This window comes from Pseudomonas sp. RtIB026, from assembly GCF_016861355.2.
Taxonomy (GTDB): Bacteria; Pseudomonadota; Gammaproteobacteria; order Pseudomonadales; family Pseudomonadaceae; genus Aquipseudomonas; species Aquipseudomonas peradeniyensis.
Genome location: NZ_AP023348.2, coordinates 1,688,635 through 1,746,305, shown reverse-complemented (window position 1 = coordinate 1,746,305; position 57,671 = coordinate 1,688,635). Strand labels below are relative to the sequence as shown.

Sequence of the window (57,671 nt, the reverse complement as noted above, 5' to 3'; positions counted from 1 at the left end):
TCGTTCTGCTGGGCGGGCTGACCGGCACCGGCAAGACCGATGTGCTGCACCAGCTGGACAACGTGCTCGATCTGGAAGGCCACGCCAACCACCGCGGCTCCAGCTTCGGCAAGCGCGCCACGGCGCAGCCGGCGCAGATCGATTTCGAGAACGCGCTGGCCATCGACATCCTCAAGAAACGCGAGCGTGGCACCGGCCAGTTCGTGCTCGAGGACGAAGGCCGCGTGGTCGGCAGCTGCGCGGTGCCGCTGGAGCTGTACCAGGGCATGCAGCGCTATCCGCTGGTGTGGCTTGAAGACAGCTTCGAGCATCGCGTGGAACGCATCCTGCGCGACTACGTGATCAACCTGTGCGCCGAATACATCGCCGTGCACGGTGCAGAGGCTGGCGGCCCACTGTTCGCCGAGCGCATGCGCCAGAGCATGGCCAACATCCACAAGCGCCTGGGCGGCGAACGCTTCCAGCGGCTGTCGACGTTGCTCGACCAGGCGCTGGAGGAGCAGTTGCGCAGTGGTGACGTGAGCCTGCACCGAGGGTGGATCGAAGGGCTGCTCAAGGAATACTACGACCCGATGTACGCCTACCAGCGTGAGGCCAAGGCACAGCGGATCGAGTTCGCCGGAGACGGGGTGGAGGTGCGCGAGTACCTGAAGGCCCGGGCACGACGCGCGCACCGCAGCGCCTGAAGCTCGGGCAAGACCGCTCCAATGGAACTGCAAATGACTGATTGATTTAGCAGGGACCTGTGGGAGCGGCTTTAGCCGCGAACACCGGCGAAGCCGGTGCCAGGCACCGCGTTGGATTCTTCGCGGGTAAACCCGCTCCCACAGTCGCGCAGGGAGCTGACTTCGCGGGTAGTCCGCGCACCCTGTGGGAGCGGGCTTGCCCCGCGAACACCGGCAAAGCCGGTGCCATACCCCGCTTGACTAGCCCACCAAAGGACCACTGCACTTCGCGTCAATGCTTGTACAACTTGAACTCACGATCTATCCAGATCACATGGAAGATCCGCCCGCTGCGATACCCCACCATCGCCACCAGATCGAAAGCCCTGAACGCCAGCAACCGAACATCCTCGGTGAGAAATGAAGGCAACACAGCCCTGATACTGCCGCGTGAAATCGTCTCCGTGCCATAACCGTGTCGATCGAGCTGGCGGATCTCTCGCCACGTGCGTTGGCTGATCTGGCGCAGTCGCTCGAGCATCCGCGCCCGCTCCGCCTGCTGGCAATCCTGGATGCACCAACCTGATTGCAGGTACTCCAGTGAGAACACTGGTGGGCGCAGGTCCGAATCGTCAGCCTCGCCTGCCGCTTGGCGTGTCCTGACCTGATTTCCCTGGGCGTCTCGCTCCTTGAGTCGCTTGCGTACCATTGCTCAGTTCACCAGGTGGTTCCTGAAGTAGCGCTGCATTTCGTCCCGGGGAATTTCCCGGCTGAAAGCGCCCTCCTGATAATTGTCCCGCCAGGGGTCTTCTTCATGGGTCAGTTGGCGGAGCTTCCACGCCGAATACTGCCCATAAACCTCGAAGACCTCCTTGATCAGACGGGCCTGCTCCCGGGAAAAGCAGGTCGGCTCGAACACGGCAGGCACCGGAATCGGGTTCGAGCCGTGCTGGCTGAACCGGCGGTAGAGGTCGGGCACCACCGGGCCATGCATCCAGGCCTCGATTCGCTCTTCAAACAACGGCCCGCCCAGCAAGACCAAGCTGAAGCCCTGCGCGTAATAAACCAGCTTCTGCAGCTTCAGGTTCGAGATTTCACCCGCCTCGCCTTCCAGCGTGAGGAAGTAGTTGGCGACATCGGTGCTGTCAGGCATGTGCTCCTCCCTTGGTGAACAAGCTGTCCATGAGCTGTACAAAAATACAGCCATCAAGGTCGCGGCGATACCCTTCAGCCGACCAGATCAACCACCAATCTGTAAGCTGATGCTGCGCTACTGCCCCGGACTGAGCACACGCTCCAGCTCCGCCGCCCGGTCCTTGCTCATGTCCATCTCGCACATCGCGCCTTCGATGCGGTAGATGCTGCCGTTGCTCAACTTGCCGTGGAACGCGCAGTTGCCGTCGCGGTACTTCATCCAGGTACGCTGGACTTCGCGCAGGTCCTTCTGCTGCTGGCTGTCGAGCTTGGCCATCAACTGCTTGTAGACCCGGTTCAGCCGGTCATCCTGTAGCTGGGTCTCGGCCTGGATACAGGCGCCCATGGCCAAGGTGCTGGAGGCCTTGTCCATGCACTGGGTGTAGGTGGGCGAATAGTCTTCGGCCTGGGCAGCGGTCGCGATCAGCAGGGCGGCAACGCCGGGCAGGTAACGCTTGAACATGGGCATTCCTTCTCGCTTAGGGTCTTGGCACAGCCTAGTGTCCTGTCTTGGAAATACGTTCTCTTTTGGCGAGTGGCTTGGGTGTTCGGGCAAGGCGCCGCGACGAGTCATAGCAGGGCTATGGCGAGGAGTGGCAACGCCGGCCGGGCGCCCAAGACGCCGCCAAAAGTGAACAGCTTATTTCCGAGACAGGACACTAGCACCCTGCCACGCTTTCGTTCACGCACAGCGCCTGGATCCGCGCCCGCAGCCAGCGGTGCCCGGCATCGCCGTCACGCCGCGAATGCCAGGCCTGGGCGAAGGCGAACGGCGAGATCGCCAGGGGCGGCGCGAACTGGCGCAGCGCCGGGTCCAGCCGGGCACCGGCGAGGCTGCGCCGGGCCACGGTGAGCACCAGATCGGTCCCGGCAATGAGGCTTTGGGCCACACCCCAATGCGGCAGGGTCAAGGCGATGCGCCGACGTGCGCCCAAGCTGGCCAGGGCCTGGTCGATCTCGTTGTCGATGCCGGGGCGTACCGCCACCAGCACATGGGGCCGCGCCAGCCACGGGTCGAGCGCCAGGCCGCCACGGGGCGGCAGGCTGGCGCGGTCGGCCAGGCAGACGAAGGACTCCTCGAACAGCACCTGCTGGGCCATTTCCGTCGGCAGCTCCGGGAACACGCCCAGCGCCAGGTCCGCCTCGCCGTCGATCAACTGGCCGAGCATCGCCTCACGGCTGCCCTGGGACACCACCAGGTCAATGCCCGGCGCTTCGCGCCGCAGCAGGCGCATCAGCGCTGGCAGCACCACGCGGGCGCCGTAGTCGGACATGGCCAGGCGAAAGGTACGCCGTACCCGCGCCGGCTCGAAGCCCGGCGTGCCGAGCAATCCGTCGAGTTGCTGCAACGCCTCCTGCAACGGCGCTTGCAAGGCCTCGGCACGGGCTGTCAGTTGCAGGCGGCCACCGCGTCGCACCAGCAGCGGGTCGGCGAAGAGCTCGCGCAACTGCGCCAGGGCATGGCTGACCGCCGGCTGGCTGCGATGCAGGCGCAGTGCCGCCCGGGAGACATGTTGCTCGCTGAGCAAGGCGTGCAAGGTCAGCAGCAGGTTCAGGTCGATGCGGCGCAAATCATCCATGGTACGAATATAGCCTGTGCGAAGTTCGAATTTCCATCATTGAAATGCATGATCGAGACTGAGGCCAGTGTTCTTATCTGGAGTAGACACCATGCCCGCCAGCCTCTTCGCCGCCCTCCCCTTGCTCATCGCCCTCCTTGCAGGCGCCGCCGTGCCGTTCCAGGCGGGCAGCAACGCCGCACTCGGGCGCCTGCTCGGCCATCCGCTGTGGGCCGCCGGGGTGTCGTTGCTGGTCAGCCTGCTGATGCTGGTGCCGGCCCTGCTGCTGATGCGCGCGCCGCTGCCGCAGGTGCAGCAACTGGCCCATGCGCCCTGGTGGGCCTGGTTCGGCGGGGTCGCCGGGGTGCTGTACATCACCGCCGCGCTGGTGCTGACGCCGCGCCTGGGGGCAGCCGGGTTCATCGTCTGCGTGGTGGCGGGGCAGGTGCTGTCGTCGCTGCTGATCGACCAGTTTGGCTTGATGGGGTTGCCGGAGCGGCCGGTGAACCTGTTGCGGTTGGCGGGGGTGGGGATGATCGTGATCGGGATGATCGTGGTGCAGTGGGGAACGGTGCGTTGAGGGCCATCAAGTGCCCGCCGCTCGCCTTGCAGCGAACACTTGGTGGCCCTCACTCGGTCAACAATCCTCGCACCCAAAGACCTTGAAAGAGCTGGCATTGAGGGCCTTGTCGCAGGGCAATCCATCACAAGCTGCGCGGCTGCTCCGGCGGCACGATCACCTTGTGCGGCTCGAAGCGCAGCGAGGGCATCTGCGTACCGGCATACAGCGCCACGCTCAGGGCAGCGATCAGCGCCACATCGAGCCAACCCCAGCCCGGCACATCCGCCGCCGAGCGCGCCTTCCAGCACCACCACAGCTGCCCCAGGCAGAACACCAGGATCGCCAGCAGCCACAGGTAGAAGCCCACGCCGAAGCCGGTCACATCCTGGAAGGCGTAGCTCTGGTTGTCCGGCAAGCGGCTGATGGCAAAACTGCTGGCCGCCAGGTACAACGCCACCAGGCCGCATACCAGCGCCAGGCGGCGGAACCGACGATGGGCGAGAACCGCCAGTGCCAGCAGCGGATTGGCGAACCACTGGTACAGGCCGAAGGCGATGCCCCAGGGGCCGTAGAGCAGCATCTGCAGCGCCGGCACATGCCGCCCGGCGCCCGTCAGGGCACCGTCGAAAGCCAGGCTCAGCAGGTACAGGGCCAGGCTTGTGGTCAGGTAGAAAGCGGGCAAGTCAGGTACCTGGAGAAAACGGGACAAGCTGCGACCTTAACCCAGCCCCTGTCGACTTTCCAAACCCATCCGGGCCGCACCGCATCAGCGTGTCGCAGCCTGCTCCGGCAACTCGTCGGCGCCGCTCGGCTGGACGCGCAGGCTCGGCATCTGCGTCCCGGCGTAGATCGTCGCCACCAGCACCGTGATCAACACACCATCGAACCAGCGCCAGCCCGGCACATCCGCCGCCGAACGCACCTTGCGGCACCACCAGGCCTGCCCGACGCAGAACAGCAGGATCGCCAGTGTCCATAGATAGTAACCGGCGCCAAAACCCGTCAGGGGCAGGAAGTTATAGCTGCGGTTGTCCGGCACCCGTTCGATGCCAAGGCAACTGAGCGCCAGGCCCAGCGCGATCACCCCGGCTGCAAGCGCCAGCCGGCGAAAGCGCCGATGGGCGACCAGCGCCAGGCCCAGCAGCGGATTGGCAAACCACTGGTACTGCCCGAAGGCAATGCCCCAAGGGCCCATGAGCAGTATCTGCAAAGCAGGCATATGCCCATCGACGCCCATCAGGATGCCGTCGAAACACAGGCATAGCAGGAACAGCAGCAAGGTGAACGTCACATATAAAACAGGCAAAACACGGGCTCCATCCATCAATAAAAGACTCGTCCATGACACCCTCGGGTATCAGGCCACAGGCGGTTCCAGCAGCAGCCCGTACAGCCCCGAGTCAGACAGCTCACCCGCTACGCACCAGCGGGCCCGCAGCGTCCCCTCCAGGACGAAGCCCTGGCGCTCGAGGGTGCGCGCCGAGCCCTGGTTGCGCGGGTCGATTTCCGCCTCCAGGCGACGCAGGTGCAGGGTGTGGGCGAGGTAGTCGATGAAGCAGGTCAGCGCCTCGTCCATGTAGCCCCGCCCTTGGGCCGACTTGGCCAGGCAGTAGCCGATCTCGCCACGGCGCGAGCCCTCCTCGAGGTTGAACAGCTGGACCATGCCGATCAGCTCGCCGTTGTCGCGGCGGTACATGCCCAGTTTGAGCAACTGGCCGGCGGCATAGGCTTCGCGGTCGGCGGCCAGGGCGCTTTCGGCCTCGGCCAGGGTCTGCCAGGGGGCGTGGTACCAGTAACGCATCACTTCCGGGTCGGCCATGATGGTCAGCCACTGCTGCGCGTCGCCATGGCGCATGGGGCGCAGCTGCAGGCGTGGGCTTTCAAGGCACAGGTCGCTGGGGAAACTGCGAGGGTCGGGCACGCCGGGACTCCTGTCCGGTGGTGGGGAGATGACAGTCTAACGACAGTGGCCCGGTCTGGCATCCCTGGGGCCGCTTTGCGGCCCGTTCGCGGCACAAGGCCGCTCCTACAGGGGATCGCGTTTTCTTGTAGGAGCGGCCTTGTGCCGCGAACGGGCTGCGCAGCAGCCCCCCATTCACCGCGCTCGATTCAGCCCCAATTCCATGTCATCGATCAGCCCCTTGGCCAGCCCGCTGAGGATCCGAGCGGCACTGGCGGCCATGAGGTCCCCTTCCATCTCAGCCTCGGTGGTGAAGTGCGCCACACAGCCGAGCAGCACCGACAGGTCGCTGAAGGCGTGATCGAACGGGATGCCGGGCTGGATGCAGAAGATCTCGAGGCAGGTGGTCTTGCCCTGGGTCGAGCCGGGCTTGCTGTCGTCGCTCATACCGGCGCCCCCTTGGACCGGGCGTGGCGAACCAGCGAGATGACCAGTTGGCCGAGGATCTCGACGCTGTCCATCATCACGTCGAGGCGCTCGTCGCGCTGGCAGACGGTGTAGGCGTGGACGGTGTCGCTGAGGGTATGCATCAGCTTGTTGGCGTGGGCCATGGCTTCCTCGGGGTCGAGGTCGCTGATGATGGTGACGAAGGGGATTGGGTAGGGTGGGTCGGGTACAAGTTTTTTCATGGTTACTCCTCGAAATTGAAATCCAGGAACAACCACCTCGATCCTTCTCACAGATTAGGGTGGCAGTCGTACGCATGGTGAGAAGCCCGTGTGTAACCATGAATCCACGGTCAGGCCAAAGCCTGCACGCGCACGACCGCCATTGACGGAATCGACATGGTTCACACAACGGGCTTCTCACACCCGGTCGCCAAATGTGACGACCCAGTGACGGTACCCCTGATGAGTTTCCCGGCCAATTCAGAGCCTTCCGGCAGGCGCGTAGGATAGGTCCGAAGCGCTGGCTGGCTGAAGGACTTGGTTTCAAATTCGGAAATATCTTACGGGGTTTGGGACTAGGGTTTTGACCGCGTCATGGCCACCAGGTGCATGGCGCTGCAAAATTTGCGGCGAACGCCTGGTGGCCCTGATGCGGTCAACAGCCCTCGCGCTCGAAGACCAAGAAAAGGCCGGGGGCGCTTTGCGCCCCTTTCGCGGCACAAGGCCGCTCCTACAGAGAGGAACATGGTCTCCTCCTGTAGGAGCGGCCTCGTGCCGCGAAAGGGCTGCAACGCAGCCCCGGCGATCTACCTCAGAACCCCATGCTGAAGCTCACCACCACACCATGGTCACGGTTCTCGCTCGACAGCTGCCCGGAATACCCGACCCCCAGCTTGCCGCTCGCGCCCACCGACAGGTCCACCCCTGCCTCGACCACTGCCGCGTCCTTGGCGATCGGCACGCCCTCGGTGCTGAACCCGGCGCCACCGTCGATAAAGCGCAGATCCGCATCGGGCTTGTCGTCACCGAACGCATGGCGCCAACCCACCGACAGCCGCGGCGTGACGCTGCTGCCATTGTCGAGCAGGATGCGCTTGCCGGCCCGCACGCCCAGGGTGGAGAAGGTCACGTCCTGGTCGACCTTGCCTTCCAGCCGCCCTGCCCCGCCCTTCTCGTGGGCGGTGTCGCTGTCGTAGTTGACGTAGGCCAGCCCGGCGAACGGCTCCAGGGCGATGCCGCCGGCATCGATGGCGTAGCCCACCTCGCCGAACACCTGGGCGCTGCGCGCCTTGTACTTGGCCTTGAGCCGGTCGTCGTAGCTGCCGACGGTGACATCGCGCTTGGTGTCGATGTCGTGCCAGCTGTAGGCCACGCCCATACGGGCGGCGAAGGCGTCCAGCTGGTAGCCGAGGTAGGTGGTCAGGTGGTAGCTGTCTACCGTGGCGTCGGAGCGACGGCGGTGCGCATCGATGCTCGAGCGGGTGTAGCCGGCGGCGGCGCCGACTTTCCACTGGTCATCCAGGGCACGGTCGACGCCGAGCATGAAGCCCGACAGGTCGCGGTCGACGCTGGCATGGCTGCTGCTGCCGTCGTAGGTACCCCAGCCGCCGATGGCGCGGATCCAGCCCACAGCCTGGCCCTGGCAGCCTTCGCTGGTCAGCTGCTGGTTGGCGGTCGGCGCCAGGGTGCGACGCGGATCGTCCTGGTTGCTGCAGTCGGCCTGGCGCAGACGGTCGTTGACCGCTTCGCGGACGTAGCGCGAGTCCTCGATCAGCACGGTCGCGGTGCTGGCGTGGATCTCGCCGGACAGGCTGTCGAACGCCGCCTGGGCGCCCTGGCGGTCCAGCGGCAGCAGGTTGTTGACCAGCTCGGCCGGTGCCCCGGCGCTGCCCAGGGCCGTGGCCACGCCACGCTGGTTGCCGGTGGCGGCGACATCGGCGAAGGAGTTGCCGTTGCGGCTGACCGACAGGGTCACCTGGTTGGCGCCATAGTCCAGCGAGCTGTTGAGGAACGCCGAGTTGGCCAGGTTGGTGGTGGCGAAAGTACCGGTGACGCCACCCGCGGCGCTGACCACGGTGTACTGGCCATTGCCGCTGGCAAGGTTGGCCACCATCAGGCTGCCGCCGAGGTTCGCGGTGCCGCCCACGTTCAGGTAGTTCACCGGTGAACTGGCGAGGTCGATCACCAGGGTGCCGGTGGCGCCATTGGTGAAGTTGCCCGACACGTTCAGGTTGCCGGCCGGCCCCGGCAGCACGGTGCCGTTGTTGATCAGCCCGGCGACGGTGCCGTTGCCGGTCAGGGCGGCGCCGTTGGCCACCGTGACCTGGGCGCCGAGGTTGCTGCCCGGGTTGGCCGCGTCGCCCACCTGGAGCACGCCCTGGTTGACATTGAAGGCGCCGCTGAACGGCTGGTTGCCGGTCAGCAGCAAGGTACCGCCACCCTGCTTGGTGGTGGTGCCGGTACCGCTGAGGGTGCCGTTGAAGGTGCCGTTGCTGCCCTGGGCGAACACCAGGTTGGCGTTGTTGAGGATGTTGCCCTGCAGGCTGGTGGTGTTGCCGACCAGGGTACCGCCGCTGACGGTGGTGCCGCCGCTGTAGGTGTTGGCGCCCGCGAGGATCAGGGTGCCGGCATCGAGTTTCTCGATACCGCCAGTGCCGACCAGCGGTGCGCTGACGGTGGCCGTCGCGCCGGCGTTGACACGCACTGCCGCCAGGCTGCCGTCGGCATCGTTGACCGGGGTCAGGCTGCCGCCAGAGCCCGGGACGACCTGGTAGCCATCACTGAGGAACTGCAGGCCCTCGAACGACTGGTTGCCAACCACGGTAACGGTGCCCGACGTGCCGCCAAAGACCGCGTAGCCGCCACTCCAGCCTTCGCTGCTGGTACCGCCGGCATTGGTCCAGCCAGTGTTCGAGCCCCAGGTGCCACTGCCGCCGCCGACGCTGCCGTCGGGGTTGGTCTTGCCGCCGTTCCAGAACTGCAGCTCCTCGCCGTAGTTCTGCACTACCAGGTTGATCTGGTTGGCGATGGCGGTCTGCAGGCTGAGGTCGCCCAGGACCACGCTGCCGGGGATGGCGCCGAACACCAGGCCATTGTCGGTGAGCGTGCCGCCGTAGCTGAACAGTTGGTAGACACCGGTGCCGAAGCCGCCGGCATCGGTGATGTTCAGCGTGCCGTCAAGCACCAGGTTGCCGTTGACCCTGACCACGGTGGTGGAGGCAGCCGGAGCGCCAAGGCTGAAGTCCAGGGCGCTGCCCGACGCCAGGTCGAGGCTGCCGACGGTGAGCGGCGTGGCGCTTTGGCCGGCGGCCAAGGTTGCGCCATTGGCGATTTGCACGGCACCGCCGTAGGTGCCGCTACCGCCCAGGCGGGCGCCGGTGGCGACCTGCACGCTGGTGCTGTCGAGGCGACCGTTGACCAGCAGGGTACCGGCATTGACGCTGGTGGCGCCGGTGAAGGTATTGACGCCGGTCAGCAGCAGCTCACCGGTACCGTTCTTGGCCAGGGTGCCGTTGCCGCTGAGGTTGCCGGTGTAGCTGCCGTTGGCGTTCTGCTCGAAGGTCAGGGCGCCGTTGTTGAGGATCGCGCCCTGCAGGCTGGTGCTGTTGCCCACCACGCCGCCGGCGTTGATCTGGGTGCCGCCGCTGTAGGTGTTGGCCCCGTTCAGGGTCAGCAGGCCGGCGCCGTTCTTGATCAACCCACCCGTGCCGCTGACTACGCCATTGAGAGTCAGGGCGTTACTGCCGGCAATGGCCAGGGCGCCGTTGAGCACGGTGGTGTTGGCCAGGGTGACGGCGGTGTTGCTGTCCAGCGTGGTGCCGCCTGCGGCCGTCAGGGTGCCACTGCCCAGCGCGCTGTCGTTGCCGAGCACCAGGGTACCGCCGTTGAGTGCGGTGCCGCCGCTGTAGCCGTTGGCGGCATTGAGCACCAGGGTGCCGCCGTCCTGCTTGGCGACGCTGCCGGTACCGTTGAGGGCAACGTTGAGGGTGGCGGTGACACCGTTGTCGACCCGCAGGTTGGTGGTGCCGTTGCCCAGCAGTTCACCGGCGGTACCGGCGTTGAGCACATAGCCATCGGTGACGAACTGCAGGCCGGTGATGCTGTGGCTGCCGTTGACGGTGACAGTGCCGGGGGCGCCCTGGAACACCGCGAAGGTGTCGTTCCAGGTGCTGTTCAACACACCGTTGACGTCGGTCCAGTTGGTGTTGGTGGCGTCCCAGGTGCCGCTGCCGCCGTCGATCTGGCCGTTGGCGACGCTCTGGCTGCCATCCCAGAACAGTACGTTGCTGGCACCGCCGACCACCAGGTTGACCTGGTTGGCCACGGCAGTCTGCACGGTCAGGTCGGTGATCGGCACCGGCGTGGTGCCGAAGCTCATGCCGTTGTTGGTGAGGCTGCCACCGTAGGCGAACAACCGGTACACGCCAGCGCCAAAGCCGCCGATATCGGTGACGTTGAGGGTACCGCCCAGGGTCAGGTTGTTGGCCACGTTGACCAGCGGCGTACCACCAGACGACGGCGTGCCCAGCGAGGCGTTGAAATTGGCGCCGCTGTCGAGCACCAGGTTGCCGGCGTTCAACGTGCTGCCGCTGGTGGCCGCGAGGTTGCCGCCGTTGGCCACCGTCACCGCGCCGCCGAGGCTGCCGGCGCCGCTGAGGCTGGCGCCGCTGGCGACGTTGACCGCGCCACTGGCCAGGGAGCCATTCACCTGCAGCCCCCCGGCCTGGACGTTGGTGGTGCCGGTGTGGCTGTTGGTGCTGCTCAACGCCAGGGTGCCGTTGCCGAGTTTGTTCAGGGTGCCGGTGCCGCTGATATTACCGTCGAACACCCCACCCTCCACTGCCAGGCTGTTGCCGGCGGCGATCTGGATCGCGCCGGTGCCGCCGATGTCGCCGAGGCTGGTGTTGCCGTCAAGGTTGAGGCTGGCGCCGCTGCTGACATTCAGCTGGCTCTGGGTACCGAGGGCAGTGGTGCCGATGGTGCTCAGGCTGCCGGAGAGGATGTTGAGGATGCCGCTGAAGGTGTTGTTGCCCGACAGGGTCAGGTCGGCCAGGCCGCTCTTGTTCAGCTCGCCCCCGCCGCTGAGCACGCCAGCCAGTTGCAGGTCGTTGCTTCCCAGCACGTTGAGCACGCCACTGACATTGACCGGGTTGGCCAGGGTGACGGCACTGGCGCTGTCGAGGTTGGCGTTGCCGCTGACCTCCAGGCCGCCGCTGCCCAGCGCCGCGTTGTTGCCGACCACCAGTGTACCGGCCTGCAGGTCGGTGCCGCCGCTGTAGGTGTTGGCGCCCATCAGCGCGAAGCGCGCGAGGCCAGCCTTGAGCAGGCGGCCGGTGCCGCCGACGGTGCCGCCCAGGGTCAGGTCGTTGCTGCCCAGCACGGTGAGATCGCCCGTGGTGGTGACGTTGTTGGCGAGGGTGACCGCCTGGCTGCTGTCCAGGCTGGTGCCGGGCGCCGTGGTCAGGCTGCCGGTGCCGAGCGCGGTATTGGAGCCCAGCACCAGGGTGCCGCCATTGAGCGCGGTATTACCGGCATAGGTGTTGTTGCCGGCCAGCGCCAGCCGCGCGCTGCCGGCCTTGACCAGGCCACCGGCGCCGCCGATGTTGCCGTTGAGGGCCAGGTCATTGCTACCGGCAATGTTCAATGGGCCCGCCAGGGTGACGGCATTGCCCAGGACGACCGAGGCGTTGCTGTCGAGGGTGGTGCCCGCCGCGGTGTCGAGCGCGCCGCTGCCCAGGGCCGCGTTGTTGCCGACAATCAAGGTACCGCCGCTGAGCAGGGTGCCACCGCTGTAGCTGTTGCTGCCGTTGAGCACCAGGGTGCCGCTGTCGAGCTTGTTGAGCTTGCCGACGCCGGTCAGGCCGACATCGAGGGTGGCCGTGGCACCCGGATCGACCCGCACGCTGGTGTCGCCACCGCTGCCGTTGATCAGGTCGAGCGCGCCGCCGGTGCCCGCCAGCAGGCGATAGCCATCGGTGACGAACTGCAGGCCGTTGACGGTCTGGCTGCCGTCAACGGTGACGTCGCCCGCTGTACCCTGGAACACCGCGAAGGTGCTGCCCCAGGTGGTATTGAGCACGCCGTTGAGGTCGGTCCAGTTGGTGTTGCCGGCGTTCCACACGCCGGTGCCGCCATCGACCTGACCGTTAGGCACGCTCTGGCTGCCGTCCCAGAACTGGATGTTCAGGCCGGCGGCGCTTACCAGCAGGTTGACCTGGTTGGCCAGGGCGGTCTGCAGGGTCACGTCACCCAGGCCTACGCCCACTGGCAGGCTGCCGAAGTCCAGGCCGTTGTCGGTGAGCGCGCCGGTGTAGTCGAAGATGCGGTACACACCGTTGCCGAAGCCGCCGATGCTGCCGACATTGAGCGTGCCGTCGAGGGTCAGGTTGCCGCCGACGTTGAACAGCGCGGTGCCGCCGGTGGACGGGGCGCCCAGGCCGACATCGACGATCGAGCCGCTGTTGAGCACCAGGCTGCCGAGGCCCAGGGTGGCGCCGCTCTGCCCGGCCAGGTGGCCGCCGTTGCTGATCACCACCGTGGCGTTGGCGGTGCCGCTACCCGCCAGGGTGGCGCCACTGGCCACGGTCAGCAGGTTGCTGCCCAGGGTACCGTCGACTTTCAAGGTGCCGGCGTTGACCTGGGTGTTGTCGGCCAGGTTGCTGGTGCCGGTCAGGGTCAGGGTGCCGCTGCCGATCTTGGTCAGGCCGCCCAGGCCGTTGAGACCACCGGCGAAGGTGCTGCTGAGGTTGTTGCCGCCCAGGCTCAGGACACTGCCGATGCCGACATCGACCTGGCCGCTGCCGGTCAGGCTGCCGAGGCTGGCGTTGCCGTTGAGGTTGAGCTGGCCGCTGGCACCGACGTTGAGGGTGTCGACGTTGGCCAGCACACCGCCGCCGAGGGTGGTCAGGGACCCGGCCTGGATGTCGACGTTGCCGGTGAAGGTCTTGACGCCGACCAGGGTCAGGTCGTCGACGCCGGTCTTGACCAGGTTGCCGCTGCCGCCGAGGTCGCCGCTCAGGATCAGCGCGTTGGCGGCTTCAACGGTCAGGTTGGCACCATTGCTCAGGGCAATGGTGTTGCCCAGGGCCATGGGCGCGCTGTTGGCCAGGGTGGCGTCGGCGGTGACCGAAAGGGTACCGGTGCCCAGCGCACCGCTGCTGCCCAGGGTCAGGCGCCCGGCGTTGAGCTGAGTGCCGCCCTGGAAGCCGTTGTTGCCATTGAGGGTCAGGTTGCCGCTGCCGTTCTTGGTCAGGCCGGCGGTGCCGTTGATCACGCCATTGAGGGTCAGGTCGTTGCCGCCATCGACGGTCAGGCCGGCGTTGAGGGTGACGTTGTTGGCCAGGGTGGTGCTGGCGCCGCTGCTCAGGGTCGAGGCCCCAGCGACGGTCAGGGCGCCCTGCCCCAGCGCGTTGTCGTTGCCGACCACCAGCCGGCCGGCATTCAGGGTGGTGCCGCCCAGGTAGTTGTTGGCGCCGTTGAGGGTCAGGGTGCTGGCGCCGGACTTGTTCAGGCCGCCGATGCCATCCACCACGCCGTTGAGGGTAAGGTCGGCGCTACCCGGCAGGTTGAGGGTACCGCCCAGGTGTACATTGTTGGCCAGGGTGGCGCCTGCGCCACCGGCATCGAGGCTGGTGTTGGCACCGGTGCTCAACGCGCCGCTGCCCAGCGCGGTGTTGCTGCCAACCACCAGGGTGCCGGCGTTGAGGGTGGTGCCGCCGCTGTAGGTGTTGTTGCCATTGAGGGTCAGGGTGGCGGCGCCGTTCTTGACCAGGCCGTTGCTGCCGGAGACCACGCCGTTGAGGGTCAGCGCCTGGCTGCCGCCAAGGGTCAGGTTGCCACCGGCGAGGTTGACGGCGTTCACCAGCGCCAGCGCCTGGCTGGCATCGAGGCTGGCGGCGCCGTTGACGGTCAGCGCACCGCTGCCCAGGGCGCCGGCGTTGCCCAGCAGCAGGCTGCCGGCCTGCAGCGAAGTGCCGCCGGCGTAGGTGTTGCTGCCATTGAGCACCAGTTGCCCGGCACCCAGTTTGTTCAGCGCCCCGGCACCGCTGATGACACCATCGAGGGTCAGGGCCTGGGTATTGTTGACGCCGAGGCTGGTACCGGCACCAAGGCCGATGGCATTGGCCACCTGCAGCACGCCGGTGGTGGCCAGGGTGCTGCTGCCGATCACCGCCAGGTTGCCCGTGCCCAGGGCGGTGTTGTTGCCCAGGGTCAGGGTGCCGCCACCCAGGGTGGTGGTGCCCTGGTAGGTGTTGGCGGCGCCGAGGCTCAGGTTGCCGCTGCCGGTCTTGGTCAGGCCGCCGGTACCGCTGATCACACCATTGAGGGCCAGGTTGTTGTTGCCGGTCAGGCTCAGGGTGTTGTTGAGTGTCACCTGGTTGGCCAGGGTCAGGGCACCGGTGGTGGCCAGGTTGCTGGCGCCGCCGACGGTCAGGGTGCCGGTGCCCAGTGCCTGGTTGTTGCCCAGGGTCAGCGTGCCGGCATTGAGGGTCACGCCTCCGGTCAGGGTGTTGGCGCCACTGAGGGTGAGGTTGCTGGCACCGTTCTTGGTCAGGCTGCCGGCCCCCGTGACCAGGCCGCCCAGGCCCAGGTCGTTGCTGCCGGTGATGGTGAGGTTGCCTCCCAGGTTGACCGTGTTGCCGATGTTGATCGCCGCGGAGCTGTCCAGCGTGGTGCCGGCCGCCGCGTTGAGCTGACCGAGGCCAAGGGCGCTGGCGCTGCCGAGCACCAGGGTGCCGGCATTGAGGTTGGTGTTGCCCAGGTTGCCATTGGTGCCGTTCAGGGTCAGGGTGCCGCTGCCGGTCTTGGTCAGGCCGCCGACGCCGTTGACGTTGCCGCCCAGGGTCAGGTTCTGCGCCCCGGCGATCGTCAGGTTGCCGGCCAGGTTGAGCTGGTTGGCCAGGGTGACGTTGGCATTGCTGCTCAGGGTGGTGCCGCCGACTGCGTTCAGGGCGCCGGTGCCCAGCGCGGTGTTGCTGCCTACCACGAGGGTGCCGCCGTTCAGGCTGGTGCTGCCCTGCTGGCTGTTGCTGCCGTTGAGGGTGAGCGTGCCGGAACCTGTCTTGACCAGGCCCCCGGTGCCACTGAGCGCTCCGTTGAGGGTGAGGTCGTTTGTTCCCGGTAGGGTGAGGTTGGCGTTCAGGGCGACGGTATTGCCCAGTGCCAGGTTGCTGGTGGTGTCCAGGCTGGCGGCACCGGTGACGCTCAGGCCGCCCGTGCCCAGCGCCTGGGCGTTGCCGAGGGTCAGGGTGCCGGCACCCAGGCTGGTGCCGCCGCTGTAGGTGTTGGCGCTGCCCAGGGTCAGGTTGGCGCCGCCAGCCTTGACCAGGCTGCCAAGGCCGGAGACCACGTTGGACAGCCCCAGGTCGGCGGAACCGGCGACGGTCAGGGCACCGCTTAGATTGAAGGCGTTGCCAAGGGTCACGGCGGTGTTGCTGTCCAGGGTGGTGCCGTTGGCGGTGCTGACAGCGCCGCTGCCAAAAGCGGTGTTGTTACCGACCACGACCGTGCCGCCGTTGAACAGGGTGCCGCCGGTGTAGCTGTTGGCACCATTGAGCACCAGGGTGCCGCTGTCGAGCTTGGCCAACTGGCCGCTGCCCGAGAGGCCGACGTTGAGGGTCGCGGTGACGCCGGGGTCGACTCGCACGGCGAAGGCGCCGTTGCTGCCGTTGACCAGGTCCAGCCCACCGGCGCCGATCAGGCGATAGCCGTTGGTGACGAACTGCAGCCCGGTGGCGGCCTGGGTGCCGACCACGGTGACATCCCCCGCAGTGCCCTGGAACACCGCGAAGTCACTGGCCCAGCTGCCGTTGAGCACGCCGTTGACATCGGTCCAGTTGGTGTTGCTGCCATTCCAGGTGCCGGTGCCGCCGTCGATCACGCCATTGGGCACGCTCTGGGCGCCGTCCCAGAACTGCACGGTGCCGGTGGCGCCGCCGACCAGCAGGTTGACCTGGCTGCCGATGGAGGTCTGCACCTGCAGGTCGCCGGGCAACATGGCACCCGGCACGTTGCCGACCAGCAGGCCGTTGTCGACCAGCGCGCCGGTGTAGTCGAACAGCCGGTAGATACCGGTGCCGAAGCCGCCGACGTCGGTGACGTTGAGGGTGCCGTCCAGGGTCAGGTTGCCGTTGACGTTGACCAGCGCGGTGCCGCCAGTAGCGGGCGAGCCCAGGCCGAAGTCGAGGACCGAGCCACTGTGCAGGGTCAATGCGCCGGTGCCGAGGGTCGCACCGCTGTTGGCCAGCAGGTGCGCGCCGTTGGCGATGTCGACCGCCCCCAGCAAGCTGCCGGTGCCGCCGAGACTGGCGCCGCTGTTGACCTGCACGCTGGCGCTGGCCAGCGAGCCGGTGACATTGAGCAAGCCGGCATTGACCGTGGTATTGCCAGCGAGCACGTTGACCCCGGACAGCTCGAAGCTGCCACTGCCGTTCTTGATCAGCCCGCCGCTGCCGGCCAAGACCCCGCTGAACACGCTGTTGAGGTTGTTGCCGCCCAGGGTCAGGGCACCACCGCCCGCGATATTCACCGTACCGGCGCCGCTCAGGCCACCGATGGTGGCGCTGGCGCCGAGGTTGAGGCTGGTGCCGGCGCCGACGCTGACCGCCGAGGTATTGCCCAGAGCGGTGGTACCGACGGTGGTGATGCTGCCGCCGAGCAGGTCGATGGCACCGCTGAAGGTGTTGTTGCCCGTCAACGTCAGGTCGGACACGCCGTTCTTGATCAACCCGCCGGTACCGGCGAGCACGCCGCCCAGGGTCAGGTTGTTGCTGCCGCCAAGAGTCAGGTTGGCGCCGAGGTTGACGTCGTTGCCCAGGGTCATCGCCACGCTGTTGGCCAGGGTCGCGGCGCCCCCGACGTTCAGCGCGCCGGTTCCCAGCGCCGCGGCATTGGCCAGGGTCAGGGTGCCGGCATTGAGGTTGAGGCCGCCGCTGAAGGTGTTGGCGCCCGACAGGGTCAGGTTGGTGCTGCCGTTCTTGGTCAGCGCGCCAGTGCCGCTGATCACGCCGCCAAGGGTGGTGGCGTTGCTGCCCGGCAGGGTCAGGGTGGCGCCAGCCCCCAGGTTGATGGCGTTGCCCAGGTTGAGCGCGGCGCTGCCGTCGAGGCTGGCATTGCCGCCCACGCTCAGCGCGCCACTGCCGATGGCGTTGTTGTTGCCCAGGGTCAGCAGCCCGGCATTGAGGGTGGTGCCGCCGCTGTAGGTGTTGTTGCCGTTGAGGGTCAGTCCGGCGCTCCCGTTCTTGACCAGCGCACCGCTGCCGCTGATCAGGCCGCCGAGGGTGGTGGCGTTGCTGCCCAGCACGGTCAGGGTGTTGCCGCCCAGGCTGATGCCGTTGGTCACCGCCACCGCGGTGCTGGCGTCGAGATTGGCGTTGCCGCCCAGGGTCAGGGCACCGATGCCCAGCGCGGTGTTGCTGCCGAGGGTGAGCGTGCCGGCATTGAGCTGGGTGCCGTTGGTGTAGAGGTTGTTGCCGCTCAGGGTCAGGTTGGCGTTGCCGTTCTTGACCAGCGAGCCGATGCCGCTGACCACGCCGCTCAGGCCCAGGTCGGCGCTGCCGTCGATGGTCAGGGGGCCGGCGATGGTAACGTCGTTGGCCAGGCTGACTGCCGTGCTGGCATCCAGGTGGGTGCCGGCCAAGGTGTTGAGGGTACCGGTGCCCAGCGCGGTGTTGCTGCCGAGCACCAGGGTACCGGCGTTCAGACGGGTGATGCCGCTGTTGCTGTTGTTGCCGCTCAGGGTCAGGCTGGTGGCGCCGTTCTTGGTGATGCCGCCGGCGCCGGCGATGGTGCCGCTCAGGGTCAGGTCGTTGCTGCCGGGCAGGATGAAGTTGCCGGCCAGGTTCAGCGCGTTGCCGATGTTCAGCCCGGCGACGCTGGTGTCCAGGGTGGTGTTGTTGGCGGCATTCAGCGCGCCAGTGCCCAGGGCGGTGTTGCTGCCCAGTACCAGGGTGCCGGCGTTGAGCGCGGTGGCGCCGCTGTGGGTATTGTTGCCGCTCAGGGTCAGGGTGGCGCTGCCGCTCTTGACCAGGCCGCCGGTGCCACTGAGGTTGCCGGCCAGGGTGAGATTGCTGGTGGTGGGCAGCGACAGATCGGCGGCGAGGTTGATGGCGTTGTTCAGGGTCATGGCCGTGGAGTTGGCCAAGGTGGCAGCACCGCCGACGTTCAAAGCTCCGGTCCCCAGCGCCGCGGCGCTGGCCAGGGTCAAGGTGCCGGCATTGAGGTTGAGACCACCGCTGAAGGTGTTGGCACCTGACAAGGTCAGGTTGGTGCTGCCGTTCTTGGTCAGCGCGCCAGTGCCGCTGATCACGCCGCCGAGGGTGGTTGCATTGCTGCCCGCCAGGGTCAGGGTATTGCCGGCGAGGTTGATGGCATTGCCCAGGTTGAGGGTGCCGCTGCCGTCGAGGCTGGCGTTGCCACCCAGGGTCAAGGCGCCGCTGCCCAGGGCATTGTTGTTGCCCAGGGTCAGCAACCCGCCGTTGAGGGTGGTACCGCCGCTGTAGGTGTTGTTGCCGTTGAGGGTCAGGCCGGCGCTGCCGTTCTTGACCAGCGCGCCGGTGCCGCTGATCTGTCCGGTCAGGGTGGTGGCGTTGCTGCCCAGCACGGTCAGGGTGTTGGCGCCGAGGCTGATGGTGTTGGTGACGGCTACCGCGGTGCTGGTGTCGAGGTTGGCGTTGCCACCCAGGGCCAGGCCGCCGATGCCCAGTGCGGTGTTGCTGCCCAGGATCAGCGTGCCGGCGTTGAGCTGGGTGCCGTTGGTGAAGACGTTGTTGCCGCTCAGGGTCAGGCTGGCGTTGCCGTTCTTGACCAGCGAGCCGATGCCGCTGAGCACGCCGCTCAGGCCCAGGTTGGCAGTGCCGTCGATGGTCAGGGGGCCGGCGATGATGGCGTCGTTGGCCAGGCTCACGGCCGTGCTGGCGTCCAGGTGGGTGCCGGCGGCGGTGTTGAGGGTGCCGGTGCCCAGCGCGGTGTTGCTGCCGACCACCAGGGTACCGGCGTTGACAAAGGTGGAACCGCTGTTGGTGTTGGCACCGGTCAGGGTCAAGGTGGTGTTGCCGCCCTTGGTGATGCCGCCGGCGCCGGCGATGACGCCGCTCAGGGTCAGGTCATTGCTGCCGGGCAGATTCAGGTTGCCGGCCAGGTTAAGGGCGTTACCGATGTTCAGCCCGGCGACACTGGTGTCGAGGGTGGTGTTGGCGGCGGCATTGAGCGCGCCGGTGCCCAGCGCGGTGTTGCTGCCCAGCACCAGGGTGCCGGCGTTCAGCGCCGTGGCGCCGTTCTGGGTGTTGTTGCCGCCCAGGGTCAGGCTGGCGCTGCCGTTCTTGATCAGCCCGCCGGTGCCGCTGAGGTTGCCGGCCAGATTGAGATTGTTGGCGCCGGCCAGGGTCAGGTTGGCGCCGAGGTTGACGCCATTGTTCAGGGTCATCGCCACGGCGTTGGCCAGGGTCGAGGCCCCGCCAACAGTCAGGCCGCCCGTGCCCAGGGCCGCCGCGCTGGCCAGGGTCAGGGTGCCGGCATTGAGGGTCAGCCCGCCACTGAACGTGTTGGTGCCACCCAGGGTCAGGTTGCTGCCGCCGTTCTTGACCAGTGCCCCGGTGCCGCTGATCACGCCACCCAGTGTGGTGGCGCTGGTGCCCGGCAGAGTGAGGGTGTTACCGGCCAGGTTGATGGCGTTGCCCAGGTTGACCGCCACGCCCGCATCGAGGCTGGCATTGCCGCCCAGAGACAGCGCGCCGGTGCCCAGGGCATTGTTGTTGCCCACGGTCAGCACGCCGCCATTGAGGGTGGTGCCGCCGCTGAAGGTATTGCTGGCGTTGAGGGTCAGGCCGGCGCTGCCGTTCTTGACCAGCGCGCCGGTGCCGCTGATGACACCGCCCAGGGTGGTGGCACTGGTGCCCAGCAGGTTGAGGGTGTTGGCGCCGAGGTTGACCGCGTTGCCCAGGTTGACCGCGGTGCCGGCGTCGAGGCTGACGTTGCCGCCCAGGGTCAGCGCACCGCTGCCCAGCGCATTGCTGTGCCCGACGGTGAGCTTGCCGGTGTTGAGCGTCAGGCCGCCGCTGAAGGTGTTGTTGCCATTGAGGGTCAGGTCGCCGGCGCCATTCTTGACCAGCGCGCCGGTGCCGCTGATGACACCACCCAGGGTGGTGGCGCTGGTGCCCAGCAGGTCGAGGGTGTTGGCCCCCAGGTTGATCGCGTTGCCCAGGCTGACCGCGCTGCTGGCATCCAGGCTGGCATTGCCGCCCAGGGTCAGGCCGCTGGTGCCCAGCGCGGCGCTGTTGCCGACAGTGAGCTTGCCACCACCCAGGGTGGTGGTGCCGCTGTAGGTGTTGACGCCGTTCAGGGTGAGGTCGGCAGTGCCGGTCTTGGTCAGGCCGCCGGTACCGCTGATCACGCCGTTGAGGATGGCGGCATTGCTGCCCGGCAGCGTGAGGGTGTTGCCGCCCAGGTTGATGGCGTTGCCCAGGGTGAGCGCGGCGGTGTGGTTCAGGGTGCCGTTGCCAGTAAGGGTCAGCGCGCCGGAACCGAGGGCACTGTCGTTACCGATGGTCAGCGTGCCGCTGGCCAGTGTGGTACCGCCACTGAAGGTGTTGACGCCGTTGAGCGTCACGGTGCCGCTGCCGCTCTTGACCAGCGAGCCGGAGCCGCTGAGCACGCCGCCAAGGGTCAGGGCATTGCTGCCGGGCAGGGTCAGCGCCGCGTTCAACGCCACGTTGCTGTTCAGCACCAGTGGCACGCTGCCCTGCAGGCTGCTGGCGCCGCTGACGGTGAGGCCGCCGCTGCCCAGTGCCGCGGCGCTGGCCAGGTTGAGGCCGCCGGCGGCCAGGTTGGTGCCGCCGCTGTAGGTGTTGGTGGCGCCGAGGGTGAGCAGCCCGGTACCGGTCTTGGTCAGGCCGCCGACACCCGAGATCACGCCATTGAGAGCCATGTCGGTGGCGCCGCCGACGCTCAGGCCGGCATTGAGGGTGAAGTTGTTGGCCAGGCTCAGGCCGCCGACGGTGCCCGCCAGCCCGCCGCCGTTGACAGTGATGGCGCCACTGCCGAAGGCACTGGAATTGTCGAAGTTGAGCTGGCCTCCGTTGAGGGTGGTCTGGGTGGTGCCGTTGAGCACCTGGCCGATCAGGCTCCAGGTGCCGGCGTCGACAATCAGGCGGCTGAAGTTGATGTAGTTGGTGGCGTTGATCGTACCGCTGCCCGCGGTGCCGCTGCCGCCGCCAATGGCGTTCTGCAGCGCCAGGGTGTTGGTGCCGCCGGCGCCGCCGTCGATCTTCCCGGCTGCGGCAAAGGCGAGGTTGGGGTTGCTGGTGACCAGCAACGCCACGCCGACCCCAAGCCCTGCCCCGACGCTGGAGCCGGTGATGGCGTTGAAGCGGTTGGTGCTGTTGGCGCCCATCGACAGGCTGCCGGTCAGGGTCCCGGCGTTGGTGAAGGTGTTACCCGCCGCAGAAGCCTCGAACGCGGCGCGGCCGAGGATGGTGCCGGTGTTGGTGAAGTTCACCGTACTGCCGCCGGTCACGGCGATGACCGGCGTGTCCTCGCTCACCAGCGTGAGGCTGGCCAAGGCCGAGGAGCCGATGCTGCCGGCGTTGCTGATGGTGGTAGTGCCGGCGGCGCCGTTGCGTGCGTCCAGCGCCATGCCGGTGAGGTTCAGCAGGTTGGCGCCGAGCAGGGCGCCGGTGCCCTTGATCACGCCCGTGGCGTTGTTGTTGATGGTGAGGGTGCTGCCGGTGCCGGTGTTGCCGATCAGCACGGCGGAGGACTGGATGCTCAACAGCCCGAGCAACGTCGGGTCGATGGTGCCGGAGTTGTTCAGGGTGTTGTTGTTGCCGGCCAGCGATAGCGAGGTGCCGCCCACGCCCAGCAAGGTGCCCAGGGTCGCGCCCGGGTTGACGTTCACGGTGAGGCCGCTGCCGCCGTTGGTATAGCTCGGCGCCAGCGGGTTGGCAGCGCCGTTGCAGGTGATCGTGGCCCCGGCCGCGCTACAGGCAGCCAGGGCCTGTTCGCTGGACAGACCAAATGCCATCGCACCTACAGCCAGGCTGACAGCCAGCGACAGTTGCGAGAAACGGGCGGGTGAACGGGGGGCGGCACGTCTGTCCACGGAGAGCTCCTTCGTGGATCAGGCGATTCAGTCCTTGAATGCGTGCACAGCGGGGCAGGAAAGAGCAGTGGAACACGCGACGGCCGAAACGCCTGATCTATGGCTACGAATTTCCTTTGAGGGAATGTGTAGCCGCTCAGGCGCGGGCGGTACGGCGCAGGGGACGGTCAAATGGTGTTAATACTTTGTTTAGGCGGCACGTGTTTCGCGGGTTTCAGACTTGCGGCCATTGGATCCAACCGACGAACGGTCATGGCGAATGGCCAGAATGTGAAACGGTTTGTGGGAGCGGGCTTGCCACGAGATGACGCCGGCATCGCAATCGCGGGACAAGCCCGCTCCCACGCAGTTCGCAGTCTGCAAGGCCAAGTAATCCCTTCAGGCGACCTCCGCCCCCTCATCCGGCCAATGCGGCTCATTGGCGCCCGGTGGTGTCAGCGGTGGCAAGCCATAGGCTGCCCGGGCGTCGTCACAGCTGGGGTTGTGCACGCCGTTTTCCCACGAGGCATCGAACTCGCGGCAGGGGCTGGAGCGGTTCTCGTAGATGGAGCACGCCACTTGCGTGCCGATCTCGCCACCCAGGCTGACGCAGCGGCAAGGCTTGGCGTCGGTGCCGATCATGGCGACCCGGGTCGGGTTGATCTGCACCACCAGATCGTCGGGCACCACGCCGCCGGCGGACTGGCATTCACCCCAGAAGAAAGACACACGAAAGTAGCCGCAGCAGGCGCCGCAGGTCAGGCAAGGGTTCTGATCGGACATGATGGCCAGGGAAGGAGGTTGTTGTTATCGGGGCGAGCGCCCGCGGCGCTATTTGTAATCCAGGCGCGGACGGCTGAGAAGAGGGGGAAGCAAAAAAAGATCGCCGCTGATCGGCGTTCCGAGGTAAGCGATATGCGCAGGTCTGTGTAGGAGCGGCCTCGTGCCGCGAAAGGGCTGCAAAGCAGCCCCGGGTTCTTGGCAATGCTGCATACATCCTGGGGCCGCTTCGCGGCCCTTTCGCGGCACAAGGCCGCTCCTACACCCGCGATAGCGCCCTGGCGGCTTACTTGCTGGTCAGCCCATCGGCCCGGAACATCTGGCGAATGCCGCGAATGGCCTGGCGAATCCGGTCCTGGTTCTCGATCAGGGCAAAGCGCACATGATCGTCGCCGTAGTCACCGAAGCCGATCCCCGGCGACACGCAGACCTTGGCCTCGGCCAGCAGCTTCTTGGCAAACTCCAGCGAGCCCAGGTGCGCATAGGCCTCGGGAATCTTGGCCCAGACATACATCGAGGCCTTGGGGTTCTCGACCATCCAGCCCAGCTCGTGCAGGCCCTTGACCAGCAGGTTGCGGCGCTGGCGATATTGCTCGGCGATGTCTCGCACACACTGCTGGTCGCCTTCCAGGGCAGCGATGGCGGCCACCTGCAGCGGGGTGAAGGTGCCGTAGTCGTGGTAGCTCTTGATCCGCGCCAGGGCGCTGACCAGCTCGGGGTTACCGACCATGAAGCCGATCCGCCAGCCGGCCATGTTGTAGCTCTTGGACAAGGTGAAGAACTCCACCGCGATGTCCTTGGCGCCCGGCACCTGCATGATCGACGGCGCCTTCCAGCCGTCGTAGACGATGTCGGCATAGGCCAGGTCGTGCACCACCAGCACGTCGTACTGCTTGGCCAGGGCCACAACGCGCTCGAAGAAGTCCAGCTCGACGCACTGGGCGGTGGGGTTGGACGGGAAGCCGAGGATCATCATCTTCGGCTTGGGGATCGACTCGCGGATCGCCCGCTCCAGCTCGTTGAAGAAGTCCACCCCTGGCACCAGCGGCACGGAGCGCACCTGGGCACCGGCGATCACCGCACCGTAGATATGGATCGGGTAGCTGGGGTTGGGCACCAGCACCGTGTCTCCCTGGTCGAGGGTGGCCAGCATCAGGTGCGCCAGACCCTCCTTCGAACCGATGGTGACGATGGCCTCGCTTTCCGGATCGATGTCGACCTCGTAGCGATCCTTGTACCAGTTGGAGATCGCCCGGCGCAGGCGTGGGATGCCGCGGGAGGTGGAATAGCCGTGGGTGTCCTCGCGCTGGGCGACCTGCACCAGCTTCTCGACGATATGCGGCGGGGTGGCGCCATCGGGGTTGCCCATGCTCAGGTCGATGATGTCCTCGCCACGGCGGCGGGCGGCCATCTTGAGCTCGGCGGTGATGTTGAAGACGTACGGGGGGAGACGATCGATGCGCGCGAAGCGGCGCGGCGAACCTGGGTTGGCCATGTGTTCCTCTGCAGACGTAAGCGCCCGGAACCGTCCGAGCGACGTTGGCCGCTGCGGCGGCCTGATTCAGAAGATAGTGCCGAAACAATATTTCTGTAAAGGATAATTTCCTGTTTTGTTTAACATTTTCAGATGTATTTTTTGAAAATCAAAGATTTATGTTTTCAGGACCGGCCTCTTCGCGGGTAAACCCGCTCCCACAGGGTTAGCGCGATCCCTGAGGGAGCGGGTTTACCCGCGAAGAGGCCGGCACAGGACAAACAGGCATAAAAGCTTGCGGACGCCGACCTGTCATTTTTGCCAGCTGCGCTGTTCCAGCAGCCAGCCTACGCTTGATGCACCCTCACCCGACAGACCATGGGATGCATAATGGGAACGCATGAGAAGAAGGCTGAGCAGGGCCACCTCAGCAGCAACCCGCACTCCAGCATTGTCCATTTACTGGCGACTGAACGCAGTGGTAGCGTGGTTGAGATACGCCCGGAGGACAAACTCACTATTACCTACTCACCCTATGGTATGACGCGCAGGGATATATCAGCTTCAGTAAAACAGCGATTCAACGGTCATTTAAGAGAGCGTTGCCTGGACGGTTACTTGCTGGGCAATGGTTACCGCATGTACAACACACTGCTCATGCGCTTCAACTCACCCGACAACCTAAGTCCCTTCCTCCAGGGTGGTATCAATCCCTACATGTATTGCTCGGGGGATCCTGTGAACCGACATGATCCGACTGGCCATGTAAATAATCGCATCGCGTCCCCTCAACAACGTCGCGCCCTCCCCGGATTGGTGACTGATCAGCCACCAGCCACCTACGATCCTACAAACGCCAATGCTCCGAGAACGGAAAACAATCAAGAGCTCTTCGGCCCCACATCTCAACAGAAAGAAAGCGCTACACCAACCATGCAGCATAAAACTCTTAACGCCAATGACAGCTGGGCAGATATTAATAACAAACTAGATATAAAGGATAACAAAAGAATAGATTTTGCGCGAACCCTAGTAAACAACAACACAACAACCAAAACCTCAACCGATGTCAAGAATGCGCTAATCAGGTACATCACGGCATTGGGAATTTCACACGACCCAACTCTTATCTTACAAAAAGCGTACCCTGGGATAGATGATAGAACCATCGGATACTTAGCGGGCACTGCCGAGGCGATTAGGCAAAAGATCGTACAGCAACCTTTTTCTACCTGACTGATACAAACACAATTAGCAGCCACAAAAAACCCCGGCACATGGCCGGGGTCTTCGTGTAACAGGCTGCTGTATCAGCGCGCGTAGGTCATCAGCACATCGGCCGCAGTCTGGCTGTCCACGCCCATCATCACGCTCAGGGCAGTGACGGTGAGGATGGAGAAGCCGAACACCTTGCGGGCCCACTTGCTGTCGTCCTCGGCCTTGTAGCCACCCCAGGCCATGTACAGCCAGTACAGGCCCATGGCAGCCGCCACGGCGAGATAACCCAGGCCGGCATAACCGCCGAGGGTAAGCATCAGGGTGGCGAGCACGAAGGCCAGCACGTACAGCACGATCTGCTTCTTCGCCGCGAGGATACCGCGTGCCACCGGCAGGACCGGAATGTTGGCGGCGCTGTAGTCCTTGAAGCGGAAGATGGCGATGGCGAAGCTGTGCGGCATCTGCCACAGGCTGAACATCACCAGCAGGGTCACCGCGGCCAGGTCGAAGCTGTTGCTCACGGCGCAGTAGCCGATCACCGGAGGCATGGCACCGGACAGGCTGCCGACCAAGGTGCCGTGCACCGATTTGCGCTTCAGCCACAGGCTGTAGAAACCGACGTAGACAACGAAACCGACCAGGGCGCAGAACGCCGCCAGCGGGTTGGCTTGCACATACAGCAGGCTGAAACCCGCCACCCCGAGCAGGGTGGCGTAGATCAGCGCCAGGGGCAGCGACATGCCGCCCTGGACCATGACGCGGTTCTTGGTACGTTCCATCTTGTGGTCGATGTCACGGTCGATGCAGTTGTTGAACACGCATCCAGACGCGACCACCAGGGAAGTACCGATCACCACCGCCAGGAACAGGGCGAAATCCACATGCCCCTTAGCGGCAAGGAAGAAACCGCCTGCCACGGAAAGCACGTTACCGAAAATGATCCCCGGTTTGGTGATTTGGATAAAGTGCTTCACGGACATGCAGTCTTACCTCACTTGGCCAACATTTCGAAGTGGATGCTGAACATGATCCACAGCGACAGGCCGACCAGCAGTGCAATTACCAGGACGGTGAACAGGAACGTCGACACGTTGGAACGCTGCTCTTTCGAGCGGTCCATGTGCAGGAAGTACACAAGGTGCACAACCACCTGGATGACGGCCATGGCCACCACGATCAGGACGGTCAGGTTCTTCGGCAGGCTCGGGTACATCACCAGGCCGAACGGGATCGCGGTCAGGATGATCGACAGTACGAAACCGATCATGTACGACTTCACGCTGCCGTGATTACCTTCGTGGTGAGTGTCGTGTGCGTTAGCCATTACAGAACCCCCAGCAGGTAGACGACGGTGAATACGCAGATCCAGACCACGTCCAGGAAGTGCCAGAACAGGCTCAGGCAGCTCATGCGGGTCTTGGCGGTCGGCGTGATGCCGTGCTTGTTGATCTGGTACATCATGATTGCCATCCAGATCAGACCGGCAGTCACGTGCAGGCCGTGGGTACCGACCAGCGCGAAGAACGCCGACAGGAAGCCACTGCGCTGCGGGCCGTAGCCCTCGGCGATCAGGTGATGGAACTCATAGATTTCCATCGCGATGAAGCCGGCACCGAACAGGAAGGTCACGGCCAACCAGCCCAGCACGCCTGCCTTGTTGCCGGCGAACATCTTCAGCATGGCGAAGCCGAAGGTGATCGAGGACAGCAGCAGGAACGCGGTTTCAACCAGCACGAAGTCGAGCTGGAAGATGTCGTGACCCGACGGGCCGCCGGCGAAACCGCCGGACAGCACCGCGTAGGTGGCGAAGAGCGACGCAAACAGGATGCAGTCGGTCATCAGGTAGAGCCAGAAACCGAGTACGGTCATCTGGCCCGAGTCGTGGTGGTGGTCGTCGTGCGCATGGTCATGACCATGCGCGCCACCGTGGATTACTTGACTGGACATTGATTACACCCGTTCAAACGATTCGACACGTGCGCCGGCAGGCAGTGCACCTGCTTTGGCCAGCGCTTTCATGCGCTCGCCTTCGATGCGCGCCACTTCTTCGGCCGGAACCATGTAGCCCTGGTCGTCACGCGCGGCGTGGCGAACGAAGACAGCGATGGTTGCCACCAGGCTCGCGCCCACCAGCCACCAGATGTGCCAGATGAAGGCGAAGCCGAACACGGTCAGCAGCAGACCCATGAACAGACCGGTGGAGGTGTTGCTCGGCATGTGGATCGCTTCGTACTTGGCAGGTGCCTTGTACGCAGCGCCGGCTTGCTTGGCTTCGTGCCAGGCGTCCAGGCCAACATGCTCAGGCATGTGAGCGAAGTTGTAGAACGGAGGTGGCGACGAAGTCGACCATTCCAAGGTACGGCCGCCCCATGGGTCGCCGGTGACGTCCATGTTGTCCTTGCGGTCGCGAACCGAGACGTAGATCTGGATCAGCTGGCAAGCGATACCGAACAGGATCAGCACGGCGCCGACCACGGCTACGTACAGGTAGGGTTCCCACAGCGGGTTGTCGGAGTGGTTCAGACGACGGGTCATGCCCATGAAGCCCAGGGCGTACAGCGGCATGAACGCAACGTAGAAGCCGGAGATCCAGAACCAGAAGGCAGCCTTGCCCCACTTCTCGTTCAGGGTGAAACCGAAGGCTTTCGGGAACCAGAAGGCGAAGCCGGCGATGTAGCCGAATACCGCGCCACCGATGATCACGTTGTGGAAGTGGGCGATCACGAACAGGCTGTTGTGCAGAACGAAGTCGGCACCTGGAACAGCCAGCAGGACGCCGGTCATGCCACCGATGGAGAAGGTGACCATGAAGCCCAGGGTCCACATGATCGGCGCGGTGAAGCGCAGACGGCCCTGGTAGATGGTGAACAGCCAGTTGAACAGCTTCACACCGGTCGGAATGGAGATCAGCATCGTCGCCAGGCCGAAGAAGGTGTTGACGCTGGCGCCGGCACCCATGGTGAAGAAGTGGTGCAGCCAGACCGCGAAGCCGAGGATGGCGATCGCGCCCGAGGCGTAGATCATCGAGTGGTGACCGAACAGACGCTTGCCTGCGAAGGTCGAGGTGACTTCCGAGAACACGCCGAAGGCCGGCAGGATCAGGATGTAGACCTCAGGGTGACCCCATGCCCAGAACAGGTTGACGTACATCATCGGGTTCCCACCAAGCTCGTTGGTGAAGATATGGAAGTCCAGATAACGGTCAACGGTCAGCAGGGCGAGCGCGGCGGTCAGGATCGGGAAGGAAGCGACGATCAGCACGTTGGCCCAGGTGCAGGTCCAGGTGAAGATCGGCATGTCCATCAGCTTCATGCCAGGGGCGCGCATCTTCATCACGGTGACGAGGAAGTTCACGCCGGTAAGCGTCGTACCCAATCCGGATAGCTGTAGCGCCCAGATGTAGTAGTCGACACCCACCCCAGGGCTGTACTGGATACCTGCGAGCGGCGGATAGGCAACCCAGCCGGTCTTGGCGAATTCACCAACGCCCAGCGAGATGTTGACCAGCAGCACGCCTGCCAGCAGCAGGTAGAAGCTCAGGGAGTTCAGGAACGGGAAGGCAACGTCACGTGCACCGATCTGCAGCGGAACCGCGAGGTTCATCAGGCCGGTGAAGAACGGCATCGCCATGAAGATGATCATGATCACACCGTGGGCGGTGAAGATCTGGTCATAGTGTTCAGGCGGCAGGTAGCCTTCGGAGCCACCGGTGGCGGCGGCAAGCTGGGTACGCATCATGATGGCGTCGGCGAAGCCGCGCAGCAGCATGACCATAGCGACGATGATGTACATCACGCCGATTTTCTTGTGGTCGACCGTGGTCAACCACTCGGTCCACAAGTAGGTCCACTTGCGGAAATAGGTGATGGCACCAACGACAGCGATACCACCGAGCGCGATCATGGCAAGCGTCACCATGACTATCGGCTCGTGATACGGTATCGCCTCCAGAGTTAATTTACCGAACATCTCTTACTCCTCTGCACCGGCAGCTGGTTGCATACTCGATTCCACACCCTTGGTAGTGGCCAGGTCTTTGCTGCCTGCTTCTTCGTGGTTCGGACGACCGCGGTTCATGCCTTCGTACTTGTCGACGATGCGCTGGAACTGGTCAGCCGGAGCCTCGCTGTACAGCGCGACTGGGTTGTTTTCGCTAGCTTTGGCCAAGGCGTCATATTCGGCCTGGTCCAGTTTCTTCGGCGATGCCTTCACTTCAGCGACCCATGCATCGAAGTCAGCTTGCGAGGTGGCAACAGCCTTGAATTTCATACCGGTGAAGCCGGCGCCGCTGTAGTTGGCGGAGATACCGTCAAACACACCGTTCTCGTTGGCGATCAGGTGCAGTTTGGTGGTCATGCCGGCCATGGCGTAGATCTGGCCGCCCAGACCCGGGATGAAGAAGGAGTTCATCACGGCGTCGGAGGTGACACGGAAGTTGACCGGGGTGTTGGCCGGGAAGACGATCTTGTTGACCGTGGCGATGCCCTGCTCCGGGTAGATGAACAGCCACTTCCAGTCCAGCGCGACCACGTCGATCTGCACCGGCTTCACATCGGAATCCAGTGGACGGTACGGGTCCAGCTTGTGGGTGGAGTGGTAGGTGAAGTAACCCAGGGCGATGATGATCAGGATCGGGATGATCCACACCGCAGCCTCGATCTTGGTCGAGTGCGACCAGTCGGGGGTGTAGGTGGCGGCCTTGTTGGAAGCACGGTACTTCCAGGCGAATGCCAGGGTCATGATGATCACGGGCACGACCACCAGCAGCATCAGGCCGGTGGCGATCAGGATCAGGTTCTTCTGCTCAATGCCGACCTGGCCCTTCGGGTCGAGCAGGGTCCAGTTGCACCCACTGAGTAAAAGCATGCCTAAAAAGGGCAATATGCCAAACAGTCTGGGGTAACGCTTTTTACTCATCTCACGACCTCTAGATCAGCTTGCTTCAATGCAATTTGTGTTTTGGTAGCCAACACTTCGTCCTGCCAAGTGCGGCAATTGGCGCCCGTACTCGCCCCTGCCAGGGATCCGACTGCAGGATCTTGGCGTCAAGCGGGTGTGCGGTGCTTATGGTTTCGTAGGCAACAGGCCTGTACTTCAGACCAAGTCCATTTGGTGCGGAAAACGCGGAGGGGGGTCCGCCCGGTATCGCCGTTGGGCGAAACTTGACGAAGTCAGCAAATGGAAAGCGCTGCGGCTTCCATCAATCCTGCGACTTGCAAGCAGTGCCGAACGGAAATTGGGGGCGATTGTAGATAGGTCGTTCAACGATGACTATGACTTATTGAGCAACAGTCTTTTACAGAATGCGTAACAATGCTGGTCAAAAAATCAACTTCGCGACAGTTTGTCGCACCCCTTCCAGTAGCCCTGAAAGCCTTGCCGCGCAAGGGCTGGTGGCTGACCTGGATCAATCGTGCGGTGCGCACTGCGGCTTATCTCGCCGCGCAATAGACCCAGGTCAATTCGGGACTTTGGTCTAAGCGCGACGTCGGTTTCGGTAGATCCCCAGGGGCACCAGCACCGCCGTCAGGACGAAGGCCACCAGCGCCCATTGCGCCAGCGACAGGCCGAGGATCGGCGGGTACGGGGTGGAGCAGAAACCGTCGACCTGGAAGGCCAGCGGCCAGAGCTTGGCCAGCGGCAGGTCGTCGACGATGGGCTGCAGGGTGTCGATGCCGCAGCTGACCATCGGGTTGGCGAGTATATACACATGGTTACCCGCCGCAATGATCCCGCCGATGGCGCTGAGCACCACCAGCGCCTCGAAGAAGGTCAGGCTGCGACGCCCGGGCATGGCCGCGGCGATGAAGGCGAAGAGCGCGATGAACAGCAGGGCATAGCGCTGCAGGATGCACAGCGGGCAAGGCGCCTCGCCCAGCACCACCTGCATGTACAGGGCGCCGCCGATCAGCGCCAGGCAGATCACGCCGAGGAGCACCAGAAAGCGCCGTTCCCGATTCAGGCGCGATGAGAGTTCGTTCATTGCCGATTCCTTCGATGGAGAGTGGCAGCGCGGGCTGCCCGAGGGGCGCCCAGTCTACACGCTGGAGATGACCTTTGAATGCATCGAGGAGGGGCGTGCGCGGCTATCCATTGATGACCTAGTGTCCTGTCTCGGAAATACGTTCTCTTTTGGCGAGTGGCTTGGGTGTTCGGCCAAGGCGCCGCGACGAGTCATAGCAGGGCTATGGCGAGGAGTGGCAACGCCGGCCGGGCGCCCAAGACGCCGCCAAAAGTGAACAGCTTATTTCCGAGACAGGACACTAGGACCGAGCGGGTCGATTTCGGTTCACTGGCGCACATGAAAAATACGCCAGCCCGAGCGCCGGACAGGGGCAGGCCCCTCAACACCCGGGAGTGAAGGATACAGTGATTAAAGGAGGATTAAAGATGAACGCGGGTGTAGAGGCGTTCATCTCTTTCTATATAGAGAAGGGTGGTAGGCCCAATGGCTGGCAAGCCAGCCCCCGCACTGAGAATGCAATCGTCCGCTTCGTTCTCGATTACCCACGGCTGGGAGCATCCGGTACGGGAGCTGGCTTGCGAGCAATTGGGATGGTGAGCATCCCCGGGGGCGCTTTGCGCCCCGTTCGCGGCACAAGGCCGCTCCTACAGGGATCGCGCACTCCTGTAGGAGCGGCCTTGTGCCGCGAACGGGCTGCGCAGCAGCCCCCGGCGATTGCTACTCCAACGCCGCCGCCGGCCCGAAGAACTCGTAACGGCTCTGCCCTTCCGGCACGCCCAAGCCCTTGAGCTGGCGCTTGATCGCGGCCATGAAGCCCTTCGGCCCGAGGAAGTAGGCATCGACATCGCGCTCACGCGGCATCCACTCCGCCAGCAGGTCTTGATCCAGCAGGCCCACCGCGTCGGCAGCACGACTGCCATCGTCCTCGGCGTAGCAATAGAAGCGCTTGAGCTGCGGGTGACGCGCCGCCAGGCCGTCGACCCAGTCGCGGAACGCATGCACCGCACCATTGCGCGCGCAGTGGATGAAGTGCACCGGACGCTCGGTCTTGAGCGCCGCCTCGAGCATCGCCAGGGTCGGGGTGATGCCAACGCCGCCGCTGATCAGCACCAGCGGCTTGTCGCTGGCGGCCAGGGTGAAGTCACCGGACGGCGGGAACAGTTGAAGGGTGTCGCCGACCATCAACCCGTCATGCAGGTAGTTGGAGACCTTGCCACCCGCCTCGCGCTTGACGCTGATGCGGTACTGCTCGCCGTCGCACAGGGCCGACAGCGAGTAGTTGCGACGCTGTTCCTGGCCATCGATGAACAGCTGCAGGCCGATGTACTGGCCCGGCTCGGCCTTGAGCACCGGCTGGCCATCGACCGGGGCGAAGTAGAACGAGACGATCTCGCGGCTTTCCTGCTCGCGGCGCACCAGGCGGAATTCGCGGGTACCGCGCCAGCCGCCGGCAGCCTGCTCCTTCTCTTTATAGAGGCTTTCTTCCGCGCCGATGAGGATGTCGGCCAGCTGGCCATAGGCGGCGGCCCAGGCGGCGATCACTTCAGGGGTGGCGATGTCCTTGCCCAGCACTTCCTCGATGGCGCGCAGCAGGCAGCTGCCGACGATCGGATAGTGTTCGGGGAGGATTTGCAGGGCCACATGTTTGTTGATGATCTGCCCGACCAGGCCGCCCAGCTGCTCGAGCCGGTCGATGTGGCGGGCGTACATCAGCACACCGTTGGCCAGGGCGCGCGGCTGGTCGCCGCTGGCCTGGTGGGCCTGGTTGAACAGCGGGCGTACCTCGGGGTACTCGCTGAGCATCAGTTTGTAGAAGTGGGTGGTCAGGGCCTCGCCACCGCTTTCCAGCAGGGGGACAGTGGCCTTGATGATTGCACGTTGTTCGGCATTGAGCATTACGACAACTCCTGAGCCTTTGGCTTCGAATGGTTGCGTAAGGCTTTTCAGCAATCGTGCCAACTTTAAACACCAATAAAATCAGGCTTTTGAGCACATCAGTGTCATAAAGACACACCCAGGCGTATAGTCATTACGACCAACAGGAGTCCATATGACTGCAAAGCCCCTGCTCACCGCCCTCCTCCCCCTGGTCAGCGACCTTTCCTGCGACCTGCCCGACCAGGAGCGCTACCGCCGCCTGCTCGGTGCCATGCGTGGCCTGCTGCCCTGCGATGCTGCAGCGCTGTTGCGCCTGGACGGCGAATGGCTGGTGCCGCTGGCGGTGGACGGCCTGTCGCCAGACACCCTGGGGCGGCGCTTCAAGGTCAGCGAACACCCGCGCTTTCAGATTCTCCTCGGGCGCCCGGAGCCGACCCGCTTCGCCAGCGACAGCCCGTTGCCCGACCCTTATGACGGTCTGGTCAATGCCGAGCATGTCGACCTCGAAGTCCACGACTGCATGGGCTGCCCGTTGATGGTCGACGAGCGCCCGTGGGGCCTGCTGACCCTCGACGCCCTCACCCCCGGACAGTTCCAGAGCCTGGAGCTCGATGCCCTGCAGGCCTTCGCCAGCCTGGCCGCCGCCACGGTGACCGTGGCCGAGCGCATCGAGCACCTGGCCCTGCGCGCCGAGGACGAACACCAGCGCGCCGAGGTGTACCGCCAGGCCAGCGGCCAGGACCGGGAACTGATCGGCCAGAGCAAGGCGCACAAACGTCTGGTCGAGGAGATCCGCCTGGTCGGCGGCAGCGACCTGACCGTGCTGATCACCGGCGAGACCGGCGTCGGCAAGGAACTGGTGGCCCAGGCCCTGCACCACGCCAGCCAGCGTGCCGACAAACCGCTGGTCAGCCTCAACTGCGCCGCCCTGCCCGACACCCTGGTGGAAAGCGAACTGTTCGGCCATGTGCGCGGCGCCTTCACCGGCGCCCACGGCGAACGCCGGGGCAAGTTCGAGCTGGCCAACGGCGGCACGCTGTTCCTCGATGAGGTCGGCGAGCTGCCCCTGGCGGTGCAGGCCAAGCTGCTGCGGGTGCTGCAGAGCGGGCAGCTGCAGCGGCTTGGCTCGGATCGCGAGCACCGGGTGGATGTGCGCCTGATCGCCGCGACCAACCGCGACCTGGCCGAGGAAGTGCGCAGCGGCCACTTCCGCGCCGACTTCTATCACCGCCTGAGCGTCTACCCGTTGCACGTGCCACCGCTGCGGGACCGGGGTCGCGACGTGCTGCTGCTGGCCGGCTACTTCCTCGAACAGAACCGCTCGCGCCTGGGGCTGGGCAGCCTGCGGTTGTCCGCAGACGCCCAGGCCGCACTGCTGGCCTACGGCTGGCCGGGCAATGTGCGCGAACTGGAGCATCTGATCGGCCGTTCGGCGCTCAAGGCGCTGGGGCAACACGGACAGCGGCCGAAGATCCTCACCCTGGAGGCGGCCGACCTCGACCTGCGCAACGTGGCGCCGACCCCGCAGTTAGAAACCGAGGTGCCGCCGGCCGACGCGCCATTGCCCGAGGGTGGGCTGCGCGAGGCGGTGGATGATTATCAGCGGCAGATCGTCGAAGCGTGCCTGAATCGCCACGGGGACAACTGGGCCGCCGCCGCGCGGGAACTGGGGCTGGACCGGGCCAACCTGAGCCGGTTGGCCAAGCGACTGGGACTGCGCTAGCTTCAGGCCATGTGCAGCCCCTGTAGGAGCGGCCTTGTGCCGCGAAAGGGCTGCGCAGCAGCCCCTCATATCGATGAAACGCTGAAACTGCCGGGGCCGCTTCGCGGCCCTTTCGCGGCACAAGGCCGCTCCTACAGTTACAGCCCCGCGATGGACTGCAAATAGCAAACTAAGCTAAAGCCTGACGCCAAAAAGCCGATAACCCGGCATCCTCCCCCATTTCGAACCGAAGGTTGCCCATGGCCACGCAAAAAGCCCGCGCGGACTCGTTGTCCCTGCTGCTGTTCACCCTGCGCAGCGGCAAGCTGATGGCAATCAACCTGCTCAAGGTCAGCGAGATCATCCCCTGCCCGCCGCTGACCAAGCTGCCGGAGGCCCACCCGCACGTCAAAGGCGTCGCCACCCTGCGCGGCAACTCGCTGTCGGTGATCGACCTGTCCCGGGCCATCGGCGAAATGCCCCTGGCCGACCCCGACGGCGGCTGCCTGATCGTCACCGAGATCAGCCGCTCGCGCCAGGGCCTGCACGTACAGGCGGTGAGCCGCATCGTCCATTGCCTGAGCACCGACATCAAGCCGCCGCCCTACGGCTCGGGCAACCGCTCGTTCATCACCGGCGTGACCCGGGTCGACAACGCCCTGGTGCAGGTGCTGGACATCGAGAAGGTCATCCATGGCATCGCCCCGCCGCCCCACGAGCCGCACCCGGGCGAAGTCAGCGAGGAAGACGCCAGCCTGCTGGCCGCCGCCAATATCCTGGTGGTGGACGACAGCCAGGTCGCGCTGCAGCAGTCGGTGCACACCCTGCGCAACCTCGGCATCGAGTGCCATACCGCGCGCAGCGCCAAGGATGCGATCAACGTGCTGTTGGAACTGCAAGGCACCGACAGGGAGATCAACATCATTGTCTCCGACATCGAGATGTCCGAGATGGATGGCTTCGCCTTCACCCGTACTCTGCGCGAAACCCCGGATTTCCAGCACTTGTACATCCTGCTGCACACCTCGCTGGACAGCGCGATGAGCGGCGACAAGGCCAAGCTGGCGGGGGCCAATGCGATCCTGACCAAGTTCTCCTCGCCGGAGCTGACCAACTGCCTGGTGACGGCGGCGCGGGCGGTGGTATTCGAGGAGCGCTGAAAGCCAGAGCGTGAAGAGCCATGCGAGTGCATGGCTCTTGAGGCCTCAGCGGCTATTCGTCGACTGAGGGCGGGGCTGCGAGGCCGCCCTGGAAACGACTGGCTCTCGGTTCGGCGCTTTCACGGCCCCCCGCTTCCAGGTCGGCCACTGCTCGACCTTTTCTCGACATTCATCGAGGTAACGAAGAAATTCCTCTTTACTTCCGTTCATCGGAATCATCCTTCAAGTACATTGACAAAGTATACCCAGCCTCATCCTCATGATCGATGTATGAACAAGGCAGCATCTGGGTGCGCAATCTAGCATCTGCTTCAGTCCAGTCAACCGTTTGCCCATCCTCGGTCTTACGTATGACAGCGTAGCCGCTACCCAGACTCATGGAAAACAGATCAAAGAAGCTTCTTGGGCCCACGCCGATGAAGGCGTCAAAAAATACCCCTTTGTGCGAACGGTCCTGGGAAATCGAATCCGAATGAAATTTCTGAGCCTTACTCTTGGGGTAAGGCTCGACATAAACCACACGGTCGACACCTGCGGCAATAATGTGTTTTGCACAGTTGTGACAAGGGTAAGTGGTGCAATACAGCGTGCTATCAACTGCACTTACCCCCATTCTTGAAGATGACAGCAGCGCTTCCATTTCCGCATGGACGACCCGCCCGTATTCAGTGATATCTTTTATTCCGCTATTTCTTATCAACGGCGCCACCTCATCCCGACAGTGCTCGGGTAATGAGCGAATGATGTTGTCTACAATCTCCTTTTTTTTGCATGGCGTTGGAGTCCTCGCCTCGTTTGTAGTCCCTTCCATCCTCCTCATCCACAATTTCATGTGCTTCACTCCTGGTTGGCCAGTACAGGCCGCCTCCTGCCTTGGGTACATCGTTAGCCCCCGTTGCGATGATGCAATCGTACTTGGTCAGTACAGCACCGACCTGCCGTGATAGGTCAGCGGACCTCAGTGAGGCAGAAAATGCCATGAACATCGCATACTCATCGAAAGTGGGGGTGACGTAGGGCTTTCCGAACAACAGATCCAGAATTCGCCAGACCTGATTCTTGAGGGCATCAAGATTCCCGTCATAACTGACAAAGAAATCAGACAAATGGTAAGTATCTCGGGTGTGCTGCCCATGTGGCTCTTTTTCGTTCTCATCCCGTGAAATCAGATCCGCCGCCTGCTCCTTAGTCAACTGCAAGTCCTTGAGAAGATAGCGACTTCTGCGCTCATGGTCCGCATGCACGCCGATCAAGAAGAACCCTCCAGCGTAAATCTTCCGCAGTCGCTGCACCTCAAACGGTGTTTTCAGTGAGTTGATCAGATAGGCATTTCTACCAGGCGCTCCCTGATTTTTCTGGTACCTCAATTGGCTGATGGCGACAGCAGCACCCAACGCCAGTATCGAATTATCCCCTGACACCTCTCTTAACCGATTACCTTCACGCATGTACCTGTCGATACGCTCAACGCGGTTTTCTGTGTCCGGAACGTTCCCGATTTTTGAAATAACCTCACTGGATATACGAATGGAGTTAGAGGTATAGCGAAACGCCTTGAGCCGATCTTCGACAATTTGGCAAACCACTTTCAGGTCAGTTCCCAGTGCCCCGACGAATCCCAGAACCAACTCGGAATCCGCATAGGAATCATCCAGGAAGGACATATTCATGAATTCAGGAGCGTGCGCAAGATTTTCCATGAGTGGCCGGGCATCGGGCATGGCCTCACCGTCCTGTGACAGTATCCCTCTTACCAACTGCTCCAGTTCCAGGGAGGACTCCGGCTTCCCCTGAAAACTCAGTTCACCCGTGCCCGGGTACCAAGACATTACACCACCGCTATGGGTGCGAAACTCAAACTGGTTCGGGTTAAGTTCTTTCCATGTTCCAACCTGCGCCAATATTTCCAGGCGCTCCTTCAGCTGCGCGAATGATCCCTCGAAACGCATTCCATGACCTCACCGTTGCCCGTTGGCTTTTGAATCCCTACAGGTATAGCCACGAATCATCCTCTTTCCAGCGCGAGCAATGCTTGCTAATAAAGTTTCAGCCTTCCGCTAAAAACGTAGGAAAATTCGCAATTTGCGTTGCGCCAATGGAAAGGCATAATTCCCTCTCTTGTTGAGGTCATGCCCCATGCTACGTTCGATACTGCTTAGCCTTTCGTTACTAACCGTTTCCGCCCAAGCTTCGACGCCACAAGCCTGGAGCGACCAGCGCCAGCACATGCTCAAGGCCTGCCTGGCCGCCAGCCAGTTCAAGGATGCCCACGCCCTGGGCAAACCCGCCGAGTTCGACGACCAGGTCGGTTACAGCGCGCTGCTGATCGAAGGCACCTACCCCCAGAAGCACATGCAGAACCGCACCGGCACCGAGCTGTGCCTCTACGACCGCCAACGCCAGCAAGCCTTTACCAGCGAATGGGAAGCCGGCAAGCGATGAGCGACAGCATTCGCTTCGCCTGCACCGGCTGCGGCAAATGCTGCACGGGCCATCATGTGCCCCTGACGCTTGCCGAGGCCCATCAGTGGGCGGCCTCCGGCGGCCAGGTGGTGGTGCTGATCGAAGGGTTCATTGCCGATGGTCCTGGCATGCCGGCAGAGCAGCGCGAGCATGTGCTGCGCCGCTCGTTCCCGGTGCCCTGTGGCGCCGGGCAACTGCAGGTGTCGGTCACCTTCGCCGCGTTCAACCCGGGACGTTGTCGCAACCTCGATGACAACGACCTGTGCGGCATCTATGAAAGCCGGCCGCTGGTCTGCCGCATCTACCCGGCGGAAATCAACCCGCACCTGCCGCTGCGGCCGGAAAACAAGGACTGCCCGCCCGAGGCCTGGGAGCAGGGGCCTGAGCTGATTCATGGCAGCCTGCCGGTGGATGAGGCACTGCGCGCCTTGATCGAGGCCTCGCGCCAGGCGGACCGCGACGATATCGCCGCCAAGGTGGCGATATGCCAGGCGCTGGGGATGACCACCAGTGCGCTGAAGGGCAACGGGTTTACTGCGTGGTTGCCGGACATGGCGACGTTTGCTGCGGTGCTGGAACAAGCGCCACAGGCGGTCGATGGGCCGTGGCGGGTGCATGTGCAGGACGAGGCGCTTGCGGCCGAACTACAAGCTCATCGCTTGCAGGTGACGGGCGAGGCGCCGGTCTACTATGCGTTCATCGGATTCTAGATAGATCCAATCGCGGGGCAAGCCCGCTCCCACGCCCTCCCCCTCCGATGCTTCGATGCTTCGATGCTTCGATGCTTCGATGCTTCGATGCTTCGATGCTTCGATGCTTCGATGCTTCGATGCTTCGATGCTTCGATGCTTCGATGCTTCGATGCTTCGATGCTTCGATGCCAACATTGTGGGAGCGGGCTTGCCCCGCGATAGGGCCGGCCCTGACAACTCAATCAATCACTGACACCGCCGCCAGAACTCATCCGCCAGCCGCCGCAGGTCCTTGGCCAGGTCCGCCACGTCACTGGCACTGCTATGACTGCGCTGCCCGACGCTGACCGTCGCCTCGCTGGCCTGGCGGATGCTGGTGATGTTGCGGTTGATGTTCTCGCTGACCTGGCTCTGCTGCTCCACTGCCGCGGCGATCTGCAGGCTCATCTCGTTGATCTGGTTGACCCGCACGCTGATGCTGTCCAGCGCGTCGCTGGCCAGCTGCGCCTGCTCGACACTGTGCCCGGCATGGGCGCTGCTCTGCTGCATCACCTGCACCGCCGCGCGGGCGCCGTCCTGCAGGGCGGCGATCATGCGCTGGATATCGTGGGTGGACTGCGCGGTGCGCTGGGCCAGACCGCGCACCTCGTCGGCGACCACCGCGAAGCCACGCCCCTGGTCACCGGCCCGGGCCGCCTCGATGGCGGCGTTGAGCGCCAGCAGGTTGGTCTGCTCGGCAATGCCGCGGATCACATCGAGCACCCCGGAGATCTCGCTGCTGTGACTCTCCAGCTGGTGGATCACCTCGCTGGCCTCGACCAGTGAACCTGCCAGGTCCTGGATCGCGCAGCGGTTGCGGTCGACCAGCTGGTGGCCGGACTGGGTCTCGTCCTCGGCCTGGTCGGCGGCCATCGCCGCCATCTGCGCGCTGCTGGCCACCTGGGCGACGCTGGCGCTCATCTGGTGGATCGCGGTGGCCACCTGGTCGGCTTCGCTCTGCTGCTCAAGGCTGTTGGCATGACTGCTGTGCAAGGCCTCGACCAGCGAGCCGGAATGTCCGGCCAGGCGTGACGAGGTATCGCCGATACGCCCGACCACCGCCCCCAGCTGCGCCTTGAGCATGCGCATGGCGAACTCGATCTGCCCCAGGCCATCACGCCGGCCGGTGTACAACTGCTGGCTCAGTGGGTTGTCGGCGATCGCCTGGGCCTGCTGGCGCAGCCGCTCGTAGGGGCGCAGCAGTAACAGGATCGCCAGGCTGCTCAAACCTGCCGACGCCGCTACTTCTACCAGCGATTCCAGCAGCGGCGCCCCCAGCCACCACTGCCCGGCCCCCAGCACCAACGCCAGCACGACGCCGACCGCCAGCGACAGACGCGAACCCAGCCCCAGCACCGGCAAGCGCTCGCGCCAGCCACGCCGACCTTCGCGCAGACGCGCATAACACCGTTCAGCCGCGGCGACCTGCTCGGCCCCGGGCTTGGTCCGCACCGACTGGTACTCCAGCGCCTGCCCGCCGCTGCTGATCGGCGAGACGAAGGCGCTCACCCAGTAGTGGTCGCCGTTCTTGCAGCGGTTCTTCACCAGCCCCATCCACGAGCGCCCGGCCTTGAGCGCCTGCCACATCTGGGCAAATGCCTGGGGCGGCATGTCGGGGTGGCGGACGATGTGATGGGCGTTGCCCAGCAGCTCCTCGCGGGAGAATCCGCTGACCCGCAGGAAATCGTCATTGGCATAGGTGATGCGGCTGTCCAGGTCGGTGGTGGACAGGATATTGGCGTCGCCGGGGTAATCCACTTCGCGACCGGTAACAGGCATATTGCACTTCATCGGAGGCTCTCGTTGTTGTACGTGAAATCGGCAGGGCGTACGACTCTAGGGGCAAACGCCGGCGCAACATTGATCCATGGCAGGGTATTAGCACTTGGCCATCAAGCCGCCGAAACTGACAGCCGTGACAGCCAGGCGTCACGCTGCCGACCCGGTCAGCGCGCTATAACCCTGCAATAGCCGAATCCTTTTCTTAGCCCCTTGGCCAAGGTGCCCGCCCCGATGCGACGTCCGTCCCGCTCCCTCGTTATCGCCGCCCTGGCCCTTGTCCTGCTGGCCGTCGTCGGCACCTGGCAGGGATTGCGCCACGAAGCCCCGGCCAACCGCGCCGCCAGCGCGATCCCCGTGCGGGTGATAGCCGTGGCCCAGCAGGACGTGCCGCGTTACCTCGGCGCCATCGGCTCGGTGCTGTCGCTGCACAGCGTCGACGTCCGCCCCCAGGTCGAGGGCGTGCTGACCCAGGTGCTGGTCAAGGAAGGCCAGTGGGTCAAGCAAGGCGAACTGCTGGCGACTCTCGACGACCGGGCGATCCGCGCCAGCCTGGACCAGGCCCGCGCCCAGCTCGGCCAGACCCAGGCGCAGTTGCAGGTGGCCAACGTCAACCTCAAGCGCTACCAGTTGCTGAGCACCGACGACGGCGTGTCGAAGCAGACCCTCGACCAGCAGCAGGCCCTGGTGAACCAGTTGCAGGCAACCATCAAAGGCAACCAGGCGGCCATCGACAACACCGCGGTACAACTCAGCTACACACAGATCCGCTCGCCGGTCACTGGCCGCGTCGGCATCCGCAACGTCGACCCCGGCAATCTGGTGCGTACCAGCGACACCCAGAGCCTGTTCAGCGTCACCCAGATCGACCCGATCGCCGTGGAGTTCGCCCTGCCTCAGCAGCAGCTCCCGGTCCTGCAGGGCTTGCTGAAATCGCCTATCCCCGCCGAGGTCGAAGCGTACATGGACGCCGACGGTGAACGCAGCCTGCTCGCCAAGGGTCACCTGATGCTGATCGACAACCAGGTCTCGACCACCACCGGCACGGTGCGGATCAAGGCCGAGTTCGACAACCAGGACGGCCGCCTGTGGCCCGGCCAGCTGGTCACCGTGCGCCTGCGCACGGCGGTGGACGAGGACGCCCTGGTGGTGCCGCCGCCGGTGGTGCAACGCAGCATCGACGGCCACTTCGTCTACCGCATGGACGGCGACAAGGTCAGCGCCGTGCCGGTCAAGGTGGTGTACCAGGACAGCACGCTGAACGTCATCGCCGGGGTCAAGGCCGGCGATTGCCTGGTGCTCGATGGACAGTCGCGGCTCAAGCCGGGGAGCCACGTGGAGCTCAGTGGCGAGTCACAGTGCAAGCAGTCGCAGCGCCTGGCGGATGGCAATCGCGGGACAAGCCCGCTCCCACCCAGGCAGCACCAGGACGTGGGAGCGGGCTTGCCCCGCGATGAGGCCCTTACCGACAACGCCAAAGCCGAGGCGAGCCAGCCATGAACACCCGCAACGGCGTCTCGGCCTGGTGCATCGACCACCCCATCGCCACCCTGCTGCTGACCTTCGCCCTGGTGCTGCTGGGCGCCATCGCCTTCCCGCGCCTGCCGGTGGCGCCCCTGCCCGAGGCCGACTTCCCGACCATCCAGGTCACCGCCCAATTGCCCGGCGCCAGCCCGGAAACCATGGCCTCGTCGGTGGCGACGCCCCTGGAGGTGCAGTTCAGCGCCATCCCCGGCATGACCCAGATGACCAGCAGCAGCGCCCTGGGCTCGACCAACCTGATCCTACAGTTCACCCTCGACAAGAACATCGACACCGCCGCCCAGGAAGTCCAGGCGGCGATCAACACCGCCACCGCGCGCCTGCCCCAGGACATGCCCAGCCCGCCCACCTGGCGCAAGGTCAACCCGGCCGACAGCCCGGTGCTGATCCTCACCGTCAGCTCGACGCAGATGCCCGGCAATGAGCTCAGCGACTACGCCGAGACCCTGCTGGCCCGCCAGCTCAGCCAGATCAACGGGGTCGGCCTGATCAACATCACCGGCCAGCTGCGCCCGGCCATCCGCGTGCAGGCCCAGCCCGAGAAGCTCGCCGCCATCGGCCTGACCCTGGCCGATATCCGCCTGGCCATCCAGCAGACCAGCCTCAACCTGGCCAAGGGCGCGCTGTACGGCGAACACAGCGTGTCGACCCTTGCCGCCAACGACCAGCTGTTCCACCCCGAGGACTACGCCAGGCTGATCGTCAGCTACCGCAATGGCGCGCCGGTGCACCTGGCCGACGTGGCCAAGGTGATCGATGGCGCCGAGAACGCCTATGTGAAGGCCTGGTCCGGCGACCGGCCGGGGCTGAACCTGGTGATCTTCCGCCAGCCCGGGGCCAACATCGTCGACACCGTGGACCGGGTGCTCGAAGCCCTGCCGCGCCTGCAGGAGATGCTGCCGGCGGCGGTCGATGTCTCGGTGCTGCAGGACCGCACCCAGACCATCCGTGCCTCGCTGCACGAAGTGGAGCTGACCCTGATGATCGCCGTGGCCCTGGTGATCGGGGTGATGGCGCTGTTCCTGCGCCAGTGGTCGGCCACCTTCATCGTCTCCAGCGTGCTCGGCGTGTCGCTGATCGCCAGTTGCGCGCTGATGTACGTGTTCGGTTTCAGCCTCAACAACCTGACCCTGGTGGCCATCGTCATCGCCGTGGGCTTCGTGGTGGATGACGCCATCGTCGTGGTGGAGAACATCCACCGCCACCTGGAGGCCGGCGACGACAGCCGCACCGCCGCGCTCAAGGGCGCCGGCGAGATCGGCTTCACCGTGGTGTCGATCAGCTTCTCGCTGATCGCCGCGTTCATCCCGCTGCTGTTCATGGGCGGCGTGGTCGGCCGGCTGTTCAAGGAGTTCGCCCTGACCGCCACCGCGACCATCCTGATTTCGGTGGTGGTGTCGCTGACCCTGGCGCCGACCCTGGCCGCGCTGTGCATGCGCCGCCCGCCCGAGGAGCAGCACGGCGGCCTCGGCCAGCGCCTGGTGCGCGGGTACGAAAAGGGCCTGGACCAGGCCTTGGCGCACCGACGCATCACCCTCGGCGTGTTCGGCCTGACCCTGGCGCTGGCGGTGGCCGGCTACGTGGCCATCCCCAAGGGCTTCTTCCCGTTGCAGGACACCGGTTTCATCCTCGGCACCACCGAGGCGGCGGCGGATGTCTCCTACCCGGCGATGATCGAGAAACACCAGGCCCTGGCGAAGATCATCGAGGCCGACCCTGCGGTACGCGCCTTCTCCCACTCGGTCGGCGTCACCGGCAGCAACCAGACCATCGCCAACGGCCGCTTCTGGATTTCCCTCAAGCCCCGTGGCGAACGCGATGTGTCGGCCAGTGAATGGATCGACCGCATACGCCCGAAACTGATGCAGATCCCCGGCATAGTCCTCTACCTGCGCGCCGGGCAGGACATCAACCTCAGCTCCGGCCCCTCGCGCACCCAGTACCAGTACGTGCTCAAGAGCAACGACGGCGTGGCGCTGAACCTGTGGACCCAGCGCCTGACCGAGCGCTTGCGCGAAAATCCGGCGTTTCGCGACCTGTCCAACGACCTGCAGTTGGGCGCCAGCGTCACCCGCATCGACATCGACCGCCAGGCCGCGGCGCGCTTCGGCCTGACCACCACCGACGTCGACCAGGCACTGTACGACGCCTTCGGCCAGAGACAGATCAGCGAGTTCCAGACCGAGACCAACCAGTACAAGGTGATCCTCGAACTGGACGCCCGCCAGCGCGGCAAGGCCGAAAGCCTCGACTACTTCTACCTGCGCTCGCCGCTGTCCGGCGAAATGGTGCCGCTGTCGGCCCTGGCCCATGTCGCGCCGCCCAGCACCGGCCCCCTGTCGATCAGCCATGACGGCCTGTTCCCGGCGGCCAACCTGTCGTTCAACCTGGCCCCCGGCGTGGCCCTGGGCGATGCGGTGCAGATCCTTGAACGCACCCAGCGCGAGCTGGGCATGCCCGACTCCATCGCCGGCAACTTCCAGGGCGCGGCCCAGGCGTTCCAGAGCTCGCTGTCGAGCCAGCCGTACCTGATCCTCGCCGCGCTGGTGGCGGTGTACATCATCCTCGGCGTGCTCTACGAGAGCTTCGTGCACCCGCTGACCATCATCTCCACCCTGCCCTCGGCGGGCCTGGGCGCGCTGATCCTGCTGTGGCTGATGGGCCAGGACTTCACCATCATGGGCCTGATCGGCGTGGTGCTGCTGATCGGCATCGTCAAGAAGAACGGCATCCTGCTCATCGACTTCGCCCTCGACGCCCAGCGTCACCAGGGCATGACGCCAGAGCAGGCGATCCGCCAGGCATGCCTGGTGCGCTTCCGTCCGATCATCATGACCACCCTGGCCGCGCTGCTTGGCGCGGTGCCGCTGATGTTCGGCTTCGGCACCGGCGCCGAGCTGCGCCAGCCGCTGGGCATCGCCGTGGTCGGCGGCCTGCTGGTGAGCCAGGCCCTGACGCTGTTCACCACCCCGGTCATATACTTGGCCCTGGAGCGTCTGTTCCACCGCCGCCGGGCCGCTGCCGCCCCCGCGCCGACCGCCAGTTGAGACAAGACCATGCGTGTGCTGATCATCGAAGACGAAGAGAAAACCGCCGACTACCTGCATCGCGGCCTCACCGAGCAGGGCTTCACCGTCGACCTGGCCCGCGACGGCATCGACGGTCTGCACCTGGCCCTGGAAGGCGACTACGCGGTGATCGTGCTCGACGTGATGCTGCCGGGCCTGGATGGCTATGGCGTGTTGCGCGCACTGCGGGCGCGCAAGCAGACGCCGGTGATCATGCTCACCGCCCGCGAGCGGGTCGAGGACCGTATCCACGGCCTGCGCGAAGGCGCCGACGACTACCTGGGCAAGCCGTTCTCGTTCCTCGAACTGGTCGCCCGCCTGCAGGCGCTGACCCGGCGCAGTGCCATCCACGAGCCCTTGCAGATTCAGGTCGCCGACCTGTGGATCGACCTGATGGCGCGCAAGGCCACCCGCGCGGGATCGCGCCTGGACCTGACCGCCAAGGAGTTCTCGCTGCTCAGCGTGCTGGCCCGGCGCCAGGGCGAGATCCTGTCCAAGACCGCCATCGCCGAGCTGGTCTGGGACATCAACTTTGACAGCGACGCCAATGTCGTCGAGGTGGCCATCAAGCGCCTGCGCGCCAAGCTCGACGGGCCGTTCGACAACAAGCTGCTGCATACCATTCGAGGCATGGGTTATGTCCTGGAGAACCGTGGGTAGCCTCAGGGGCGCTGCACGCATTTCGTTGATAGCGTGGGAGCGGGCTTGCCCCGCGATGCAGGCGGCGCCGTGGATGGCACCGGCTTGGCCGGTGTTCGCGGGGCAAGCCCGCTCCCACGAACCTCCGACGGGCAATCGGACATGAACCTCTTGCGTGCCAAACCCGGCAACTCCATCGCCCTGCGCCTCTCGGCCCTGTTCACCCTGGTGGCCCTGGCCGTGTTCGTGCTGATCGGCAGCGCCCTGTACCGCCAGGTCGACCGCAGCCTCGACCTGCTGCCGGCCGCCGAACTGGACGCGCGCTTCAGCGTGCTCGAATCCACCCTCAACCGCTACGGCACTCCCGAGCACTGGGCCAAGATCAACAACAAGCTCAACCTGCTCAGCGAGGAAGACCGACGCATCCGCTTCTGGGTGGTGAGCAGCAACCCGGCCTTCGAATACGGCCATCCCACCGAGCAGGTGCGCGGCTTCGCCGAGGGCGCGCCGGGCATGCGCGACCTGCGCCTGAGCGACAGCCCCTACCCGTACAAGGTGTTGGTCAGCGAACTGCCGGCACTGGGTGAGCGCCCATCGCTGCGCTTTCTGATCGGCATCGACACCGAGACCTTCTGGCAGGCCCAGCACAGCCTGCTGGTGGCCATCGTCGGCCTGGCCGCCTTCGGCGTGCTGCTGGCCTCGCTACTCGGCTACTGGGTCGCGCGCATCGGCCTCAAGCCTCTGCTGGCGCTGTCGGACGAAGCCCAGGCCCTGGCCCCGCCACGCCTGGACGGGCGCCTGCAGACCCGCGACCTGCCGCCGGAACTGGCGCAGTTCGCCGGTGCCTTCAACGCCGCCCTCGACCGGGTCAGCCAGGCCTATTCGCAACTCGAGGCGTTCAACGCCGATGTCGCCCACGAACTGCGCTCGCCGCTGACCAACCTGATCGGCCAGACCCAGGTCGCCCTGACCCGCGGGCGCAGCGCCGAGCACTACTTCGAGGTGCTGCAATCGAACCTCGAAGAGCTGGAGCGCCTGCGCAGCATCATCAACGACATGCTGTTCCTGGCCAGCGCCGACCAGGGCAGCAAGGCCACCTCGCTGACCAGCGCCTCACTGGCCGAGGAAGTGGCCACCACCCTCGACTACCTCGATTTCATCCTCGAGGACGCCCAGGTCAGCGTTAGCGTCAGCGGCGACGCCCAGGCCTGTTTCGAGAAGGCCCAGCTGCGCCGGGCGCTGATCAACCTGCTGAACAACGCCGTGCAGCACACCGCGCCGCACCAGGTGATCCAGGTGCGCATCGAGGCGGGCGAGGAACAGGTCAGCATCGCCGTGAGCAACCCGGGGCCGGCGATTGCCGACGAGCACCTGCCGATGCTGTTCGAGCGCTTCTACCGGGTGGATGCGGCACGCGCCAACAGCGGCGGCGGCAACCACGGACTGGGCCTGGCCATCGTCAAGGCGATCGCCCTGATGCACGGCGGCAGTGTTTTCGTGCACAGCGAAGCGGGCGCCAATACCTTCGGTATCAACTTGCCAAACGCTCAACTACGCGGGTTTGCGGTAAAAGTCTGAGTGTTTTTGTCGTGATCATTACTTTTTGCGCAACAGTGCTTATCTGAACAGCCTCTGTTTCCCCGCTGTTTACAGGACTAACTTTAGCCCTGTCTCCATTAGCACTTGCCGCGCAAGAAGGTTGCATCACATGTCCAACAGTATGGGTATTGCCAGCGTGTTCGTCCTGTCTTCCCTGTTGTTGTCGCCCCTGGCCATGGCGGAAGAATCCCCGGCCTTTGTCGCCCGTAACGCTGAGTTTGCCGCCGTTCACCAAGAGGCTCGCGAAGCCTACGCCGCGCAACAGGCCGATGCGGTAAAAGACGCACGGCAGACTGCTTCCAAAGTCTCTGTCGACACCGATGCCGACAGCTGATTGGCCTGACTCCAGTTTCCAGTTTTCCCTTGGCTACACCATGGGCAGTGCCCGTGACGATATGTTAGCCTTTCAAAGCCGCTGCCTTTCAGCGGCTTTTTTTATGCGTCGAAAATATCAGCCTGGCTGTTACGTCTCTAATAAGAACTTGCAGACACGACAATAAAAAACTGCCCCATCGCTTGACCAAAGGAGTTTGTACCGGTGTCTTTTGCGTTTCGTTTCACCCCGTTGTTCGTTGCATTGGCCGCAACGATGCCCGTGGCCGCACAGGCCGATGAAGACAAGGCTGAAGGCTTCATCGAGGGTTCCACGCTGAACCTGCATTTCAGAAATGCCTACTTCAACCGCAACGAGAAGAATGCCTCGATCAAGGACAAGCGCGAGTGGGGCCAAGGCGCCGTCGCCCGCTTCGAGTCCGGCTACACGCCGGGCGTGATCGGCTTCGGCCTCGACGCCCACGCCATGGTCGGCCTGAAGCTGGACGGCGGCGGTGGCCGCGCCGGCACCTCGATCCTGCCAAGCGCGCCGGAAGACAAGGCACGCCACGCCTTCTCCACCGCCGGCGGCGCGATCAAGCTCAAGGGCTTCGACACCGAGTTCAAGGCCGGTGACCTGTTCCTCACCAACCCGGTGATCGCCGGTGGCGAAAGCCGCATGCTGCCGCAGACCTTCCGCGGCGTCGCCGTGACCAACCGCAGCATCGACGGGCTGATGCTCGAAGGCGGCAAGGTCAGCTTCACCAAGCCGTACAACCAGAGCGGCCACCGCCGCATCAACACCTACTACAGCAACCAGACGCGCGAGCAGGACAGCCAGAACCTGAGCTGGGCCGGCGCCTCCTGGAGCGGCACCGAAGGCGTTACCGCCAACGTCTACGCCGCCGAGCTGAAGGACATCTGGAACCAGTACTACGCCGACTTCGACTACACCTACCAGGTCAACGATCTGGTCAGCCTGAACCCGGGCGTACACTTCTACCACACCCAGGACACCGGCCAGTCGAAGCTGGGCGACATCGACAACAACACCTGGAGCGTGCACTTCACCGTGGCCGCCGGGTACCACAGCGTCACCGCCGCCTACCAGCGAGTCAACGGCGACACGCCGTTCGACTACATCAACCTGGGCGACAGCATCTTCCTCGACAACTCGCGCATGTACTCGGACTTCAACGCGCCGAACGAGCGTTCCTGGAAGTTGCAGTACGACTACGACTTCGCCGGCCTCGGCATGCCGGGCCTGAGCACCTCGCTGTCGTACTCGCGCGGCAAGGCCGACCTGACCAAGGCCAGCCAGGACACCCAGTACTACGCCTTCTATAACGCCGACGGCGAGAATGCCCGGCACTGGGAGCGCGACTTCGACGTGAAGTACGTGTTCCAGCAAGGCCAGCTGAAGGACCTGTCGGTGCTGCTGCGCTATGCCACGCACCGGGCCAACGCGGCGTACTCGAACATCCAGGACAACAACGAATTCCGCGTGATCGTGGATTATCCGTTGAACGTGTTCTGATCCGGAACCGATCGCGGGGCAAGCCTGCTCCCACGCCAGGTGGCTTATCAGGCGTGGGAGCGGGCTTGCCCCGCGATGGGCTTCAACGGTTACGGTTCAAGCCGATCTCCAGGTCATTGATCAACGCCTTGGCCATGGCGCTGAGGATCCGCGCCGCACTCCCCCGCTTTCAAATCCCCTTCGAAAACACTCCAGGAACGTCGAAACGCCGGCAGTGGCACAAGGCTCGGCTGCTCGCTCATGGCTGCACCTCCAGCGACCTGGCGTGGGCCATCAGGCAGCTCAGCAGCCGGCTGAGGATGGAAATGTTATCCACCAGGATCTCGGGACGCTCATCCACGGGAAAGGCCATGTAGACGTCGCAAGTGCGGGTCATCATGGTCATCAGGACGGCGGCATGCTCCCAGACTTCGGCCAGCGGCAGGTGGTCGATGATGGAGATGTAGGGGATGGGGGGATCAGGTACCAGCTTCTTCATGTGCGTTTTCCAATGTCATTAAAGGAAACCGCCAGCTCATCCTTTCTCACCAGATAAGGGTGGCAGCCGTACATGGGGTGAGAAAACCGAGGACATCGGAACCCGGCCAGACCTAGGTCTGCCCATGCACAGCTGCCGTAACAGAATGCGGGACCAACATCGTTCGGGTTTCTCACACCCGATCACCAAATTCGGCGACCCGAAGACGTTAGCCCTGATGCATTTCCCCGCCTATCCAGACCCTTCCGGCAGACGCGTAGGATAGGTCCCAAGCTCGGCCCAACTGAAGCATTTGGTTTCAGATTCGGAAATGTCGTACATCCCATCGCGGGCCAAGCCCGCTCCCACGACCATGACCATGACCTGGCCCTGGCCCTGGCGAATGGTGGGAGCGGGCTTGCCCCGCGATGGACCTACTGAATCATTTCCGTCGGCCAAATCAGCTTTGATCTTGTCCGACAATCCCGCCTTGCCTAAAATACCGCCGCCGCTTTCCGGCCCACTCCCCATGGATCCCGGGGCTTATGCAGTTGCGAGCATGACGTTGCCCACCCGATCACCACGATCCGCCCTGTACAAGTCACACCCCGAGCTGGTCCTCAACCTGGGCAGCTGCCTTGCCGTGCTCGCCATCGTGGCCATCGTCAGCTACCTGCTGGCCCGCGAGCGCGACAGCGTCGAGCAATCGGAAATGCGCTCCTCGAGCAACATCGTGCAGTTGATCGAAAGCGACATCCTGCGCAACGTCGAACTCTACGACCAGTCGCTCAAGGGCCTGATCTGGGCCGTGCAGCACCCCGAGCTGCTCAACGTGCCGGCCAAGCTGCGCCAGCAGATCCTCTTCAACCAGGCCTTCTCCGCGCCGGTGCGCGGTGACATCCTTTGGCTCGACGCCAAGGGCGATGTGCTCGGCGACTCCACCAGCGCGGTGCCGCGCCAGGCCAACTTCGCCGACACCGTGGCCTTCCAGGCCCACCGCGACCGCCCGGGCCTGGGCCTGCTGATCAGCCCGCCGTTCAAGGCGCGGCTGGGCGAGCTGGACTGGTGCATCAGCTTCAGCCGGCGCATCTCCGGCGCCAACGGCGAATTCCAGGGCCTGGCCGCCGGGGCCCTGCGCCTGTCCTACTTCAACGAGCTGTTCCAGCGCCTGGACATCGGCGTGGACAGCAGCATCAACCTGCTCAACACCGACGGCCAACTGCTGGCACGCCAGCCAACCCGCCCGCAGGACCCGTTGATCGGCACCAGTTTCAGCGAACGCCCCAACTTCAAGCGCATCCTCGAGGAGCGCAGCGGCAGCTTCACCGCCCGCTCGACTACCTATGAAGGCCAGCGCCTCTACACCTTCGCCCGAGTTGCCGACCTGCCGCTGATCGTGCTGGTGGCGCACTCGGCCGACGAGGTGTTCCAGTCGTGGCGCCGCACCGCGATCGTGGTCAGCGTGGCCACCGGCGTGCTGTGCATCGGCATCCTCTGGCTGACCCTGCTGCTGGGCCGTGAATTGCGCCGCCGCCACGATGCCGAGCAAGGCCTGGCCACGCTTGCCGCCACCGACAGCCTCACGGGCCTTGCCAACCGTCGCCGTCTGGACCAGGTGCTGCGCCAGGAATGGGCGCGCGCCCAGCGCAACCGCAAGCCGCTGGCGGTGCTGATGGTGGATGTGGATCACTTCAAGGCGTTCAACCAGCGCCATGGCCATGCCGGCGGCGACCACGTGCTGCGCGAAGTGGCCACGACCCTTGAGCTGTGCATTCGGCGCCCGGCGGACCTGGCGGCGCGTTATGGCGGGGAGGAGTTCCAGGTGGTGCTGCCGGAAACCGAGCTGGCTGGCGCCCGGTTGCTGGCCGAACGCATTCGCGCCAGCGTCGAGGCGATGCCGCCGTTTGGCGATGACGAGCGGTCGGTGACGGTCAGCGTGGGGATCGGCCTGCATGTGCCGGGCACCGCGCAGGATTTGTCGACGCTGCTGGCCGATGCGGACGAGGCGCTTTACCGGGCTAAGGCCAATGGCCGGAATCGGGTTGAAGGGCCGATGGCCTAAGGGGCCGCTTCGCGCCCCTTTCGCGGCACAAGGCCGCTCCTACAGAGAGGAATGCGTTCCCCTTGTAGGAGCGGCCTTGTGCCGCGAAAGGGCCGCAAAGCGGCCCCAAAGATCTCAAGACCGAGCACGTGCCGCGTTACGCAGCGCCTTCACCTGGTCATGATTGCGCTGCACGCCCTGCAGCTGCTTCTCCACCAGCGTATAGCTCTGGTCATTGGCCGAGCGCCCCAGCTTGACCAGCTTCTCGCGGGCCTCTTTGTAGGCCTTGAGCGCATGGTCTTCACCACGCTCCACCTCGTTGAGCACCGCCTCTTCATCCTTGCCGGTGACCATCGACTTGAGGTTGACCCAGCCGCGGTGCAGGTCGCCGCTGATGCTGGTGCTGGTCTCCGGGTCACCACCCAGCCGGCGCACCTCGCCCTGCAGCTCGGCCGCGGCACTGGCGCACTCGCTGGCGCGCTGCACGAAGAAGGCTTTGAGTTGTGGGTTCTTCACATCCTCGGCGGAGGTCTTGAAGCCTTTCTCACCGTCCTTGCTGTACTCGATCAGGTCGTTGAGTACATCGATCGTGTCTTTGTTGGGATTGCTCATGGCAACAAACTCCTTGGCAGGTGATAGTCACCTTTACCGGAGCAGGCTTCGTGCCAGGCGAATGAATATTAAATTATTCATTAAAATCAATAGCTTGAAATGAAAAACAAAAAACCTGAAAACGGCGTTCTGCATGATCGCCGCTTGGGTCGTCGTGCAGTTTGCAGTATGGTCCGCGCTTCACCTGCCACAGGCCGATGCCCGATGAAACCCGAATCCCTGCAACTGCTGGTCACCCGCACCATGCCCTTCGGCAAGTACCAGGGGCGGATCATTGCCGACCTGCCCGGCGATTACCTGGCGTGGTTCGCCCGCAAGGGCTTCCCGCCCGGGGAGCTGGGCGCGTTGCTGGCGTTGATGCATGAGATCGACCACAACGGGCTGGGCGATCTGTTGAAGCCATTGCGGGGCAAGCCCCGGGGGTGACGGCCCTCTCTGTAGGAGCGGCCTTGTGCCGCGAAAGGGCTGCACAGCAGCCCCATTCACTGTGTATGACGCTGAAATCCTGGGGCCGCTCCGCGCCCCTTTCGCGGCACGAGGCCGCTCCTACAGGGATTGCGCCGGGCCTGGCTACCCCTTGGCCGGCGCCACCACCATCTCCACCTGTTCGCTCTTCTTGATCACGGCATACACCACCGCCGTCAGCAGGCTGCCGGCCACGATCGCCAGCAGGTACAGCAGCGCATGGTTGATCGCGTTGGGGATCAGCAGCACGAACAGGCCGCCATGGGGCGCCATCAGCTTGCAGCCGAAGTACATCGACAAGGCCCCGGTCAGCGCGCCACCGGCGATGCTCGCCGGGATCACCCGCAACGGGTCCTTGGCGGCGAACGGGATCGCCCCTTCAGAGATGAAGCACAGCCCCAGCGCCAGCGCGGCCTTGCCGGCCTCGCGCTCGCTCTGGGCGAACTTGCGTCGGGCCAGGAAGGTGGCGATGCCCAGGCCGATCGGCGGCACCATGCCGGCGGCCATGGTCGCGGCCATCGGCGCGTAGCTCGACGACGCCAGCAGCCCTACCGAGAACGCATAGGCGGCCTTGTTGATCGGGCCGCCCAGGTCCACACACATCATGCCGCCGAGCAGCAGCCCGAGCAGGATGGCGTTGGTAGTGCCCATGCTGTCGAGGAAGTGGGTCAGCCCTTCGAGCATGGCGGCCACGGGCTGGCCGACCACATAGATCATCACCAGGCCGGTGAACAGGCTGGCCAGTAGCGGGATGATAAGGATCGGCTTGAGCGCGTCGAGGCTACTGGGCAGGCGCACCCAACGGGCGATGGCCTTGGCGCTGTAGCCGGCCAGGAAGCCGGCGACGATGCCGCCAATGAACCCCGCCCCCAGCGTGCTCGCCAGCAAGCCGCCGATCATCCCGGGCGCCAGCCCCGGACGGTCGGCGATGGACCAGGCGATGTAGCCGGCGAGCAACGGCACCATCAGCTTGAACGCCGCCTCACCACCAATCTGCATCAGCGCGGCGGGCAGCGTGCCGGCCTCCTTGTAGGCCTCGATGCCGAACACGAACGACAAGGCAATCAGCAGGCCGCCGGCCACCACCATCGGCAGCATGAACGACACCCCGGTCAGCAGGTGCTTGTAGACGCCCGTCTTCTCGGCCTGCTGCACCGCGCCAGCCATATCCCCCGCAGCCTCCACCTTGCCCTCGGCCAGAGCCTTGTCCAGCGTGGCGCGGGCCTGCTTGAGGGCGATGCCGGTACCGCAGCGGTAGATGCGCTTGCCAGCGAAACGCGCAGCCGGCACTTCGATATCGGCGGCCAGCAGCACCACGTCGGCTTCGGCGATGGCCTCGGCCGGCAGCGGGTTGCGCGCGCCGACCGAGCCCTGGGTCTCCACGGTGAGCTGGTAGCCCATGGTCTGCGCGGCCTGTTGCAGCGCTTCGGCGGCCATGAAGGTGTGGGCCACGCCGGTCGGGCAGGCGGTCACCGCGACGATTTTCGGCGCGCTGCCCTGCGGGGCCGGCGCCGGCTCGTGTACCCGCGCCTCGGCGGCGGCTTGGTCAAGAAACCCCTCGCGGTCCGCCAGTGCCTGGGCCGGCGTGCTCTGGTACAGGCGCTTGCCCGCGAAGCGCGCCAGGTCCATCGGCCCGGTGCTGACCACCAGCACCCAGTCGGCATCAAGGATCTGCGCCGCAGTCAGGCGACGCTCGGGGTGCTCGGCATCCTGCACCTCGACACTGGTGCTCCAGCCCCGACGCTGGGCCACGGCGGCCAACAGGCGGGCGCTGAGCACGCTGGACACCTGCCCGTTGGGGCAGGCGGTGACAATGGCAATGTTCATCAGCAGCCCTCTTCTTGTTGTTCTGCCAGGTGCACGGCGGCCTCCAGCAGGGCCAGTTGCTCGCGATCGTGGATGCCGAAGCCGACCTGGGTGACCGCCTGGGCGGCGATGGCGGTGGCGCGGCGCAAGGTGGCGGCGGGCGCTTCGGCCTGGAGCAGGCCATGGACCATGCCGGCGACCAGGGAATCACCGGCGCCGACGGTGCTGGCGATGCGCACCTTCGACGGTTGCGCATGCAGCGCCAGGCCGGCGGCGAACCAGGTCACGCCCTGCTCGCCCTGGGACACCACCACATGCTCGACGCCGCTGGCCAGCAAGCGCTGCGCGGCGCCGCGCTGGCCGGCCGCGTCAAGCACAGGCTGCCCGAGCACCTCGCCGAGTTCCTCGGTATTGGGCTTGACCAGCCAGGGCGCGGCCTCGAGGCCGGCGCGCAAGGCCTCGCCGCTGCTGTCCAGGGCCACCTTCAATCCCTGCGACTTGAGCATCAGCAGCAGCTCGCGCAGCCATTCGGGGCTGATCCCCCGCGGCAGGCTACCGGCCACCACCACGGCGTCATGCCCCGGGGCCACCTCGGCCAGACGTTGCAGCAAGGCGTCGCGGGCGGCCTCGTCGACTTCAGGCCCGGGGCCGTTGATATCGGTGACCTGGCCATCGGCCTCGACCAGCTTGATGTTGCTGCGGGTCTCGCCGGGCACACGGACGAAGCAGTCGGCGAACCCACGCCAGGCAATCAGCGCCTCGAACGGCGCCAGGTTGTCGAGCCCGAGAAAACCGCCGACGGTCACGCGGTGGCCCAGGTCGGCCAGCACCTGGGCGACGTTCAGCCCCTTGCCGGCGGCATGGCTGTGCTGGGCCTGGCTACGGTTGACCGCGCCGGGGCGCAGGCGATCGAGGCTGATGGTGATATCCAGCGCCGGGTTGAGGGTGAGGGTGAGAATCTTGGCCATCAGTAACGCTCCACCAGCGCCCGGACTGCCTCGGCGCTGTCTTGTTGCAGGGCCTCGCGCGCCAGGGCGCGGGCCGTCGAAAGGTCGGCCTGGCGCACCAGTGCCTTGACTTCAGGGATGCTGCGGGCGGCGACGCTCAGTTCGTCCACGTCCAGGCCCAGCAGCACGGCCACGGCCTGCGGATCGGCCGCCAGCTCGCCGCACACGCCCACCCACTTGCCCTGGGCATGGGCGGCGCGCACGGTCATGTCGATCAGATTGAGCACCGCCGGGTGCAGGCCGTCGGCCTGGGCCGAGAGGCTTGGGTGGCCACGGTCGATGGCCAGGGTGTACTGGGTCAGGTCGTTGGTGCCGATGCTGAAGAAGTCCACCTCGCGGGCCAACTGCGGCGCCAGCAGGGCGGCCGACGGTACCTCGACCATGATGCCCACTTGCAGGCCGGCCACCGGAATTTCCTGGCGCAGGCGCTCGACCATGGCCTTGGCGGCGCGCCATTCATGGAGCTGGCCGACCATGGGGAACATGATGCGCAGCGGGCGATTGTCCGCTGCGCGCAGCAGGGCCCGCAGTTGCTCTTCCATCACCTGCGGGCGTTGCAGGGTCAGACGCACGCCGCGCACGCCGAGGAACGGGTTCTCTTCCGCCGCGATCGGCCAGTACGGCAAGGGCTTGTCGCCGCCCACATCGAGGGTACGCACCACCAGCGGGCGTCCGCACAGGCCGTCGAGCACCCGGCGGTACTCGGCCTCCTGGGTGGCCACATCGGGCAGTTGCGGGTGGGCCATGAAAATCAGCTCGGTGCGCAGCAGGCCGACGCCTTCGGCACCCTGCTCCACTACCTTGTCGATGCCACTGCTTTCGCCGATGTTGGCGAACACTTCGACCGCGTGGCCGTCGCGGGTCAGGGCCGGCTCATGGCGGTTGGCCCAGGCGATCTGCAAGCGCCGCTCGCGGGCATCGCGCTCGGCCAGCGCCCGTTGCAAGCGGGCCTCGGGCGGCGCGACCTCGACCTGCCCGCGCTGGCCATCGAGCAGCAGCGGCGTGCCGCTCTCCAGCAGCAGCACTGCCGCG

The 57,671-nt window shown here is 65.0% G+C and carries 40 protein-coding genes and 3 pseudogenes (2 of these 43 only partly in view); 15 read left to right on the top strand and 28 right to left on the bottom strand.

Going from position 1 to position 57,671, the window contains the following annotated elements:
* Positions 1-686, top strand: the 3' portion of a protein-coding gene (mnmH, locus tag PRtIB026_RS07895) for a tRNA 2-selenouridine(34) synthase MnmH (protein ID WP_203647934.1). The gene continues 427 nt to the left of window position 1, outside the view; 686 of the gene's 1,113 nt are visible here — the last part of the coding sequence; the start codon falls outside the window, past its left edge; it ends in the stop codon at positions 684-686.
* A 271-nt stretch (positions 687-957) separates the two neighbouring features.
* Here the strand turns inward: mnmH and PRtIB026_RS07890 are convergent, their stop codons facing one another.
* The 4 genes from PRtIB026_RS07890 to PRtIB026_RS07875 form a co-directional block, all read right to left on the bottom strand.
* Positions 958-1,374, bottom strand: coding sequence for a hypothetical protein (locus PRtIB026_RS07890; protein WP_203647935.1), 417 nt, complete (start codon positions 1,372-1,374; stop codon positions 958-960).
* A gap of 3 nt (positions 1,375-1,377) precedes the next feature.
* The gene (locus PRtIB026_RS07885; RefSeq protein ID WP_203647936.1) at positions 1,378-1,818 is read right to left on the bottom strand and encodes a Panacea domain-containing protein; all 441 of its coding nucleotides are present in this window, start codon (positions 1,816-1,818) and stop codon (positions 1,378-1,380) included.
* Between the two features lie 117 nt (positions 1,819-1,935).
* Complete coding sequence (locus PRtIB026_RS07880; protein WP_062575096.1) at positions 1,936-2,322, bottom strand: lysozyme inhibitor LprI family protein; 387 nt, start codon at positions 2,320-2,322, stop codon at positions 1,936-1,938.
* 196 nt (positions 2,323-2,518) lie between these two features.
* A complete protein-coding gene (locus tag PRtIB026_RS07875; protein ID WP_203647937.1) occupies positions 2,519-3,439 on the bottom strand; it encodes a LysR family transcriptional regulator in 921 nt (306 codons plus the stop codon).
* A 91-nt stretch (positions 3,440-3,530) separates the two neighbouring features.
* On the opposite strand from PRtIB026_RS07875, the gene PRtIB026_RS07870 reads away from it, so the two are divergent.
* Positions 3,531-3,998, top strand: a complete 468-nt coding sequence (locus PRtIB026_RS07870; protein WP_203647938.1) for a DMT family transporter — start codon at positions 3,531-3,533, stop codon at positions 3,996-3,998.
* Between the two features lie 124 nt (positions 3,999-4,122).
* On the opposite strand, the gene PRtIB026_RS07865 is transcribed toward PRtIB026_RS07870, so the two are convergent.
* From PRtIB026_RS07865 to alaC, 8 genes are all read right to left on the bottom strand, one after another.
* On the bottom strand, positions 4,123-4,662 hold the full coding sequence (locus PRtIB026_RS07865; protein WP_203647939.1) for a hypothetical protein: 540 nt from the start codon (positions 4,660-4,662) through the stop codon (positions 4,123-4,125).
* An 84-nt stretch (positions 4,663-4,746) separates the two neighbouring features.
* Positions 4,747-5,286: a hypothetical protein gene (locus PRtIB026_RS07860; protein ID WP_203647940.1), complete on the bottom strand. Its 540-nt coding sequence runs from the start codon at positions 5,284-5,286 to the stop codon at positions 4,747-4,749.
* Positions 5,287-5,337: 51 nt separating this feature from the next.
* Positions 5,338-5,901, bottom strand: coding sequence for a GNAT family N-acetyltransferase (locus PRtIB026_RS07855; protein WP_110604401.1), 564 nt, complete (start codon positions 5,899-5,901; stop codon positions 5,338-5,340).
* A gap of 174 nt (positions 5,902-6,075) precedes the next feature.
* On the bottom strand, positions 6,076-6,327 hold the full coding sequence (locus PRtIB026_RS07850) for a DUF3077 domain-containing protein (RefSeq protein WP_203647941.1): 252 nt from the start codon (positions 6,325-6,327) through the stop codon (positions 6,076-6,078).
* Positions 6,324-6,569: a hypothetical protein gene (locus tag PRtIB026_RS07845; protein WP_203647942.1), complete on the bottom strand. Its 246-nt coding sequence runs from the start codon at positions 6,567-6,569 to the stop codon at positions 6,324-6,326. Before PRtIB026_RS07845 ends, PRtIB026_RS07850 begins: the two co-directional genes overlap by 4 nt.
* 571 nt (positions 6,570-7,140) lie before the next feature.
* Complete coding sequence (locus tag PRtIB026_RS07840; RefSeq protein ID WP_203652704.1) at positions 7,141-22,347, bottom strand: autotransporter-associated beta strand repeat-containing protein; 15,207 nt, start codon at positions 22,345-22,347, stop codon at positions 7,141-7,143.
* A gap of 456 nt (positions 22,348-22,803) precedes the next feature.
* Entirely contained in the window at positions 22,804-23,187 is a 384-nt protein-coding gene (locus PRtIB026_RS07835; RefSeq protein ID WP_050703800.1) for a YkgJ family cysteine cluster protein, read from the bottom strand.
* Positions 23,188-23,470: 283 nt separating this feature from the next.
* Complete coding sequence (gene alaC, locus PRtIB026_RS07830; protein ID WP_203647943.1) at positions 23,471-24,679, bottom strand: alanine transaminase; 1,209 nt, start codon at positions 24,677-24,679, stop codon at positions 23,471-23,473.
* A 369-nt stretch (positions 24,680-25,048) separates the two neighbouring features.
* Between alaC and PRtIB026_RS07825 the strand changes: the two genes are divergently transcribed.
* Positions 25,049-25,894: an RHS repeat-associated core domain-containing protein gene (locus PRtIB026_RS07825; RefSeq protein WP_244670926.1), complete on the top strand. Its 846-nt coding sequence runs from the start codon at positions 25,049-25,051 to the stop codon at positions 25,892-25,894.
* A gap of 74 nt (positions 25,895-25,968) precedes the next feature.
* On the opposite strand, the gene cyoE is transcribed toward PRtIB026_RS07825, so the two are convergent.
* From cyoE to hmpA, 7 genes are all read right to left on the bottom strand, one after another.
* Positions 25,969-26,856, bottom strand: coding sequence for a heme o synthase (cyoE, locus tag PRtIB026_RS07820; protein ID WP_028689798.1), 888 nt, complete (start codon positions 26,854-26,856; stop codon positions 25,969-25,971).
* Between the two features lie 11 nt (positions 26,857-26,867).
* Positions 26,868-27,200: a cytochrome o ubiquinol oxidase subunit IV gene (gene cyoD, locus PRtIB026_RS07815; protein ID WP_186713218.1), complete on the bottom strand. Its 333-nt coding sequence runs from the start codon at positions 27,198-27,200 to the stop codon at positions 26,868-26,870.
* Positions 27,200-27,823 (bottom strand): cytochrome o ubiquinol oxidase subunit III, encoded by a 624-nt coding sequence (locus PRtIB026_RS07810; protein WP_023629875.1) that lies wholly within the window; start codon positions 27,821-27,823, stop codon positions 27,200-27,202. Before PRtIB026_RS07810 ends, cyoD begins: the two co-directional genes overlap by 1 nt.
* Before the next feature lie 3 nt (positions 27,824-27,826).
* Complete coding sequence (gene cyoB, locus PRtIB026_RS07805; protein ID WP_050703798.1) at positions 27,827-29,845, bottom strand: cytochrome o ubiquinol oxidase subunit I; 2,019 nt, start codon at positions 29,843-29,845, stop codon at positions 27,827-27,829.
* A 3-nt stretch (positions 29,846-29,848) separates the two neighbouring features.
* Positions 29,849-30,793, bottom strand: a complete 945-nt coding sequence (gene cyoA, locus PRtIB026_RS07800) for a ubiquinol oxidase subunit II (protein ID WP_028689802.1) — start codon at positions 30,791-30,793, stop codon at positions 29,849-29,851.
* 559 nt (positions 30,794-31,352) lie between these two features.
* Positions 31,353-31,859: a disulfide bond formation protein B gene (locus PRtIB026_RS07795; RefSeq protein WP_203647945.1), complete on the bottom strand. Its 507-nt coding sequence runs from the start codon at positions 31,857-31,859 to the stop codon at positions 31,353-31,355.
* Between the two features lie 699 nt (positions 31,860-32,558).
* Positions 32,559-33,737 carry an NO-inducible flavohemoprotein gene (hmpA, locus tag PRtIB026_RS07790; protein WP_203647946.1) on the bottom strand — a complete coding sequence of 393 codons (1,179 nt, stop codon included), beginning with the start codon at positions 33,735-33,737 and terminating at the stop codon, positions 32,559-32,561.
* A gap of 154 nt (positions 33,738-33,891) precedes the next feature.
* Here hmpA and norR point away from each other — a divergent pair, with 154 nt between their 5' ends.
* Positions 33,892-35,442, top strand: coding sequence for a nitric oxide reductase transcriptional regulator NorR (norR, locus tag PRtIB026_RS07785; RefSeq protein ID WP_203647947.1), 1,551 nt, complete (start codon positions 33,892-33,894; stop codon positions 35,440-35,442).
* Positions 35,443-35,681: 239 nt separating this feature from the next.
* Complete coding sequence (locus tag PRtIB026_RS07780) at positions 35,682-36,581, top strand: chemotaxis protein (RefSeq protein ID WP_203647948.1); 900 nt, start codon at positions 35,682-35,684, stop codon at positions 36,579-36,581.
* 196 nt (positions 36,582-36,777) lie between these two features.
* On the opposite strand, the gene PRtIB026_RS07775 is transcribed toward PRtIB026_RS07780, so the two are convergent.
* Together PRtIB026_RS07775 and PRtIB026_RS07770 are read right to left on the bottom strand one after the other, a co-directional pair.
* Positions 36,778-37,281, bottom strand: a complete 504-nt coding sequence (locus tag PRtIB026_RS07775) for a deaminase (RefSeq protein ID WP_244670927.1) — start codon at positions 37,279-37,281, stop codon at positions 36,778-36,780.
* Positions 37,282-37,291: 10 nt separating this feature from the next.
* A complete protein-coding gene (locus PRtIB026_RS07770; RefSeq protein ID WP_244670928.1) occupies positions 37,292-38,530 on the bottom strand; it encodes a cytidine deaminase in 1,239 nt (412 codons plus the stop codon).
* Between the two features lie 187 nt (positions 38,531-38,717).
* Between PRtIB026_RS07770 and PRtIB026_RS07765 the strand changes: the two genes are divergently transcribed.
* The gene (locus tag PRtIB026_RS07765; protein ID WP_050703793.1) at positions 38,718-39,023 is read left to right on the top strand and encodes a hypothetical protein; all 306 of its coding nucleotides are present in this window, start codon (positions 38,718-38,720) and stop codon (positions 39,021-39,023) included.
* Entirely contained in the window at positions 39,020-39,754 is a 735-nt protein-coding gene (locus PRtIB026_RS07760; RefSeq protein WP_203647949.1) for a YkgJ family cysteine cluster protein, read from the top strand. The genes PRtIB026_RS07765 and PRtIB026_RS07760 overlap by 4 nt, the downstream gene beginning before the upstream one ends.
* A gap of 228 nt (positions 39,755-39,982) precedes the next feature.
* Here the strand turns inward: PRtIB026_RS07760 and PRtIB026_RS26610 are convergent.
* Positions 39,983-40,987: pseudogene (locus PRtIB026_RS26610) on the bottom strand (methyl-accepting chemotaxis protein); the annotation flags it as partial.
* 297 nt (positions 40,988-41,284) lie between these two features.
* Positions 41,285-41,554, bottom strand: a pseudogene (locus PRtIB026_RS26605) (PAS domain-containing protein); the annotation flags it as partial.
* 234 nt (positions 41,555-41,788) lie between these two features.
* Between PRtIB026_RS26605 and PRtIB026_RS07750 the strand changes: the two are divergent.
* The 6 genes and pseudogenes from PRtIB026_RS07750 to PRtIB026_RS07725 form a co-directional block, all read left to right on the top strand.
* Positions 41,789-42,910: pseudogene (locus PRtIB026_RS07750) on the top strand (efflux RND transporter periplasmic adaptor subunit); the annotation flags it as partial.
* Positions 42,911-43,050: 140 nt separating this feature from the next.
* Entirely contained in the window at positions 43,051-46,143 is a 3,093-nt protein-coding gene (locus PRtIB026_RS07745) for a multidrug efflux RND transporter permease subunit (protein ID WP_267813738.1), read from the top strand.
* Positions 46,144-46,152: 9 nt separating this feature from the next.
* Positions 46,153-46,824 carry a heavy metal response regulator transcription factor gene (locus tag PRtIB026_RS07740; protein WP_110736828.1) on the top strand — a complete coding sequence of 224 codons (672 nt, stop codon included), beginning with the start codon at positions 46,153-46,155 and terminating at the stop codon, positions 46,822-46,824.
* 141 nt (positions 46,825-46,965) lie between these two features.
* On the top strand, positions 46,966-48,381 hold the full coding sequence (locus PRtIB026_RS07735; RefSeq protein ID WP_203647952.1) for a heavy metal sensor histidine kinase: 1,416 nt from the start codon (positions 46,966-46,968) through the stop codon (positions 48,379-48,381).
* Positions 48,382-48,511: 130 nt separating this feature from the next.
* Entirely contained in the window at positions 48,512-48,736 is a 225-nt protein-coding gene (locus PRtIB026_RS07730) for a hypothetical protein (protein ID WP_050703787.1), read from the top strand.
* 204 nt (positions 48,737-48,940) lie between these two features.
* Positions 48,941-50,251 (top strand): OprD family porin, encoded by a 1,311-nt coding sequence (locus tag PRtIB026_RS07725; protein WP_203647953.1) that lies wholly within the window; start codon positions 48,941-48,943, stop codon positions 50,249-50,251.
* A gap of 238 nt (positions 50,252-50,489) precedes the next feature.
* Here PRtIB026_RS07725 and PRtIB026_RS07720 read toward each other — a convergent pair whose 3' ends face one another.
* The gene (locus tag PRtIB026_RS07720) at positions 50,490-50,729 is read right to left on the bottom strand and encodes a hypothetical protein (RefSeq protein ID WP_062575113.1); all 240 of its coding nucleotides are present in this window, start codon (positions 50,727-50,729) and stop codon (positions 50,490-50,492) included.
* A gap of 544 nt (positions 50,730-51,273) precedes the next feature.
* Between PRtIB026_RS07720 and PRtIB026_RS07715 the strand changes: the two genes are divergently transcribed.
* Positions 51,274-52,770 carry a sensor domain-containing diguanylate cyclase gene (locus tag PRtIB026_RS07715; RefSeq protein ID WP_203652705.1) on the top strand — a complete coding sequence of 499 codons (1,497 nt, stop codon included), beginning with the start codon at positions 51,274-51,276 and terminating at the stop codon, positions 52,768-52,770.
* 114 nt (positions 52,771-52,884) lie between these two features.
* Here PRtIB026_RS07715 and PRtIB026_RS07710 read toward each other — a convergent pair whose 3' ends face one another.
* Positions 52,885-53,361, bottom strand: coding sequence for a ferritin-like domain-containing protein (locus PRtIB026_RS07710; protein WP_203647954.1), 477 nt, complete (start codon positions 53,359-53,361; stop codon positions 52,885-52,887).
* 204 nt (positions 53,362-53,565) lie between these two features.
* Between PRtIB026_RS07710 and PRtIB026_RS07705 the strand changes: the two genes are divergently transcribed.
* Positions 53,566-53,787 carry a DUF3820 family protein gene (locus tag PRtIB026_RS07705; RefSeq protein ID WP_203647955.1) on the top strand — a complete coding sequence of 74 codons (222 nt, stop codon included), beginning with the start codon at positions 53,566-53,568 and terminating at the stop codon, positions 53,785-53,787.
* Between the two features lie 144 nt (positions 53,788-53,931).
* Here PRtIB026_RS07705 and PRtIB026_RS07700 read toward each other — a convergent pair whose 3' ends face one another.
* The 3 genes in view from PRtIB026_RS07700 to ptsP are tightly spaced (each overlapping or abutting the next) and all read right to left on the bottom strand, a layout consistent with a single transcriptional unit that may run on beyond the window.
* The gene (locus PRtIB026_RS07700; protein ID WP_203647956.1) at positions 53,932-55,653 is read right to left on the bottom strand and encodes a PTS fructose-like transporter subunit IIB; all 1,722 of its coding nucleotides are present in this window, start codon (positions 55,651-55,653) and stop codon (positions 53,932-53,934) included.
* Positions 55,653-56,600 (bottom strand): 1-phosphofructokinase, encoded by a 948-nt coding sequence (pfkB, locus tag PRtIB026_RS07695; protein WP_203647957.1) that lies wholly within the window; start codon positions 56,598-56,600, stop codon positions 55,653-55,655. Before pfkB ends, PRtIB026_RS07700 begins: the two co-directional genes overlap by 1 nt.
* A protein-coding gene (ptsP, locus tag PRtIB026_RS07690; RefSeq protein WP_203647958.1) for a phosphoenolpyruvate--protein phosphotransferase crosses the window boundary here: on the bottom strand, positions 56,600-57,671 show its 3' portion. It continues 1,778 nt past the right edge of the window; only the last 1,072 of its 2,850 coding nucleotides appear in the window; its start codon lies beyond the right edge, outside the window — the gene reads right to left on this strand; it ends in the stop codon at positions 56,600-56,602. The genes pfkB and ptsP overlap by 1 nt, the downstream gene beginning before the upstream one ends.

Coding starts and splice junctions, on each gene's coding strand:
- alaC (WP_203647943.1), bottom strand. CDS start 24,679: ATGGCCAACCCAGGTTCGCCGCGCCGCTTCGCGCGCATCGATCGTCTC.
- PRtIB026_RS07700 (WP_203647956.1), bottom strand. CDS start 55,653: ATGAACATTGCCATTGTCACCGCCTGCCCCAACGGGCAGGTGTCCAGC.
- PRtIB026_RS07850 (WP_203647941.1), bottom strand. CDS start 6,327: ATGAGCGACGACAGCAAGCCCGGCTCGACCCAGGGCAAGACCACCTGC.
- cyoD (WP_186713218.1), bottom strand. CDS start 27,200: ATGGCTAACGCACACGACACTCACCACGAAGGTAATCACGGCAGCGTG.
- PRtIB026_RS07845 (WP_203647942.1), bottom strand. CDS start 6,569: ATGAAAAAACTTGTACCCGACCCACCCTACCCAATCCCCTTCGTCACC.
- PRtIB026_RS07740 (WP_110736828.1), top strand. CDS start 46,153: ATGCGTGTGCTGATCATCGAAGACGAAGAGAAAACCGCCGACTACCTG.
- PRtIB026_RS07705 (WP_203647955.1), top strand. CDS start 53,566: ATGAAACCCGAATCCCTGCAACTGCTGGTCACCCGCACCATGCCCTTC.
- pfkB (WP_203647957.1), bottom strand. CDS start 56,600: ATGGCCAAGATTCTCACCCTCACCCTCAACCCGGCGCTGGATATCACC.
- PRtIB026_RS07840 (WP_203652704.1), bottom strand. CDS start 22,347: ATGGCATTTGGTCTGTCCAGCGAACAGGCCCTGGCTGCCTGTAGCGCG.
- PRtIB026_RS07780 (WP_203647948.1), top strand. CDS start 35,682: ATGGCCACGCAAAAAGCCCGCGCGGACTCGTTGTCCCTGCTGCTGTTC.
- cyoE (WP_028689798.1), bottom strand. CDS start 26,856: ATGTCCGTGAAGCACTTTATCCAAATCACCAAACCGGGGATCATTTTC.
- PRtIB026_RS07870 (WP_203647938.1), top strand. CDS start 3,531: ATGCCCGCCAGCCTCTTCGCCGCCCTCCCCTTGCTCATCGCCCTCCTT.
- PRtIB026_RS07720 (WP_062575113.1), bottom strand. CDS start 50,729: ATGAAGAAGCTGGTACCTGATCCCCCCATCCCCTACATCTCCATCATC.
- PRtIB026_RS07745 (WP_267813738.1), top strand. CDS start 43,051: ATGAACACCCGCAACGGCGTCTCGGCCTGGTGCATCGACCACCCCATC.
- PRtIB026_RS07890 (WP_203647935.1), bottom strand. CDS start 1,374: ATGGTACGCAAGCGACTCAAGGAGCGAGACGCCCAGGGAAATCAGGTC.
- PRtIB026_RS07825 (WP_244670926.1), top strand. CDS start 25,049: ATGGGAACGCATGAGAAGAAGGCTGAGCAGGGCCACCTCAGCAGCAAC.
- PRtIB026_RS07735 (WP_203647952.1), top strand. CDS start 46,966: ATGAACCTCTTGCGTGCCAAACCCGGCAACTCCATCGCCCTGCGCCTC.
- PRtIB026_RS07835 (WP_050703800.1), bottom strand. CDS start 23,187: ATGTCCGATCAGAACCCTTGCCTGACCTGCGGCGCCTGCTGCGGCTAC.
- PRtIB026_RS07765 (WP_050703793.1), top strand. CDS start 38,718: ATGCTACGTTCGATACTGCTTAGCCTTTCGTTACTAACCGTTTCCGCC.
- norR (WP_203647947.1), top strand. CDS start 33,892: ATGACTGCAAAGCCCCTGCTCACCGCCCTCCTCCCCCTGGTCAGCGAC.
- PRtIB026_RS07880 (WP_062575096.1), bottom strand. CDS start 2,322: ATGTTCAAGCGTTACCTGCCCGGCGTTGCCGCCCTGCTGATCGCGACC.
- PRtIB026_RS07760 (WP_203647949.1), top strand. CDS start 39,020: ATGAGCGACAGCATTCGCTTCGCCTGCACCGGCTGCGGCAAATGCTGC.
- PRtIB026_RS07885 (WP_203647936.1), bottom strand. CDS start 1,818: ATGCCTGACAGCACCGATGTCGCCAACTACTTCCTCACGCTGGAAGGC.
- cyoA (WP_028689802.1), bottom strand. CDS start 30,793: ATGAGTAAAAAGCGTTACCCCAGACTGTTTGGCATATTGCCCTTTTTA.
- hmpA (WP_203647946.1), bottom strand. CDS start 33,737: ATGCTCAATGCCGAACAACGTGCAATCATCAAGGCCACTGTCCCCCTG.
- PRtIB026_RS07770 (WP_244670928.1), bottom strand. CDS start 38,530: ATGCGTTTCGAGGGATCATTCGCGCAGCTGAAGGAGCGCCTGGAAATA.
- PRtIB026_RS07730 (WP_050703787.1), top strand. CDS start 48,512: ATGTCCAACAGTATGGGTATTGCCAGCGTGTTCGTCCTGTCTTCCCTG.
- PRtIB026_RS07875 (WP_203647937.1), bottom strand. CDS start 3,439: ATGGATGATTTGCGCCGCATCGACCTGAACCTGCTGCTGACCTTGCAC.
- PRtIB026_RS07710 (WP_203647954.1), bottom strand. CDS start 53,361: ATGAGCAATCCCAACAAAGACACGATCGATGTACTCAACGACCTGATC.
- cyoB (WP_050703798.1), bottom strand. CDS start 29,845: ATGTTCGGTAAATTAACTCTGGAGGCGATACCGTATCACGAGCCGATA.
- PRtIB026_RS07810 (WP_023629875.1), bottom strand. CDS start 27,823: ATGTCCAGTCAAGTAATCCACGGTGGCGCGCATGGTCATGACCATGCG.
- PRtIB026_RS07795 (WP_203647945.1), bottom strand. CDS start 31,859: ATGAACGAACTCTCATCGCGCCTGAATCGGGAACGGCGCTTTCTGGTG.